This is a genomic window from Frondihabitans sucicola (assembly GCF_030296615.1).
Lineage (GTDB): Bacteria > Actinomycetota > Actinomycetes > Actinomycetales > Microbacteriaceae > Frondihabitans > Frondihabitans sucicola.
Genome location: NZ_AP027733.1, coordinates 1 through 48,958 on the forward strand (window position 1 = coordinate 1; position 48,958 = coordinate 48,958).

Consider the following 48,958-nt stretch of genomic DNA (forward strand, 5'->3'; position numbering starts at 1 on the left):
GGATGTCGAGCAGCACGCGCGTGAAGTACCGATTGGGCACCGGACGCCCGGTTGCCGGATGGAAGAGCAGGCTTCGGTAGGCGATGTAGGGCGCGATGTCGGGGACGGTGATCGTGACGGTGTCCTGCCGACCGAGAGGGGCCGAGGGCGCAGGGCGAGCCTGTCGAGAGTCTCGTCGATGTCGTCGAGCAGACCTGCGATCATTGCGGTCACGTTGCTGCCACCCATGTCGTAGCCGTGGCCGGATGTTCCGAGGCCACCCGGCTGACGATGTCATCCATGGTCTGGCTCTCCGGCCTGTGCGCCACCTCCGGCCTGGGGATGGTGATGTGCTCGGGGTTGACGTCTGCGCGCCTCGGTCGAGCGCGGTCGGAGGTGCTGACGCTTGACGTCGAGTCATGGGGGTCTCGCTTCACTCGTCTCGAACACGGGGGCGATGCGGAACCGGGACCCCCTACAGCCACGGTTCCACGTCGCCAATCTTAGTGTAGCAGGTTGCTAACTAGGCGATCAGCTCGATAGGCTCTCGCGCCCACCAGCGATCGATCGCCACGGGCTCCTGGCGGCGGCTGAGGGCTCGCGCCTCGGCAGTGACGAGCCCGCACTCGCATTCGCGGTCCAGGGCCCTCCTGGCGTCGTTTGCGGCGTGCCTGCGGAACTTCCTGAGCGCCTGGAGCACCTCGGAGCCGTAGTCGATGCGTCCCTCGTCGGCGGCGAGGCTCGCGAGGCGGTCGGCGGCGAGGCTCGCGAGGCGGTCGGCGGCATGGTTCGGGGGTCGCCCGGTGGCCGCGGACCCAGTGCGCGATGATCTCGCGCGATTCGGCCAGCTCGGCGAACTCGTCGACCAACTCGGGCCGGAACTTGGTCGGGCCGCCCAGGTCGAAGCCCGTGATGATCGCATACGGCGCGATGAGCGTCAGGGTCACGCGACTGTCCGTGCGCAGGTGCACCTCGGACCCCTCGGGCGTAGCCCTGACGGCCTCGATGGCGGCGCGCAGCTCGGTGCTGCCGACGTCAGAGGGGGTGGCGGACTGGCCGTACGCGTACGTGCCGTTCTCGCGGACCCAGGCCCATGTGCCGCGCGCCATCCTTCCGGAGGCATCCGAGCACACGGCGATCATCGGAGCGCCTAGCCAGCGATCCCGACGAGAGCCCCCGTGGCGGTGTCGCGACTACCCCTAGCTACGACACCACCACGGAGTGCGGACGGCCCTCCCAGACTCGTCCGCATACCCGAAGGCGACCGACCCGAATCGATCACCTGCGTGGGCGATCCTCCCCGGCGCGGATCAGGCGCTGAGGGGAGGTTCATGCGCTTTACTGTAGCAGGTTGTCACCCGTTGCCCTACTCGGATGGGCCATTCGTACCCCGCCTATGCGGAGACTTCGAGGAATGCCGGAGGGTCGGGGATGGGAGAGCGAGCGGAGCGACCTACGCGCGCGCCTCGGCGCGCTTCACGTGGGCGAGCCAGGCGGCAGCGAAGGGGTCCGTGCGCTTGAGCATGCGAGTGTCGAAGAGCCTGGTCATCAGCTCGGGCAACGTCGGCGGCTCGACGGGCGTCCGGGCGGCCACCACGGCGGCATCCACCCCTGCCGGGTTGAGCTTCCTCCATCCAGCCGCGATCTCGTCGAGCGCGACGGACACGTCGAACGGGAGCTGGGCCTGCTTGTCGAGCTGCTTGGCATGATCCAGCCATGCCTTGGCGCCCGCATCGGTGGCGAGCTGCGCGCGGCGGGCGAGGGCCAGGTAGTGGCGATCGGGAGCCTTCTCCACCGCTGCCAGGAGTACGCGTCGGTCCCTGTCGAGCGTGTTGACGTTGTCCCGGCGCCAGCGGGGCGCGATCAGGTCGAGGGCGGCGTGGAGGTCTTCGCTGAGATAGCCGCCGGATGCGGCGGCTCGGGTGACCATGAGCCACTGCGTCGAGTACTTGTCGGAGCCGAGGCGGGCATCCTTGGCCAGCGTCAGGTAGTGCTGGTCGCGCCCGTCGGCGACCTCAGGGGCGGATGCTGCCTCATCGACGACGGATGCGTCCGTGACGTACACGTCGCGCCAGTCCGCGTCGAGCTGGCTGGGGCTGGCCGAGCGCCACAGCGGCATGATGCTGTCGTACTGCGCCTTCACGTCGGCGGGCAGCAGGCCAAGGGAGTCGAGTTCCCGTTCACGGATCAGCCATGCGCGGGACGCCGTGGACTTCTTCGACAGCCGCCCGTCCGAGGCGGCGGCGATGTACGGTGCGCGGCGCGCTGTGCCCTCGGATGTCCGAGCGGACCGGGCTGCCCGGATGATGCTCGGCATCTCGGATCGCCATCCGGGGATGCTGTCATCGAGGGCCCGCTTCCGGGTCTCTGTGAGCTGCTCGCGACGGAGCTTCACGCCTTGCTCGTGGAGCCAGGACTTCGCGGGGCCGGTGATGGGTTCCAGGGGCCACCCCTTCGAGACCTCGACGATGCGGCGCTCGAAGAGGGACTTGGGTTCGATCTGGGCGGTTCCGGCCTCGACGGCCCGGAGGCGGGCGTCGGTGTCGAGGTCGGCGGCGTTGTGGTCCCGCCATCCGGGGATCGCCTTGTCGTAGCTGGCGGCGCGCTTCTTCGTGAGGTCGCCGGTGGCCAGGCGGTGGCGTTGGTCGTTCAGCCATCGGTTGCCGGTGGGCAAGGAGGCGAGGCGTCCTTCGGCGGCGGCGGCGAGGTAGCTGTCGCTGTCCAGGTCGCTGCGGACTGCCGCTCGATCAAGGTCGGCGAGGCGCTTGACTCGGCGGGCCGCCTTGGCGCGGTCGTCGGGATTCTCGGCGGTGATCTGGTCGAGCTGCTCGGCCGTGAGGGGGTTCACCCAGCCAGGGAGGGCTTCGTCGAGGACCTTGTCGGTCCCTGCGCCCTGGTGGACGGAGAGGAGGGCGCGCTGGAGCGTAAGCCAGTTGTCGGCGTCGGCCCCGACGGATGCGAGTCGACCTTCACGGGCGAGGGTGAGGTAGTCGTGGTCCCAGGAGGGCGGCTGCACGCCGTTGCGGAGGGCCCACCCGTCATCGAGTTCGCGGGGCGAGAGCGTGAGCCAACCGGGTGCGGCCTTGTCGAGCTGGGGCTTGAGCTGCGGCGGGAGGGTGCCGCGACGGAAGGCGCGACGCGAGTCGGCGAGGTAGAGAACTGCGGCCTTGACGTCCTCGCGCAGGGTGCCGGACTTGGCGGCGCGAACGAAGGCGGCCGTCGACATCGGCTTCGGAGTCGCCGGAGCTTTCGCTGGCGCCTTCGGAGGGGTCTTGGCGTCGGGCTTCGCGGCCGCCTTCGGGGCGTTGGCAGGGGCCTTCTTGGCGCGGGGTTTTGTTGCAGCAGGCATGAGCATCTCCGGGAGGAAGGAGGGCGATCGTGATGCACACCGTACCGCTGATTGCTTGGTCGAGCACCGCGCCGTGCCGGTCCCCTTGGGAGGTTGTCAGTGAAGCACGTGGCCGCTTCAGTCGCGGGCGAGCTGGCGCGCCAGGTCGCGGCCAAGGCGCGTGGTGGCGACCTTCCCGGCACCCGGTCCGATGTACTGCCGCTCGATGAGGCCGCGAGCCTCCAGCGCGGCTGCGGTTCGGGCGCCGACGCGATCGCGCATCGGGTCGACGTGACGCCCGACGCGAAGGGGACCGGCACTTTCGATCCAGGCAAGGGTGTCGAGCATGCGGGTGGTCAGGTCGGCCATGGTGGTCCTCTCGATGGGGTCTCTACTGGAGAGAGCGTCGAGGGGCCCCGATCTATCAGTCGGCGACGGACTTCTTACCAGCCCGGGTCTTCGTTGACGTGCCCGACGACGCCGCGCCCACGCTTCCCGGCGAACACGCGAGCGGGCTTCTCGCTCGCTCGGGTGTCGAAGATGTCGTCGTAGACGGCGAGGTACCTGTCCGGCAGGACCAGGCGTGCCCACGCATCGACGAGGCGGAGCGCATCCTCGATCGACGCCTTGTTCGGGGTCCGCATGAGGGAGCGGCCGAAGACGCTCTGTGTGAAGTCGGAGTTGCCCTGCTCGATCCAGCCGAAGGAAGAGCCGTGGTCGCCTTCGTCGCCGAGTCCGCACTTGAAGACGATGGCGTCGTAGAGGACGAGGGTCACCTGCCGCTTCTCGGAGTCGTAGGTGAAGTCGTGGTTCTTCTGGCCGAAATAGCCCCACACGACGCGGGACAGCTCGTCGACGTCCGTGATGCGGCGCTGCGGGTCGTCTGGTGTTTCCGTGTCCCTTGTGGTCATTTGACTACTCTCCCAGGCTCGTGTCATCGGGGTAGGTCTCCAGCCAGTGGCCGAGACCCTTGAGGTAGCGCCCGACGCCGGTAGCGCGGGCGAAATCCTCCCCGAGCGGGTCGAGCTTGTCGGCGCCGAGGGCGGCCACCTCCGGCGAGAGCATGTGGCTAGCGAGACCGAAGTTGGCCAGGCCGTGCAGCACCGCGGCGACCTGGTTGCGAGTGGGCGGCGGATCGCCGTGAAGGTTCGCGTCGAGATGGAGAGCCTGGGCGCCCATGAGGACATCCGCGGCGTGCTGGCCGTTGAGGTCGTAGGCGCTCGGGACGGAGGGGTCTCTGTGCGCGGTCATCGGCGGTTACTCTCCCACTCGCGAACGCGGGCGAGGTGGGTCGCGGCCCAGGCGGGCAGCTCGCTCATACGGCTCGCGGGCTCGTCCCACTGCCGGACATTGTCGTGGAACGCGACGCCGCGGCGATGCTGCCCGTCACTGCCATTCGTCTTGACCGTCGGGCCCTCGATGTACACGTCGAGCACGCCAGGCTCGGAGAAGCGAGAGGCGCTGATGGTGAGTCGCTGCGGCTTGATCTTGACGCGGCGACCGTGCTGGAGCTGCGTGAGGTGGGGAAGATCACCCGGCAGGTCGAACTCGTACTTGACGCCCGGCTCCTCCTCGGTGAGGTGGAAGGTCATGGTTTCCGTGTCCCTACTGCTCGGGGAGGAAGTGGAGCGCGCCGATGATGATGGCGAGCCCACCAAGGGTGGCAGCGTCCACAGGCAGAAGGCGCCGGAACCCCTTCAGGGTGAGCTTCGGGCGCTGGAGCGTGTAGGCGACGGGTGTGCCTGTGCGGGCGGCCTCGTCGGCGCGCTCGGCGGCGTTGTCGGCGATGACGATGCGCCCCTTGACGATGAGGTTGACCGCGACGGCCAAGCCGATGATGAGCCAGAGAATCGGCGTGGGCACGGCGGGCGCGAAGGCTTTGAAGGCACGCGAGGCGGCCGCTGCCAGAAGAATGATCATGGGGCTCCGTTGCGAGCTGGGATGGCGCGTGGCCCGCACGGGACAGCGCTACCTGGATAGCGTCAGTATAGCAGGTTGCGACAGAAGCGGTCTTCGTCGGGCGCACCGGAACGCCCCAGGCCCGCATGGCCCAGGGTGTTCGAGCGAGTGCTCTTAGAGGGCGGAACGGAGTTCGAGGAGTTCGTCCAGGATCGCCACCCGACGGGCACCGTAGCTGCGGCGCTGTTCCGGGTCGGCCGAGCTGGTCTCGACCTCGGTGAACACGAGGATGGCGCGCCCGAGGGCATCGGCGGAGTTCCCGAAGGGACCACCAGTGCTCGCCAGGGCCCGGGTGAGGCGGAGGGCGTTGCTGAACTCGATGGGGCTCGCGGCTGAGTTGCGGGCCTTGATCGATGAACGGCGTCCGTCTCGGAGCGCCTCGACGATGCGTGCTTCGAGGGAGGTGGTGTCGATCGCGGTCATGCGGCTGCGCCCTTCTGGTCGCGTCGGAGCTGTTCGAGGTCGCGCATAGTGTCCGCGCGGAGGCGGCGCCAGCCATGGAAGGCGTCGCCGGTCTCGTTTGCCGAGAGGGGGATGCTTCCTGCGCCAGGAGCAGGGCTGTGGCAGTCAGATCGGGGTCGGCCGCGAGTGCCGCGCCGACGGCGAGTGCCGCGAGGACCTGATCCCGTCCGGCGTCCCACTGCGCCGCCGTCAGGGCGGACCTGGTGGACCGCTGCGACTCGCCGAGCAGGCGCTTGAGCCTGATCCCGGCGAGTCGCTCCGAGACGATGTGCTCCATCAGCGGCTCGCCCTGTTGGCGGCGATGAGGAGCTTGGTCAGCGTCTCGGTGGTGAGCGTGGCGTGGCCCTCGAAGTCGAACTCGATGCGGCCCGGACCCGTGGCAGGGATGCCCGCCTTGCGGATCATCGTGCTGAGGTTCATCACCTTGTCGTACTCGGCTGCGCGTGCTTCACGGGCGGCTTTCTCCTCCGCCTTGCGCTCGGCTTCGATCCGCGCCTGCTCCGCAGTCACCTCGTCGAATGTGCCCTTGAGCATCGCCGGGGAGATGGCGCGCATGAACGTGCCCCGCGGGAGCTTCGTCGACATCTGGGTCTCACCGAGGAGGTCGTTGACGTTGAGCGCTCGAAGCTCTTCGAGGTGCTCACGGATGCTCTCCGGCTTCTGGATGGCGAGGATCGCCAGCATGCGCTTGGCCTCGCCCTTCTTGGCCTTCCGGAGCGTCCCCATCTCGGCACCCTGCGACGTGGAGAAGAGCACCGGCGTCGTCGTGTCGAGGATGAACATGGCGCTGGGCTCGAATTCGGCGGCGGTGCCGGTGGTGTAAAGCTCGCCTGCGGTGATCTCGGTGGTCTTCATGATGTCCTCTCGTGGCCCGTCCCTCGGGCCGCTTGATTGCTACAGTACACGTGCATATGCACTTCGTCAACTGTGGTTCGCGAGAATCTTCGGCAGGGCGTCCACGCGCCAAAAGCCCCGACCGCGCGGGGCGATCGGGGCTCTCGGTGATGGTGGGTGCTACGCGGCGATGCTCTCCAGCACGTCCGCCTCGACCTGCGACGCGAAGCCTGCGGCGAGGGCGAAGGTTGCGACGTTGGCGAACACGAAGCCGACCAGTTCGGCCGCCCTCTCGCTGAGGCCGACGGCGTAGACCATGTTGCCGTTGATGTAGGTCTCCATCTCGGCCGCGTCGTCGACGAGCACCTCGACGTTGCTGACGCCTTCGCGGTAGCCGATGACAGCGCGGCTGAGGTCGTGCGAGGTCTGGATGTGGAAGTAGAAGCCCGCCTCGGTGGCGAGCGTCTCGGCGGCGAAGCGCGCTGCGGAGTCGCCCGAGAAGGTCTCGATGGTCTCGGCGAGCTTGTTGCTGACGATGGGGCGGATGGCGGTGATGGTCATGATGTCCTCTCGTGGCCCTGTCCCTCAGGGCCTCTGAGAGCTACAGTACACGCTGCATATGCAAGCGTCAACACCGCGAGGAAACTCGGCGTGTCTAGTCGTCGAGGAGGATGCGCAGGGCACCCTTCAGTGCCGCCTTGTCGCGCGTGAGCTTGGCGACTTCAGCCTCCAGTTCAGCGATGCGGGCGTTGACGGGAGCGGGCTTGAGCGCGGGCGCTGCGACCACCTCGCGGGCGGGCGCTGCGGCAGCAGGCGCGACGGCGGGCGCCGGTGCGGCCACGGGCTCCGACTTCGGCTCCGGCTCGTTGGCCTTGTCGTACGCCTTGATCCATCCGCGGAGGGACTGTTCCCCGACCTGGTACTTCTCGGCCGTCTCCCGGATCATGCTCCGGTCCTTGGGGTTCGCCGCGCGCCGGGCCAGAACCTCGTCGGTGGCCTGCTGGCGGGTCTCGGGCGTGTACTTCTGTTCGAACGGCATGGGATTCCTTTAGCGAGATGGTCAGGCGTATGTAGCGAGCATGAAGAAGCTCATGCTGAGCGGGTTTCCGTGTCCCTTAGGTCCACGTTAGAGAGTGCATATGCGTTTATGCGAACTGGGGCGTGACGGGCATGCTGCTCGTCGACATGCGACGCAGGGTCCGCATGAACTCGTCGGTGCCCTCGGTGCCGTTCCGCGCACTCTCGACATAGCCCGCAAGAGCAAGTCGCACGACGTCCGAGAGGCTGTCGTCATGATCGAGCGCAACGTCCTGCGCGGGTGCATATAGCTCATCCGCGATGCGGAAGACGCGGTTCTTGGTAGCGGCCATCAGAGGGTCACCTTTCCAGCGAGACAGTCGGGGCAGACGTCGGACTCGGGACGAGTCTCGACGCTGGGGAAGTACGAGGCCGCCGCCGCAGACGACGGGGGCGAAGTCGGGGGTGCGCTCATCGTCGCGGGCGCGATCGGGCAGGTGATAGATCACGCCGTCCGGCTCGGGGTACTTGCGGATCAGCTCACCGAGGACTCTGCGACCCCTCACTTGCTGCGGCGTCACGTGAGGTCCCCTGCGTGCGTGAGGAGCTGCTCGCGCATGCCGGGGCGGCGGGCGTTCATGAGGACACGGACCCGAGTCGGAGCGGTCTTGGTGAGTGCGCCGGACGACAGGAGCCCGAGAGCAAATGAGGCCAGCTCTGCCAACTCGCGCGCGCGCCGCTCGTCATCGGCGATGTTGCGGATGCGGACGAGTTCGTGCGGGAATGCCTGGGCGCGATTGGTCCACGAGTCGTGGCTCTCTCCCGGGGTGTCATAGGCGGCGAAGACGCAGTGCTTGAGGATCAGGGCCACGTCATCGAAGTAGTTGCCCTCGACCTGCACGTGAGGAACTCCGTGAGGATTGCTGGAGGTGGGCCGCATGCCGTCGGCGTCAAGGGGCTTCGCCATGTCCACGCCGACGGAGGAGCGTCCCTCGTCCCAGCCCTTGTGGGCGCCGCGCTCGGTGGCGATGAGCACGTCGAGTTCCGCGGCGCGGTGGTGGAAGGCGCTGAGGTGGAGCCCGGCGACTTCCGAGGTAACCATCGAGCCGATCGAGTGGGCTCGCTCGCTGTTGGCGGCCGCGCCGTCCGCGTTGACCGTGAAGCTGGTGGCTTCTTCCCGCACCTTGAGGGCGAGGCGTTCGAGGTCGCGGGCGATCAGCTCGGCGTGGTCCGTGACGGTCCTGTGGAGCGCCACGATGTGGTCGACCTCAGGACGTGACGTTAATTCAGACATAAATGTACTGTAGCACAGTGCATAGGCAGTCGCTAGCTGGGTAGCGCCCAGGTCAGCGGTTGCGAATGACCCCCAACCGAGGGATAGACACTTAAACCATAACGTGTACTGTAGAACGAGTGCCGGGAGGGACCCGGCCGAGAGGACACCATGACCACCCAGAAGACCCGCCAGCCGATCCGCGTTGCGGCCGCCGTAACTGCCATCACGCTGGCATCCGCCGGTCTCGCACTGACCGGCGCCGCAACGGCGCACGCCGACGAGACGCCCGTCGCGCCCACCACGGAGCAGACGCCCGAGGCGACCACGCCCGCCGTCGACCCGACGAGCGAGCCGACCGCTCAGGACTCGACACCCGCGGCCGTCCCCACCGACGAGCCCGCCCCGGCCCCCACGGACTCTCCGAGCCCGGAGCCCACCGCGGACCCCGCGCCCAGCAGCGACCCGGCCCCGTCCGGCTCCCCCACGCCCGAGCCCGAGCCCACCGAGTCGGCTCCCGTCGCCGACCCGGCACCCGAGGAGCCCTTCGTCGCCCCGGCCCCCTCCTTCACCGCCGCCGTCACGGACGGTCTTCACGTCCACGTCGATGCCACCAGCACCACGCCCGGCAGCGACCCGATCACGAACTACGAGTGGACCTTCGGGGCTGCGGCCAGCATCTCCGGTGGCCCGGTCCAGGACTACACCTGGCCCACCGGCACCCGCGGCACCGTCACGATCACCCTTCGCGTCACCTCCGGCGGCCAGGTGTTCACGAGCACCCGCGAGGTCACCGTGACCACGCCGCCCGTGTCGAAGTTCTACGTCGGCGAGCACAGCGGCCTCTGGGTCGTGTTCGTCGCCAGCGGCGACACCGACCCGAACAAGTACCTGTCGTTCTGGGACTTCGGCGACGGCTCCACCCACGGCGGCTCGATCGGCAAGCACGCCTTCGCCAAGGCGGGCACGTACACGGTCACCCTCACGACGCAGGACATCGCCGACCCGACGGTCATCAGCGTCGCCACGCAGTCCATCACCGTCAAGGCTTCCGCACCCGCGGACCCGGGCGCCGGAACCGGCACGGGCACGGGCACGGGCACAGGCGGTGGCACGGGTGCCGGTACCCCCGTCAAGACCCCGACGCCGGTGGTCACGATCCCGGTGGCGACGCCTGTCAGCTTCTCCGGCACCGCGACCTCGGGCGTGAAGCCCGCGGCGGTCCGCGAGCAGGCACTCCCGGAGAGCCTGCCGTACACCGGCTCGCGCGATCCGCACCCGGCTGGCTTCGCGGCGCTGGTCTCCATGCTTCTCGGTGGCGGCCTGCTCGTCGCCGCACGTCGCCGCGGTCGCAAGCACTCCGCCTAGCTCTGCCACGAAGGGGAGGCCGTCGAGACGGCCTCCCCTTCGTCATGCCCGGGGCCGCCTCGCCGGATACTCCCATCCCCGACCCTCGGGCTCGGAGCATGGCAAAGGGCGCCACGCGAGTTGCGTGGCGCCCTGATGGATCGGGCCCGAGTCAGGCCGTGGGCTCGACCCCGAACTCCGCGAGGTGGTCAGCGAGGAGCGAGCCCTCCTTCGGGAACCGCTCGGACTTCCAGCCACACGAGCACTCGGGCGGGAAGCCTGCGAACGGCAGGACGATGGCCTGGTGCTCCTTCTCCGCGGGCTGCTCCAGCGCGAACTCCAGCGGGATCGAGGAGCAGGGCTCCCAGTCGCCGTTCTCGTTGTTGACGCTCGTTCCGAGTTCGAGGATGGGCTTGCCGGACTCGTCCTGGTGAATCCAGAGGGAACCGATCTGCACCCCGTTGATCGTCAGCCAGACGTTGCCCCCGCTGTGCATGAGGTCGCCCTGGGCGCCCATGCTGTCGATCTCCGAGGTCTTGAGCTGGTAGGTGACGCCGGTGAAGTCGTTGTTGAGACTGAGGGCGAGCTGCTCGGGCAGTTCGGCGGCCTCGATTGCGGTGTTGTGGGTGATGGTGCTGCTCATGATGTCCTCTCCGTGGCCCGTCCCTCGGGCCATTTCTTACAGTACGCGGCACCACCGACATTCGTCACAGGGCACGGCTGCTGCACCCCTTGAGACGCACGTTTCCGTGTCCCCGAAGGCGCTACCGCCACTCGTAGCTGAAGCGCCACTCCAGGGCGTCGAGCCCCTCCTCGGAGATGTCCGGGCGCAGCTCGGCCAGCCGCGCACGCATGTGCCGGGACCCGTGGAGGAGCGAGTCCTCCGTGCCGTCTCCCCATTCGACGGGGATGGCGTTGGCATCCTCGACCGCACGGAGGATGGCAGCGCGCAGCCCTGCGTCGATTCCGCCGTCGAAATGGTCGAATCGGGCGGCGGGGTAGGCGGAGATGCCGCGCCCGAAGTAGATGGCAAGGGCGTGGCCCAAGTCCGTGTTGGCGGGCGTGTGCATGGCGTCTCCCTAGTTGACCATGAGGCCGATGAGACTGCCCCCGAGCCACTGCGCGACGAGCATGGCAGGGATTATCGCGAGGGCGATGACCGAACCGTTTCCGCCGAGCTTCGCGGAGGGGCTGACGGCGAAGAGGGTGAGGATGACGAACGCCGAGAACGAGCCGAGCCAGGCGAACAGGGCGACGGCGTGGCCCGCAGCCGCACTGGACGGGGCTGGGCAGGCGTCGATGCAGGCGCTGGAGAGCCCGTAGATGAAGAAGTCCACCAGCGTCAGGATCACGAGGACGACGATGGAAGCCATGATGAGCACCACCGTCAGGCTGTCGGAGCGCTGGGCCGGGCGCGGCTTGTCCCACCGCATCTCAGCCTCCGATGATCATGTAGGCGACCCAGGAGCCGATCTGCACGACCCCCATGGCAGCGCCCGCCACTGCCGCGACCGCCACCTGGGGACGACCCTCACGGACGCGCTGTCTGCCGACGATGAGGCCGACGACCCAGGCGACCACGCTCAGGAGCCACCCAATGACGATGGTGGCGTGCTGCGCCGACGCGATGGCCTGCGGCGTCCGAACGTCGATGCCGTGGGCGAGCCAGTAGAGCACCAGGTCGAGCGTGGAAGCGGCGAGGAACGCGATCACCGCGATGGTGCGCAGAAGCAGGGGCAGCTCGATGCGGAATGACCCCGTGCCGACCATGTCGATCTCGCGCGACTTGCCGGAGGACTGACGGGCCTTCGAGATGAGGAACGCGATGAGCCCGCCGATGGCGAGGATGCCGATGATGCCCCCTCCGAAGCGCCACAGGAGCAGTGCGCCGACGACGATCCCGGCGACGAGGCCGACCCGCTTGACGACGGCGGTCGTGCGGGGCATCTCCTGGTCGAGCCTCACGACATGCTCGCTTGGAACAGGGCGGTGAGAGCCCAGGCGCCGATCTGGACGGCGCCGACGACGAGACCGAGGCTCAGCGCGGTGACCCAGGAGCGGCGGGCTCTACGGATAGCGCGGATCGTGAGCACGAGGCTGGTCCACCAGAGGGCAGTGGAGACGATCCATCCGATCACGACGGTCGAGGCGACGGCGGCCGCCTGCGCGTGTGGGGTCTCGACATCGACTCCCCCGGCGGTGATCCAGAGGACGAAGTCGAGGCCGGAGGCGCAGAGAAGCGCGAAGGCCGAGAGCACCAGGAGCACGATGGCGATGGCCGTCGAGGCGGGGCGGCCCTGCCGGGGCTCGGTGAGAGGCGGCGGCCCGTACGCGGGCGCTGGTGGCATGGGTTGCAGGTCAGTCATGAGTCCCCCTGTGGTGCAGTCAACTCACGGTATCCACCGCGGACCGCATCACAGGGGGTCACTTCTGCCCTAGTCGAGCCCGATTTCAGCCCTGTTTCCGTGTCCCTGTTATGCGGCGTCACCCTGGAAGTGAAGACCCCGGAACATGGCGCAGCGGCGGAAGAGGTCCGTCGAGAGGGGCTCGCTCTTGTGCTCGGAGACGCGGAGCGCGAGGCGCAGGAGCATCTTCATGTCGCGGGGCGCGATCTCGGGGAACCCAGCGACGAGGCCGTCGATGAGGGGTCGACCGAGGTCCACACCGCTGTTCTTGCCGAGCACGTCCCAGATTCGGGCCGCATCCGTGGCGTCGGGAAGGGTGTAGTCGATGATGGCCGCGCATCGGGAGATGATCGCGTCATCGATATCGTCGGACCTGTTGGTGGTCATGATGATCAGCGCGGACGTGTACTCCAGGGTCCTCAAGAACTCGGCGACGATGGCGTTCTGCTGGATGTCGTTGCCTCGGGCGCGGACGAACACGTCGCATTCATCGAGCGCGATCACCGCGTTCCAGCGCTTGGCGCGGTCGAAGACCTCTTCCAGGTTCTTGCGGACGGTGTCGGCGGTGATGCCCAGAGTGCCCGAGTGGATGGAGTACAGGGGGCGCTTGATCAGCTCGGAATAGACCTCGCTCGTGAGGGTCTTGCCGACGCCGGGTACGCCCTTGCAGAGGATGACGTTGCCCGCGCTCTTGCCCTCGATGATGTCGCCGGTGAACGTGGCGATGTCAGTGGTGAGGATGTCGAGCAGCTCCCGGTGATCGGCGGGAAGCACGAGCTTGTCGCGGAGGGTGAGGTCGTACTCGTAGGCGGTGAGGTCCTGGCTGTTGACCCACAGGAAGTCATGGTTGTGCAGGTCGAAGACGCGAAGAACGGACCGGATCGGCACCTCGCCGGTGGTGTCGCCGTCGCTGGCCTGGCCCCGCACGGCGCCGAAGAGTTCCGAGTCGGTGCGCTCGGCGAACGCCGGAATCTCCTTCGGGGCGATGTCGTGGATGACGCGCCGGTTCGTGAACTGGGTGCTCCGGTAGCTGCGACCAGCGATGCCGGTGAAGCGGAACTGCTCGGCGAAACCCTCGGTGAGCTTCTTCCGGTAGTCCTCCGTGGACTTCTCGTAGGCCGCCTTGAGTTCGGGGGTCTCGTGGAAGATGCCGCGACCCGCGAGGACGTCGGCGACCTTCTTGCGCGTGATGTCGGCCTTGTGGAACGACTCGGTCGTTCGCATCGGGCCCATGCCGTCGTTTCGACCCCCTCACTGCCAGCATTATTCGATTCCAGGCGAATGTAGAGCGTGGGCTCACCGCCGCGGCTGTCGTCGTTGATCCCGATGCCGGTGACGAGGTAGGCATGCAGATGCCCGTCGGACTCCTGGCGGTAGACCCAGCCGTCGATGAGGTCCTTTTCGAGGTAGGCCTTGATGTGGCTGACACCGGCGCCGAAGCTCGGGATCGACTTCGAGAAGTCGCCCTTCCGAACGAGCTGGATCGACTCGATCATGCGGACGAAGGACTTGTCGTCGGCCTCCTCGGCGGCGGCGATGAGGTCGAGGAGAGTCTCGTCGGTGATGTCGTAGTCGTAGATCGTGGCGCTGTCGTTGTTCCAGCCACTGCTGCGCTCCTTGTAGCGGAGCAGGTGTTCGTTGGTGACGTGGGCAAGAACTGCCCTGGGGGCCTGAATGGTCATGGTGTCCTCTCGTGGCGCCGTCCCTCGGCACCTATTCGTTCTACTTCTACAGTACACGCATATGCACATACGTCAAGCGTAACGGGAGTTACGGTCGCGTCAGGATTCGCTTCCCCCGGGCTCTCCCATCCCTGACCCTCGGGCGAGGCGGGCTGGCGGCGCCCGCCTCGGGTGTGGGCAGAAGTGTTCCGACGGCGGAAGGGATGTGTGTGCGACCCGGCCTCGCTGCACCCGTCAGGCGCGGTTGCCGTCCTCCGCGCTCAAGGCGGCCGCGAGAGCCTGGTCCTTGGTGACACGGACGCCGTTGAGGGTCCAGCCCCCGCGGTAGAGCGTGTCGCCGTAGTCCAGCGCGCCGAGGTCGAAGTCGGAGGCGTCCTGGTCGTCGAGGTGGATGACGGTCAGCTCGCCGTGCCGGGCGGGGCCGTAGGCAGCGGCATTGAGCGCGAGTCCCTCTTCCGTGAGGGGGCCGTGGTCGAGCGGGGTGTGCGGGTGGAGGCGCTCGACCTCCGCGAGTAGGGCCCGTCCGGTCCCGTGGCGCTGGTGACTGGGGAGCGTCTCAATGGACGAGACCTCAACGATCCCGCCGACGAGGCGGAAGAAGATGCGGGCGATGCGGAGCCCGTCGGCGATCGCAGCCACCGACTCCAGCCCACCGGGGCGCCCGTTGGTGTCCGTGTGGACGAGCTGCATGTTCACGGTCGTGGTCGACACGTCGGCGCGGAAGACGTCGAGGCTATCTGCGGGCGCGAGGATCGCCTGCACGAGCGGGTGATCGCGCTTCTCGGCGAGCACCTCGTGGCCACGTCGGAGAATCGAGCGCAGCGCGGCCTCGGTGGGCTCGTCGACGAGGTCTTCCACGAGAAGGCGCGTCTGCGACTGTGGGCGGTCGACCGCCTGCGTGATGCGTGGGTCGGCGGGGTTGCTGATGCGCCTCCGGAGCGTCACGGTGACCGTGCGGCGCACGGCGTCATGTTCGGCGGCGAGGCTCGCGCTGACGGTCCCCCGAGGTAGCCCTCGCCTATGAGAGCGGCGGCGGCCGCTCGTCCGGGGCTGGAGCTGGCGACGAGGAGCTGGTCGATGATGCTGTTGACGCTCGGCGCGGAGGTGGTGTCGTTCATGTCTGCTCTCGGTCTATCGGCTCAGGCGAGGATCGCGATCTTCCCAGTCGGTACGGTCATCGGCCTCTTCGGCGATGAGTTCCCAGAACGCTTCGATCTCGGCGCGGCTCATCCTTCGGAGCGTGGCGCGGATGTCGTCACGCTGCTCGGTGGAGAGCACGGGCCTTCTGTCGCTGCTGACGGATGTTGTAGTCGACGCGGTCGTCGTCCTCCTCTTCAAGGAGGAGGTGCAGCTCGTCGATCTGGTCGGCGCTCATGCCTCGCAGCATGTCACGAAGGCGCTCACGCTCGGCGCTGGAGATCACTTGGCCACCTCCACGAGCGAGGCGCGGAGAGCGTCGATGAGGCCCTGGATGCGGTCCTTCGTCGCGGCCTCCAGCTCCTTTCGCTTGGGGTCGTCGTAGACCATGCCCACGGTCGACTGGTATCCGGCATCCCGGGCGACCTTGGTCTCCGCGAGGAGGGCGGTCATCTGCTCGGGCGTGGCCGCGGGCTCGCCGACGCCGCCGAGCCAGCCGATGACGGGCTTGCCGTCCTTGGTGTCGCCGATGCGGAGCGGTCCGCCGTTCCGGAGGCTGAAGGTCCAGGCGCCGATGTAGTACGTCGACTCCTCGTTGGGGAACTGGTGGTCGGCCTGCGAGGCACTGCCGAGCTTGTTGACGTACATGGTCTCCAGGATCACTGTGTCGACCTTGACCGAGAGGTAGCCACCGTCGATGGTGGCGTCGTAGGTGCCCGCCTTGACGAGGAGCTGGTGCCAAGCGTCGGCGGACTGGAAGTCGGCCCGGCGACGCAGGGCGTCTTCGTGGATCGTGAGCTGGAACTTCTCGGCCGTTGCGGTGGTCATGGTGTCCTCTCGAAGGGCTGTCCCTCAGCCCCGCATTGCCTACAGTACATGCATATGCACAGTGCGTCAACACTGATTTATGGACGGCCTGAGGAGCCTTTGTCCGCGAGATGGCCGCGAGCAAGGCGATCGCGGAAATGAGGGACGGAGTGGAGCGCCCTGAGCGGGGTGGGGTCATTTGGTGGCGCTTTTGAAAAAGGGTGGGGTCATTTGGTGGCGCCCCCTTTTGGCCCTATTTCACAACTAGCTACCGTAAAAACATGACCAAAAACAAGAGCACCATCAAGCAGGCCCTCGCAACGATCTACACCGATCCGCTGCCCATCTCCCTCAATGCCATCGAGATCATCTTCCTCACCTGCGGCACCTTCAGTGCTGCGGTCGCGGCGTTCGCCCTGGCGGCGTCCGAGATCACGGGCAACGCCTTCACGGTGGGAACCTCCTCCGCGGGTGCGTCGGCGGTCACGACCGCGACACTCATGTTCGTCGCGGGCGCGGCGTACGCAATCACCGTGATCCGCGTGCTCCGCAAGGGCATCTCCGCACGCAAGACCCTCCTCGCCCGCGAAGACTAGAACCGGACGACGACGCGCCCCGCTCAACGGCGGGGCGTTTCGTCGTCCCGACTCCTCGACCTCGGCGCCGTTCAAACCACATGGGCCGTTCGGGGTGGAGGGTCGGGGATGGGAGTGAAAACGGGATGGCCTCGGAGTCCGGGACGAAATCGCAAGTTGCTAGCGTAAAAACCAGGGCCCGAAGGCCTATTCGACCATGACCGAAGGACGCCGATGATCATCCGCGAAGCTACGCTCCCCGCATCCAACAATCTCGACATGGGCCAACAGTTCCAGGCCAACGAGGCCAGCTACGGCGCCTGGATCGGCTACTGGGAGATGAGCGCGGAACTCAAGAGCCAGATCATCAGGACCTCAGCCGTCGTCACAGGGGGTGCCGCAGGGACCCTGGTGACACTCTGGGCCCTCACGGCCACCCTCTTTCACGCAGCCTGGCCCATGGCTCTGATCCTGACCGCCTTCGTCATCGCCGTCGAGCGATGGGTGATCAAGCATCACTTCGGAGCCATCTTCACCGCCGGGGCGCGTGCAAACGCCCTCGGCGAGGCGATTGCCGAAGGCCTGGTGGCGATCGGCTACGAGTGGACCCAGGCGGCGTCCATGATCAAGATGGGCTGGAGCGACCCGGCGGGAGCGCCGTCGGGCACGATTCTCTGGTTCTGGGCCGAGGGCAAGCTCGGCCCGGATGAATACCGTCTGCACCTGACGCCCGAAGGGGACCACTGGCGCGCCCAGTTCGAGCAGATCGCACCGGTTGGGATCGGCGCCTAGTCTTCCCAACCCCAGTTGCAAGAAGCGCCCGACGCTACAACTCCGAGCCTCGTTGAGTTGTAGCGTCGGGCGCTTTTCAGTCGACGTCGCCGCGCGACCAGCGGCGCTTGCGGCCGACCTGGCGGTTGACACGGAAGGGGACGCGACGCGCGTCTCCGTTGCCGCGGTTCTTCCAGGGCTTGCAGAGAGCACAGCCCTTCTGGCGGTGGGACCTGTGAGCCATGGAGGCTCCTTCCGAGGGCTACACCCGCCTCGGGAGGCGGGGTAGCTTGACGCGTCCCGTGCTCGGTTCCATGGTCTGAGGGTAGCCGCTAGAGCGAGCCACCCTCCAGGATCGTGATGGACTCGAAGAGCATCGTGGACAACGATCGGTGGGCGTAGTTGCCGAAGTCGCGGCCGTCGTCCGCCACCAGCCGCCACTCGATCGGCAAACCCTGGCCGCCGACGTCGTGGCCGTCACGCATCCGGCGCCCACTCCGCTCGTAGCGCTCGGCAACACCGACGTGCTCGCCGTCAACGAAGACCTGGCGGGTGCCCAGCAAGTGGAACCCATGGATGGCCATGCCGACGCCGGGTCCGCCGTCGGCCCGACTCGGGGAGATGTGCACGAGGGGTCGACCTCGATACGCCCGACGAGTGAGCGGGACCCGTTGTGGTCGCGGGTTGGCTTGACGATGGTGCGCTTGGGCTCGGTCATGCGTGCACCGGGCGCGCGGCCTCGACGATGGCCGAGCGCGCAGCGAAGCGCTTGGCGGCCTCTGCGTCGTGGATCGGGCCGGAGATGCCGAAGTGCCGCATGCCCGCGGAGGCTTCGCGCATCGCCGTGGCGGCCTCCTGGATCGCATCGAACGTGGGGGCGGCCTCGCCTGCCGGGGCGACCCAGGCGTATGCGACTGCCGAGTCCACGTAGCCGGTCTTGATGGGCACGGGGCCCATGGGGGCGAGGTAGTCGGGCCGGAACCAGACGCGGACGGTGGTGTGCCTCTGGGGGCGCGAGGAGCCGTACTTGCGGGCGCTCAGGCAGTAGAAGGCTGGGACCTCCGCATAGAAGCCGTTGGTGCCAGGCTCGGAAGCGACGATGGGGTAGATGCCGTCCTTCAACTCGTAGACGTCGTAGTCGCGCTCACCGAAGAGGTAGGCGCGGTGCGTGATCTCGCCGACGACGGTCATCGTCATGGTCGTTGGGTCGAAGGTGTTCGACATGGTGGGCGTCCTCTCGGAGACCGTCCCTCGACCTCGTGCGTCTTACAGTACATGTAAGACGAACGAGCGTCAATACTCAGAGGCGGCGCTACGGGCAGGGCATGGTCCCACCGTGCCCGTTGGAGACGACGCAGCCGTAACCGCCAGGAGGCACCACGCCTCCGCCGATGTCGCCGCCGAGCGTCCCTGCGCCGGGAGGCGTGGAGCGGGCGACTGGAGGCGTGGAGCCACCTCGCGAGGAGCTGGTGCCGCCGGTGTACGACTTGACGGGCGAAGCCTGCCGGGCCGCGGCGACTCGGGCAGCTTCGGCGGCAGCCGCCGCTTTCGCGGCTGCCTCTGCCGCAGCCTTCTTGGCGGCAGCTTCGGCCTCCGCCTTCTTCTTGGTGGCGGCGACCTCCGCGGCAACGCGGGCGGTCTCGTCCTTCTGGAAGGTGGCGAAATCGATCGCGAGGGCCGAGGTGTCGAGGGAGAGCTGGCTGGAGGCCTGTCGAGTCTTGGCGGCCGTGGCGGTGATCGCCTTGGCGGCGGCGCGGTCCCCGCAGGTCTTCTCGGCGTGCAGTGCTGCGAGGTCGAGCTTGTCATTGCCGACGGCCTTGATGAAGTCGACCCCGCTCGGGCGGGCGGAGGTTGCGGCGACAGCCGCTACGGCGGGGTGCGCCGCGTAGCTGGTGCTCTTCCAGCCCTTGCCGCCCGGGAGCGTGGTGCTGGTGATGGCCTTCAGGGTGACGTCGGCCGCCTTGTTCGCCTTGCTGGCACGGGTGGCGGCCTTCTCGCCAGCCTGGAGCGCAGCTCCGCACTGACGGCTGGTCTCGGCGCCGTAGGCGCGGTTCGCTCCGACGGCGACCCCGGCCCCGACAATGACGGCGGCGGCGGCGAGGATCGCAATGAGGCGAAGGCCCGGCTTTCGGCCCATGGTGGTCTCGGTCACAGCGACTCCCCCTGAGCCTTGGCGGCGGCCTGGTCGCGGGCGCGGATGTCGGCGAACTGTTGGATGACGGTTTCGAGCGAGCCAATCCCCCACTGGCTGATGGTGTGGCGTCCGTCGCCTTCGGTCGTCATCGACTTCAGCTCGATGGCGCAGTCCTCACAGATGCTCGAACGGTAGAAGCGACCCGGGCGACGGAAGCTGCCGCCGCCGAAGTGGGAGGCGAGCAGGACGTCCTTGCGCAGCTCGCAGCGGTTGCACTTCCCGCGCCTCATCGCTCGACCTCGGCGTCGGGGTAGGCGATGGCGCGCCACTCGGCGATCTCCGCCTGGTTGAGCTTGCCCTTTCTGGCCTCGGGCTCACCGTTGGCGACCATGGCGTCGATGAGCGCTTGGATGCCTGCGGCGTGCTCGCGGAGCTGCTCGACGGACGGGTAGAAGGTCGCGCTGAGCGTCATGCGCCCGGCCTCGTCGCTCTCCTGGAGGTGGATGGATGCGTGCCCGTCGTGCATCACGGCCGCCATGTGCTGCGAGCCGTAGTGCTCGATGACGGTGCGGCTCTCGGTGAAGGTCTTGCGGGTGCTCATGACGTCCTCTCGTACGCCTGTCCCTCAAGCGCATTCCTACAGTACATGCTGTCTTGCTGAGCGTCAACCGTTGTCGGCCGCGCGGGCCACCTCCTCGCGCTCCCTCCAGCCCGGAAGCTGCTCATCCAGGAGGCCCGTCATCCATGCATCGAGAGAACCCCGTCGCTCGGTGGCGAGATTGTGCTCAAGCCTGATCGCATCGCGAAGACGGATGGGCGTCGTTGGCCACCCCTCGGCCAGTCTCCCGACGAACTTCGCATCTTGATCGCGCATCCAGGCATCGTTCTGAACTCGGAGACGTGCATCTCGTTCGGCCCTGGCGCCGGAGCGCGCCGACTCCAGCCAGTCCCAGGCCCGCTTGTCCCCTCTCCCTGAGTAGGGCGCGTCGAGGATGTCGATGGCGAAGAGCCGTCCTGGCGCCGTCCAGGCGCCTGCGTAGAAGACGTCGCAGAACTCCTGGGCTGAGCGCTCCGAGCGCACCAGGAGGACCGATCGCTGCACTCGGACCCACCGGGAGCCGCCCTCGTCGCCCCACGTGCTGGTCCAGTCGCGCCGCAAGTACTCGTGGCCGTCCTGGTTGAGGTCGTAGGTCAGGAGGAGGACGTGTTCACCGAGGGCCATGCGCCGAGATTACCGGCGCGAGGTCATCGCGGGAGGTGTTTCCGTGTCCCTGCCTTCGAACCAGTCCTGCACCTTCCGGTAGGCGCGGTTCAGAGTGTCGATGTCTCGCTGGGTGCCCTCATCTTCGAGGTGCACCTCCAGGAGGGCGACGGCGGCGGTGATTGCGCCGAACTGGGCCTGGGTGAGTTGGGGATTGGGCATGGCGCCTCCTGGATCATCGAGAGAAAGCCCCTCACTCTCTACAGGCCGCAAGATGGGTCCAAATCCCGGCATCGTGGTGAATTCCCAGCCTTCGCTGGTCGACGTTGTTCGCAACCTGCTACACTAGACACAAGTCGCCTCGAACACGACCCAGAAGGCCCCACCGTGGGATGTCGGAGTCCCTCTCCGCCCCGCTTACCGGAGTAAACCTGGCCCCCTAGGCCAGCCGGGACAGGTGGGGCCTTCCTTCATTCCCGCTACGCGGCCTCGACCACCGGCTCGACGGTCGTCGGCATCTCGACCACGTTCGACTCCGGGGCTCCCGCGAGGATGCGTTGCATTGTCCCGTCCAGCGCAACGCCCACTCCGCAGAGCAGCAGCGCGAGGCATGACGCAGGCAGGAGCCAGACGGCCCCGACTGTCGACACGATGAGCGTGCCGAGAAGAGGCCCTACGAGGCCTCCGATCGTGATGCCCTGCGCCATGATCGCGGCCGAGCGGCCAGGCGAGAGGTGTGGGCGGGCCGTGGCTGCCAGTGGATAGATCGCCCCAGCCACCGGTGCCTTGAGGATGCCGATGAGCACTCCGCCGCCGACGAGCATCACCGCGGCGGCGATCGCCCCAGGATGCGGGAAGGCGATGAAGGTCGCAGCGATGACCGCCGTGGGGATCGCCTGGCCCGCCAGCCCCCGATAGACCGCGCGGGCGAGGCCGCGGGTCGCGTCCTTCCGCGCCGCGAAAGCGAAGCCGCCGATGATGTGCCCAGCGCTCGGCGCCGAGCTTGCCGCACCGACAAGGCCCGCCTGTCCGGCGCCAACGAGGACCGCAGTCGATCCGGCTCCTAGGAGCGCTCGGGCGACGTGGTACAGCGAGTATGTGGCGGACATCCACCAGTCGTGAAGACCCGCCACCTTCCCGATGCGGGTCTTGGCCTTCGCGGCAGGCTTCTGGTCCGGCAGGTGTGACACGAGCAGCCAGCCGATGAATGCAGCGCCGCCGAAGCCGAAGACCGCCAGGGGCGACAGGAGCACCAGTGGCGCGGCGAGGGCCGGGCCGACGGTCCACGCGGTCGCCGAGAGCGTCGGTTCGAGGATGCTGCCACGGGCGCTGAGTTCAGGGCTGAGGTCCAGAGCGTGCCACCAGCCCTGAGCGAGCGCTGCGATACCCGGCGTCGTCGCTGAGAACAGGAACGTGGTCGCGGCGAGCCCGATGACGCCGACGCCCATCTCTCCCCACACGAACGCGCCAACGGAGAACAATGCGACGACGATCGCCTGGGCGGCTGCCGCGAAGCCGAGCACGAGCCGGACCCCCACCGCTCGACCCAGCGCTGGCTGATGCCATTGACGGCCAGGAGGCGGCCGCACCCGCCGCGCTGATGACGCCGAGCGCCGCGAGCCCGGTCAGCCCGGAGTGGAGGCCCGGTAACCAGTTGAGGTGGGCCTGGACAGCGACGAGCGTGGCGATGGCAGTCGTGAAGCCGGACGTGGCGACACGGACGATGAAGACGCGAAGGATGAGGTTGCGGGCGGCGGGGCTCGCGAGCAGGTGCCGCAGCGACGCGCCCGCCGTCGACTCCGCGTCTGACATGGAGGTGGGCATGGCCTTACCGTAGCTACTTGCGACTCCGCGGCGAGCTGGGCTGTCACCCCGTTTTCACGTTGCGATTTCCGTGTCCCTATCGAAACCCGGGCTCATGACGCTCGACGCGCGAGCGAGCAGCATGGGCGGCCCGCTCGCGTCGTCGTAACGCCCGTTACTTCTTCGGCGTCCCCATGTCCCCTTCGGGCTCATCCAGGGCCGGGACCACGATGTCGCCGTAGTCGCCGACATCGACCTTGGTCGGCGTCCAGCGCTCTTCGGCGAGGCCGTGCTCGTGCCGAGTGTCGGCGAGCTGCTGAAGCGTCTGGCCGACGAGGGCGTCGTCGTGGTCGAGGGCGCTCCGCACGAGGTCGTCGACAGCGTCGTTCTTGAGCGGCTTCTTCAGATTGAGGCTTTTCAGGTGCGCGGGCCAGAGGTCCTCAGCGTCGGTCCCGAAGTCCTCAACGAACCGCACGTGCGCAGCGGCCTGCTGGCGCGCATCGATCAGTGCCCACGTGGCGGTGACGTACCGGTGAGCGAGGGCGGCCGTCGCCCGAGCCGCCTTCAGCTCCTCCTCGGCGACAGTGGCGCAGCGCGCGGAGTAGTCCATGACCTCGTCGAACATGACCTGGTCGACCCAGGCGAGTCGGGGGCGGGCGTCGCTGTAGCGGACAGCGTCGTCGGGCCAGTAGGGCAGGCCGCCGCGGCGGGTGCCGCCGATCACGGTCACGTAGCGGTCGTAGCTCGGGGAGAAGTGCTCCCAGGCCTCGTAGTGATGGGAATCGCGGGAGGTCGTAGGGATAGTGGCGACTCCGGCGGCGTCCTTCTCGATTCGGACCATCTTGACGGCGAGGAGGCCGTCGTCGCTCTTCGCGCCCCAACCGCTCGATCCGAGTCCCGAGGTCGCTCGCGCCTCGGCCTCGGAGGGCCGTCCGTTCCGCCAGGCGTAGATCGCCATCGTGCGGACCGCGGGCTCGCGAGGATCGTGGTACTCGGTGACGATGATGGGCGTGCCCTCGACGGAGTCGCGGAGGCTGTCGACGACCGCCTGTCGCTCGGGAGCAGTGAGGTAGTGCTTCGCGTTGACGCCGAAGTGCCAGGTCTTCCATTCGTCGGCCTGCCAGGCGACGAAGAGCGCCGATGCGGTGCGCTTCTGGAGGACGCGCTCGGATTCGGTGGTGCCGAGGGTTCCGTCCTTGCGAATGGGCGTGATGTCCAGGAAGACGTTGGGGTCGTGAGCCTCAGGGCTCGCCGCGTAGACGTGCCACTTGCCCGCCTTGTCGCGGGCGACAGCGACGGCACCGGGGACGGTGCGGCCAGCCGCGATCATGCGCTCGACAGAGTCATCGCCCGCGTGAGACTGGCGGAGCTTGTACTCGGCGACGATTTGGGTGGCCGCCTTTGCCTCGTGCTTGGGCTCGCCATTGAGGGGTCGAGCCCAGGTGTTGGCGACCTTCCACCAGTGCACGAGTTCGTCGACGATCGCAGGGGCCTCGTCGATGCCCGCACCCTCGGCCATGATCAGGCGGGCGATGAGGTCGCGGAACGGCGCCTCGGTGGCGGCCTCTGCGGCTTTCACTTCGAGCGCGGCCTGGATGGTGGGGACCATGGTCAGGAACGACTTGGAGCGGTTGTCGCGGCTGTTGAGGTAGTAGTTCAGGTCGGCGACGGTCACGAGGTCGAGCGGGAGGACCCAGGAGTCCGACGGCATGACCAGGCACGAGGCGCGGACGCTCGGTTCGGCGTCCGAGAGGCCGCGGTAGACGTAGCCAGGCTTGTCGGGGACGGGGACGTTGCGCTTCCAGACCTTGTCGCTGCGCTTGAAGCGGATGACGAAGCCGCCGTCACGGCGCCCCTCGATGAGGTGCGGGGTGTTGCTCTCGGGGACGGAGTCGATCGTGTCGGGGCGCAGGCGCGGGTGGTACGAGCGGCGATTCCACCCCTCGCCGCGGAGGTCGCGGAACTCCTCCGTGCGCCAGTCGCCGATGACGCGCATGCCGGGGCGCAGGAGCGCGTTCAAGCGGCGCTGGTACGCGGAGAACGACTCGCGGCCGTCGGTGAGCTGAAGGGCGTCGTCGCCGTCCTGGACGAGGACGATCTTGCCTTCGTCTTGGTCTTCGAGGCGCAGGAAGCTGGCTCCACCCTCGGGCAGCGGATGCCAGGCCGGGGTGCGGTCCATGATGCCCTGGAGCACGAGGAGGACGCGCATGTAGTGGCGACGCTTGGCGTCAGCCTTCTTCTCCAGTTCCAGCCACTCGTCAGAGCCGGGGACGACGGGCTCGCCGAAGCGTCGGCCGAAGCCGAAGAGCCCCTTGTCGAAGACCTCGACGAACTCGGTGCGGCGGGGAAGCACTCGGTCGAAGATGCGCAGCTCGGGGTCGACGGTAAGCAGGTAGACCTTCTCGCCGTTGCGGATCAGCCAGTAGGACTGCTCGTTCGCAGCACGCTTGTAGGCGTCCTCGAAGATGTTGCCCGACGAGGTGACGACCTTGGTCGGGATGAGGACGACGACGCCCTTCTGCTCGGGCAGGATGCGATTGAGGTTGGCGTCGTCTTCGAGGAGCCAGTTCACGAACTCGGGGATGTCGTTGTGGTCCATCCCCGTCGACTTCTTACCCATGAGCACGAGGGACTCCTCGGCCATGACGAGCACCCGCTGGCGGAGGTGGATCGGGGTGTCGGCGGGCGCGGGCTCGCCATCGCGGATGAGCTGGAGGGTTTCGTCTCTCCCGAGATAAAGATCGACACTCCACATGACCTCGGTGAGGCGCGCGAGCTGCTCCTTGAGCGGGGCCATGGTCGCGTTCAGCTCCGCCATCTGCTTGCGGAAGGCGGCCTCCATCTCGGATCGCTGACGCTCCATTTCGACCTTCATCTCGGCCTGGCGCCGCTCGACCTCGACCTGCTGGCGGGCCAGCTCGACACGAGCTTCCGTCGCAGCCTTGCGGGTCTCGACCGCGTTCGCGCCCGCGAAGGGGACAACGTCGCTCAACGGAGTCTGCTCGGGCTCATCAGGGCTTGCGGGCGCGACGATGTCGGCGCTCACGAGGCCGCTCCGACGAGGACGTACTCGCGGAACTCGACGGGGTCCTTGAGGTAGTGGAGCATCCATGGGCAGGTGTCGCCGCGGGGGCGCAAGAAGTCTCGGCGACCATTGAAGTTCACCGGGCGTCCGCCGGTCATGATGCCGAGGCTCCGCTCGAAGGCTGCGACGTCGTGACCGAGGGTGCACTCCAGGGGGTGCGGGATCACGGTGTCGACGTGCTCCGCGCAGCGCGTGGAGGCGGGACGCGTCGTCCAGCCGAGAGCGCGTGCGTCGGCGGCGAGTTCGTCGTCGCTCTTCCAGTCGTCCCGGAAGGTGTGCTGCTTGCCGCAGGCGCGGCATTCGATGAAGGCGGTCATGGGGTCCTCTGCGACCCCGTCCCTCGGAGTCTCATCTACTACAGTACACCCCTGCCCGAATTCGTCAAGGTGTCGACTGAGATGCCTCGCGCTCGGCGCCGTCTCGGCCAGCTCCGCCTCGCGCCGTCCGTGCCGCCAAGAGCTGGCTGACGATGATGGTCGCGCTGGCACCCGCGGCGCAGGAGAAGAGCCAGAACACGAAGGTCAGCCCAGCGCTTGCCGCCGCTAATCCCCCGAGGATCAGGCCCCATCCGGCGACCTGAGCGACGGCACCCCAGGGGACCTGCTTTGCCTGCGCCCTGTAGGCGTGACGCCCCATCGGCACGCCCCACAGGAACGCGATCGCGAGGAGCACCAGGTAGAGCCAGACCGGGTTGCCGCCGTGACCTCCGAAGTAGGACCAGCCAGACACGGCAAGGAAGGCCACGAGGCCGACGATCGAGGAGATCAGGTCGGTGCGCATCTTGGCGGCGCGGCGCCGGGTCCATGCCGGGAGCTTTCGGGGAACGAAGGGCGAGGGCTCTCTCACGGGTGCCCGCTTGCCGACGATCGCCCAGCGGAGCGCGCAGCCGACGAGAATGCCTGCGACGGCGCCCATGATGCCGGGCGAGATGGCGTGGGGCCACGTGGGCCCGAAGGCCAGCGCCCCGACGAAAAATGCGGCCATGAAGCCGATGCTGGCCAGGAGGATTGGCAGGGCGGCGAACAGGACCGACGTGACGACGAGGCCGACCGCGAGGCCCACGAGGGTGATCTCGGGACTGCGCGCGCCAGGGTCGCTCATGCTGCCAAGGAGGCCCCAGAACGTGCCGAGCGCCAGGGCTAGGACGATGAAGTAGCCACCGAGCGGAGTCAGGGCTTCACCGCGCCAGGACCACATGTCCCGCCAGTTCCTTCGCGCCTGCCGCTTGGATCGGGCCTTGCGATCGCGCTTCTTGCGGGCCGCCGGGTCGAGTGCCATGTCGCCTGTCTCCCTGATGATGACGATGCGCGAGATTCGTTCCCGCGTGTGGAGTTGACGTCGGGCCCGAATAGCCCGGCATCATGGAGGTGCTCCCATCCCCGACCCGCGGGCCACGGGGACGCGCCTCTTCCACTGTGACTACAGTACACGCAGAACCACGTTGCGTCAATTCTGAAATAGGTCTCGCATGCGTGTTGACACCCTGCATATGCACGTGTACTGTAGCGATCAAGAGGTTCGAGGGACGGACCGCGAGAGGACACCATGACCGGCACGAAGGCACTCCAGGACCAGAGCCCCGTCGAGATCGACGAGCAGCTCTACGAGCTGTACAGCAAGCAGGCCCCGTTCCTCAACGACATCGCGTCCGCCTCCAAGGCCCTCAAGCGCATCGACGAGGTCGAGCTGGAGATCGCCAAGGGCGTCACCCGGAACGCCTGGGTCGTCCGCGACGGCAACAAGGAGCGCTACGAGACCATCGTCGCCGAAGCCAAGGCTGGCCTCGCCGCCCTCCGCGAGCTGGAGACGCCCTTCCACGACGAGTTCAACGCCCGCGGCGGCTGGACCCGCGCCTACGTCGTCAGCGGTGGCCACGTCCACAAGAGCATGGGCTGCTCGACCTGCTTCCCCACGACGCGTTTCTCGTGGGTGACCGACTTCTCGGGGCATGACGAGGCTGAGATCGTCGACGCCGCGGGTGAGCGTGCGTGCACGGTCTGCTACCCGTCGGCTCCGGTCGACGTCCTGAAGAAGGCGACCCGCATCTTCACGGAGGACGAGAGGGCCGCCCAGGCCGATCGCGAGAAGCGTGCGGCCGAGAAGGTCGAGCGCGACGCCAAGAAGGCCGCGAAGGCCATCGAGCACCCCACGGGCGAGGTCGTCCGCGACGGCTACGGCTACCCGACGAAGACCGAGGTCACGGCCCAGACGGGCGCTGTCGACGCCTACCTCAACAGCCTCTACCGTCCCACGCAGATCGCTGGATGGGGCGACGGCTCCACGTACGCCGGGACCGACGAGCAGATCAAGAACGACGAGATCGTCCGCGTCAACACGGAGGCCCTGGCATTCAAGCGCGGGACAGACGTCGACACCCAGCTCGACATCGTCCGCGAGAAGGCGATCGCGAAGTTCATCAAGGAATTTGGCACCGACGAGGCGCTGGCGATGAAGGACGAGCTGAAGGCCCTCCGCGCGAAGAACAAGGCCCGCCAGGCGTAGCTCGTCAGGGGCGGGCGGCCTTCGGGTCGCCCGCCCCTCGCGTTGCCGGGTCGCTTCCGCCAGGTTCTCCCATCCCTGACCCGCAGGCGCTTTGGCTGGTTGAAGTGGCGTCCCATCCGGATGTTGACGACATGCATATGCACGTGTACTGTAGCCAGCAAGAGGTTCGAGGGACGGACTTCGAGAGGACATCATGCAGACCACCGATAAGCCGCTCACCGAGCAGACGCCCGCCGAGATCGACCGCCAGCTCTCCGCCATCTACGTCAAGCGGACCGTCCTCGGCAGCCTCATCGCCAACGAGGGGCGCCGCATCGAGATCGCGGAGGACTCGATCGCCGCCGACGAGATCGCCGGACGCACCGAGCGCATCGGCGCCGACCTCGACCGCATCGCAGGCTTCCGCGCCACTCTTGCCGACCTCGAACTCCAGCGCGCAGTCCTCGGCATCGACGAGGAGCCCCTGGAGGCCGAGTTCACCCGCCGCGGCGGCTGGACCCGCGCCTTCATCGTCAACGGCGGCCACGTCCACTCCTCGCGGAGCTGCACCTCCTGCTTCCCCACCACGCGCTTCACCTGGCTCACCAACCTCTCCGACCGCCCTGAGGCCGAGATCGTCCAGGGCGCCGGAGAGCGCGCCTGCACCATCTGCTACCCGACTGCCCCCGTGGACGTGCTCCGCCAGGCCAGCGTCGTCTTCTCCGACGAGGAGCGTGCCGAGCACGAGGCTCGCGCCCGTCGCCACGCCGCGGCGGCAGCCCTCGATGGCAAGAAGCCCGACAACAAGCTCACCCACCCGCGCGGCGAGGTCGTCGTCGACCGCTGGGGTCGCCCGGCCAAGACCGAGAAGGACGCGGTCTCCGCGGCCATCTCCGCCATCTACGACGGCTTCTACCTGCCCATCGCGTACGCGTCCTGGAAGCGCCCCGCGTACGTCGGCAGCGACGAGGAGGCCCGCAACAAGGAGATCATCCGCATCGCCATCCAGGCCCTCGCGCGCAAGCACCGCACGGACGACCAGCTCCAGCTCGACATTCTGACCGCGAAGGCCATCGCCCAGTTCATCCGCCTCAACCGCGGCTCGCTCGACGCGAAGCTGCTGGAGCTGGACCTGCGCGTCCTGAAGGCCCGGATCAAGCTCGCCCAGGGCTGAGAGGGTTCAGTCGTTCACGGCCGCGTGATCCTTGCGCGTGCTGGGGTCGGGTGGGTCGGGGATGGGAGGCCCCCGAAAAATGTCGTAGCGCCTGGGTAGCGTTCTTTCACGCGTGTTGACACGTATTCACTACGCATGTACTGTAGGGTTCTGTTGAGCCCGAGGGACGGGCCCGCGAGAGGACACCATGACCATCCAGACCAACGCCAACGCCTCCATCCCCCGCGCCACGCTCGGCACGCCTGACGCCGTCACCTGGTCGCGCCAGCGTTTCGGCCTCCTGCCCTTCATCTTCTGGGGAGCCTGGGTCGGCCCCGTGCTCACCGTCTCCGCCGCTGGCAGCATGGCCGCCGGGAACGACGTCAGCCCGTGGGTCATCGTCGTCGGCCTCGCCATGACCGCTTTCGCGCTCAAGATGATCCTTCCGGCAGCCCGCAAGACGAAGTTCGCCCGAGCCGCCTTCCGCGAGTGGGTCGCGCGCCACACCCCCACCCTGACCGAGACCGAGCGCCACTACTTCATCCGTCACTGCGAGGCCGAGGTCCAGAATCTCTGGGGCAAGAACCCGTCCTGGTTCATCCAGGGCCCCACGAGCCCCGACGGCAAGTACGACCTGCGTCTCGTCGTCGAATAGGCAAGGACCGCTGGGCCGCTCCGCATCGCGCGGGGCGGCCTTTGTCGTATCCACCAATTCAGTGTTGACAGTTCGTTACAAACGTGTACTGTAGGACTCATGAAGCCCGAGGGACGGGCTCCGAGAGGACACCATGACCACGATCACCAGCATCAACGCTCCGGCACCCACGACCCCCGAGGTCGTCACCGCCCACCGCAATCTCTGGGGCTTCGTCCCCTTCATCGTCTGGCACGGCTACCTCGGCCCGCTGCTGATCGTCGCTGGCCTCTACGCCCCGGCAATCGACGCCACCGACCGCCCCGCACTGATCATCCTCGGCGCGATCGCCACGGCCCTCGTCGGCCCCTTCTTCATCCGCGCCGTCGCCCGCCACATCAAGGCGCGCCTCACCCTCGCAAGCTTCGTCATCGACCACGCGCCGACCATGACCGACGCCGAGCGCCGCTACTTCATCCGCCACGCGGTCGTCGAGATCACCAACGAGTTCTCAGCCCACCCGGTGTTCACGTTCTCGGCCCCCGCCGACGCCCGCAAGCTCGTCACCTACTCGCTGACCGTCCGCTAGCGCCGCGGAACCCGCCCCGTCTCTCACGAGGCGGGGCGTTTCCGTGCCCGCACGCGGGGCACTCGATCCCAGAGCAGAACCTTCGCCCATGCGCGTCGAAGGACAGCGAGGGTCGCCATGTCCTCTTCGTCGACTTCGAGGTGAATCTCGTACATATCGACGGCTGTCCTGAGTGCACCGATCTGCGCCTGGGTGAGTCGGTTGGACACGGTGACCTCTCCGGGGTGCCGCGATGACGCCCTCACCATCTATGGGCCGAAGGAGCCTCCGTTTTTCCCAGATCGCCAGAAGACTCTCGGAATGGACCGCGCTACTCGGGTAGCGAATTTTGAAAAAGGGGTGCGTTTTTTGACGAGTCCCCGATTTGGGGGACTCCCAACTCTTCCGTTCGGTTCGAGACGGTGATTGGACACACGAATAGTCCCTGGAGAAGCATGATGCTGACGTCCCCCTCCCGCCGCGATGACCGCGGCTTCTCGTTCATCGAGCTGCTGGCCTACATGGCCATCGCAGCTCTGCTGATCCTCGCCGCGATCCCGCAGTTCGGGCAGTACCGCGAGAAGGCGAACGTGTCCAACTTGCAGAGCGACCTGAAGAACGCCGCCACCGCCGTCGAGGGGCAGGCCGTCGCCGACCTGAACTACCCGACTGCGCTGCCCGCGAGCGTGAAGACCTCCCCGAACATCAGCCTCAAGATGGCCCGCACGACCTCGGACGGGTTCTGCATCACCGGCACCACCACGGCGGGAGCCGAGTACCACTACGACTCCGTCCAGGGTGGCATCGGCCAGGGCGGCTGCGCGGATATCCCTGGGCCCGGTGGAGGCTTCACGGCCACGGGGCTCTGCACGTACTCCCCGTCATCCAGCACGTCGAAGAGCTGGGCTACCAGGCCTTCACGTCCGACGAGTGGGTCAACTACGTCAAGGCCCGGGTGCACGCCAACTTCGTGCAGGCGAATCCCGCCTCGACGCAGGATGACATCGACGCCGCGTGGACGGCCAGCAACGCTCTCCAGAACTACTGGTACGAGCAGGACCCGACCGCCGTCGAGCTGTACGGCTACGTCGACGGCAAGGTGCCGATGACCAGCGACGAGGCGACGATCCTTGGCTACATCCAGCACCAGACGTGGGATGACGGGTGGGAACTCGTGGTCGGCGACCAGGCCAGCGAGTTCAATCACTACATCGCCGATGGCACCACGTCCTACACCGAGGCGAGCCTGTTGGCGAAGGTCGACCAGCTCCGAAACGGATGGGGTCCGAAGATCGACGTCACCTGCCAGACGCCGGTGAGCGACGTGCTCGGCTAGACCGTCTCCATCACTGGGGCGTCCGCATCTCGCGGGCGCCCCTTTCGCGTTCCCGCTTGCCCCCCATCCCCGACCCACCGCTCTTGTGACGAGTGTCGGAGGATCCATGTACGGTATGAATATGGCCCGAGGGACGGGTCACGAGAGGAAACCATGACCGACACCGACTACTCGCTCGCCACCCGCGCCGCCCAGACCTTGACCGGAGCCGACAAGGCCCGCCTGGTCCGCTACCTGCTGGAGGACGAGAGCATCGAGGTCGACGACCTCAAGACCATCGCGCGCGAGTCCATCGCCGCCAGTGGGCAGCACGCGTCCCTGTGGTGCGACGACGACGTGCTGGACGCCGCCAGGGACATGTCCGGGCGCGAGGAGTTCTCCGACGAGGAGCGCGCGGCGATCCTGGCTGGCGTCCCGTGGCGACGCATGGAGGATGTCCTGGCCGAGGCGGGCAACGAGTACCTCCGCGATCATGGCCTCGACGGTCTCGACGGCTGATTCCCGTGCGATTCGACCGCCGCCCTGGAGCGATCCGGGGTGGCGGTTTCGTATCAGAACTGCTACGAAATCGACGCCGGAATCCTCCCGTTGACGAATGTCGGACGGTGCGTGTACTGTAGCGTTCAAGAGGTTCGAGGGACGGACCACGAGAGGGCATCATGACCACCGCACAGGGCACCATTCTCCACACGACCACCGCTCCGCAGGCGCGCGAGACCATCACCGTGACCGTCAAGGGCAAGGTCGACGTCATCTCCGAGTACGGCCAGACCTGCGTCGACTTCCGCGCCACCGATGGCGTCGAGTCCTTCTTCGTCGTCGCCAAGTCCTACCCCCGTCCGATCGCCGGTGACTCGCTCGCTGCTGACGGCGACCGCCTCCAGCTCACGGGCCGCTTCGTGGGCCGCTGGTTCGAGGTCGACAGCGCTCTCTTGGTCGCCCAGGGCTCCGAGCTGGTGGCGGCATGACCGGGATACTGGCTCCGCATGCCGCGTTCGACGTCGACGCGGCGCGCGAGCGTCACGAGGAGCTGACGGCCGAGCTGCTGGAGCGGATGCGCTCGAAGCTCGTGCCGCTTGGCCGCCTGGCGCTCAACGCGGGGCCGGAGGAGCGTCGTCGCCTGTTCGACAAGCAGGCGGGCCTCCAGGAGGCTCTGGACTTCGCTCTCGGGCAGGAGGGCGGCTGGGTCGGCATCTTCTGGGCGCTGACCAAGGTCGCCGACTCGATCCCCCAGCATCTTCGTGAGGGGTGGGGGCTGGCGATCAGCTATGCCGCCGAGGGCTTCCGCCTGAGCTGACCCCGGTGTCCGCGCGAGCGGGCGCCCCGGGCGGTACTCTCATCCCCGACCCTCAGCCCTCTCGGCTTGATCCGACGACGTTCACCTGAGGTGTGGCCACGATGGGCTTGTCGGCAGGGCCGCGAACGTGAGCCGCGACCCAGATGGTGCGGTGCTCCTGAAGCGACGGGTACCACTGGCGGCGGTAGAAGCCGCGCACGGGCCAGCGATGGGTCCACTCTCGCGGCTGCACGCCGGAGGTCGTCGGGGCCGGGCGCTCCGTCCGCCGGTAGACGAGGTTCACGGGTCGCGTGGGGGCGGGAGCCTTCTTCCGGGCGGCCTTCGTCTTGCGGCGGGCATCGTCGGCGGGTTCTGCGTCGGGGTCGGCGAGACCTCGGGCCTCCATGAGGTCGGCGAAGGCGATGAGGGTGGCGAACGCCTCGGCGGCCTCGGGGCTTTCCGGCTCCCAGTCGGTGGCGTCCTCCTCGAATCGGGCCGTCTTGATGTGCTCGATAGGGGTGGCCTCGCCCCGCATGAGCGCGTCGAAGGTCTGGTCGACGGTGATGGTCGTGGTGGTGAAGTCGATCCCTGGGCGCGCGGCGGTCCAGCCGAGCAGCGTGGATGACTGCCCAGTTTCCGTGTCCCCGGCGAGCCAGACGAAGCCGTCACGGGCGGGAAGTCGGAGCTGGACGAATGCGGTCTGGCCGTCGTAGGCCTCGATGGACTCGCGGAGGGCGGCGTGCTCGGTGGCGGAGACGTGGAAGAGCGTCCGCTCGGGGTCGTCGGTGACGAGGCCGACCATGCCGATCGCGCTGTCGATGAGCCCTTGGGTCAGCGGTGTTGCCGCGAGGAGGCGCTCGATGGCGTCCGTGTCCGAAAAGACGATGCCGTGGCCGTTGATGTAGCTGGCGAGGGCCTCCAGCTCGTTGATCGGCCGTCCGTAGCCGAAGTGGTCGACGATGCCGGTGGCGATGGCGGCGTTGCCTGCGAGGGCGGTGATGTTGCCGAGGTACCAGGCGCTGATCGCGTCGACCACCTCGGGGACGCGGGACGGGTGCGTGTCGGTGCTGCGGAGGCGCTTGGCGGTCTGGGGCTTGAGCCGGGCGAGGTTCGGTCCCCCAGCGGTGCGCGCCGCCAGTTGACTTCGTTGCCTCCCTCGATCTCGTAGCGGCCGTACGCGGCGGCGGCGCGCTCGATCTCGGCAGAGTCGGCCCCGGAGAGGAGCATGCCGAGCAGCGACTCGCCGCCGAGGTTGGCGGGCAGCAGATACGGCGTGACGGTGAAGTTGGGCACGCGTCCGACGTCGCGTGCGATGCAGGCCAGGGGTGCGTGGTTCGCCGGGATGCCCGCCTGCACCCATTCGGCCGCCTCGGATGCGGTGAACAGGTACTTGTCCCAGTCGGCGTCCTCGCGGAGGACGATGGCGCGGCGCTCGGCGGCGAGTTCGGCGTAGGTCGCGGTCGGGGTCGGCTGCACGTCGGTCACCAGGTCACCGTAGCGGGCCGGGTCCGGCGTCTCGCCTTCGCGCTGGTCAGTCAAGGGCGAGGGTGACGATGTGGCGGATGTCGGCGCGGAGGGTGCGGGTGCCGTTCTCGACAGTGGTGATCCCGGAGACCTTGACGGCGGCGGCAGCGGCGAGGAGACGCGAGGCGTCCGTCGGGTTCGCGGTGGTCACGATGAGGTCGAAGTCGTCGCCGCGGATGCTGCGGAACTCCGCGAGGAGGGTGCCGTCAGCCTGGGCGAGGGCGGCGCGGGTGATCTCGCCGGTGACGACGGGGAGGTGGAGGTTCTGGTTCGGCATGACGTCCTCTCGGGCACCGTCCCTCGGTGCTCTTGCTGGTTACAGTACATGCATATAAAACAGGTGTCAAATGCCCTGTTGCTGGAGCGCTCAGCAGTCGTGCTGGTCGAGCAGCGCCGTCGCCGTCAGGCTCGTGGCCCGCTGGAGGCCGGGCACCGATGGGCAGAAGCGCTCACCGACCTCGCGCGCCGTGCAGGCGATCGTCGCCGTCGGGTCCGAGTCGACCATGAGCGTCGCCGCATCCCCCGGCTTCACGCCTGAGATGGGGCCCGTGGTGCAGTCCCAGTCGAGGACGTTCGCGGTGTCGTTCACGATCCGCGTGTGCGTCAGCGGGTCTCGGACCTCCGCAAGACCTGACGCCGCGATGCTGTAGCCACAGAAGGCCAGGAGCGCGACGATGACCGCCCCGCCGACGTGGATGGGGTGCAGCGACCAGCGCATCCGTGATTGCGCGCGTGATCCCATTTCCGTGTCCCCTGTCCGATCAGTCGTCAACGCTATGCGGATTCACCGGCAAGAGCGAATCGGACAACGGCCGTCAGGCGGTCTACTCGGCGGGTGTCGACTCGCCGCGGAGCGCGGAGACGAGCCGGGGCTCATCGAGAACGGCGTCCACCCGCAACGCGTAGAGCACTCCCGCGGCCAGGTCGGGGTACTCCTTGCCGGACACCGTCGCGTCCCTCGCCTCGACACCAAGGGAGTATGCGAGCTTCGCGGCATCGAGCGCCTCGGCGAAAGCCCGCTTGGATGAAAAGCGGCCCAGGACGCGCACGTGCTTGATGTGGCCCGGCTCCCCGAGTGCGCGAGCAAGACCCGGGGCGTACTTCATCGTGGTGATGGTCTTGAGCGGCATGCCTACACGCCGATCAGTTCGGCAGCTCGGATAGCCCGCTTGCCACGGAGGGCAGTGAGGCGCTCGGCATACCAGTCCGCGCTCCACCGGTTTCGACCATTGGAGTGCTGGTCTGCGTAGTGCTCGGTGGACTCGGCGAGAAGCTTCGCGGCGGCACGCTTGCTGGTGGCCTCGATGGTGACGGTGATCCGCGGCGCAGCGAACTCGCGCAGCGCATCGACGAAGCCGGAGGTGTCGCTGATGCCTCGCCCTGCGGGGAAGTCCATCACGATCTCGTACGTGGGCATGGTGTCCTCTCGGCGACCGTCCCTCGATCGCACACTCCTACCGTACACGCATATCTCGCTTGTGTCACGCATTCAGGCGTCGCCAGCCGGTCGGGGATGGGAGATCACCGGCAAGAAGCCCGGATTCATGCGGAAAAACAGCTCGAACTGTAGTTCGCAACTATTGATGCGAACTACGACGCCGAACAGAAAGAGAAAGAGAAAGAGAAAGCGCGGGTTTTTCTGGGGTCGTTTTTTCGAGGGCGTGTGACGTCGTGGGGGCGGGGTCTGCGCTTGCGCTGGACGTGCAGCTCGCGTCCCAGCGTTGCTTCCGTCCCTCCGCTTCGCTCCGGGCCGTCGTGCCGTTCCGCAGCCCGCCTCCCCCTCGCTGCGCTCGGGTGAGTCGGTCTGCGCAACGACCCGAGAACGCGTGTGCGCGTGATCGGATCGCTGGCGCGAAAAACCCGGGCGGCGGCCAGGGTGAAACGATCGAGGCCCGGCGCGCGGCTGGAAAGCCACGGCTTGGCACAGCAGCGAGAAGCCGTCCCACTGGGTCGAGCGCGCACCTCGCGTCTCCGAGGCGCATGGCTCGCGTCCCGGTCGATGCAGATCATCCTACCATACATGGCACGTTGACGAACGTCACGAAAGGCATGTCTGGTAAAGCGAAGGTCTCAGTCGACGCAGTACGAGGTGCCGTCGTCGGCGTCGACGTAGTTGTCGCAGTCGGCGCCCCTCGGCTGAAGGGCGAACCAGGTCATGACGGCGATGATGCCTGCCACGAGCGCCGTCGTCATCCACCACTTCCAACGCACCACGGGCTTGCCCATGTCGTCCTCGCGGTACCGCGGCGCGGGCAGGGAGAACCCGCCCACGAGGACGGCGATCGCGGCCGCGACATCGAGCCACACCCAGGTGCCCTGCGGCAGCTCGAAGAACCGCACGGGGAACCAGATGGCTGCGATGACAGCCGCCGTGACGACCCATCCGGTACGCCGCGACTTGCGGGCATAGATGGCGAGGACGATCGCCACACCCAGAAGGGCCCAGCGCAACACGATGTAGTAGCCGTAGTCGAGGTCCCCGGTTCCGACGAGCGCCATGATCGCGCCGATGATCCCCGCGGGAAGCGCCGGATGCAGGTCCAGGTAGTCCCCGGTGGGCTCTTGGGTAGCAGTTGCCGACTCCGCCGGAGGGTTAGGAGGCGTTCTAACGGCCTGGGGCGGCCTTGGCTGTGCGGGAGTCGCTCGGGGCGCTACGGGGCGCTCAGGCGCGCGCACGGCCGCGGCTGGAGGCGTTTTCGCCCGACGGGCGGCAAGCACCTCGCGGATGGCGGTCTGTTTCGCGACGGAGCCCAGGCCGAGGGGGCCGACGCGGACGACGTCTGCGGTCACGAGCAGGTTGCTCGGAACGGTTCCGCTGGAATCGGGTGCAACAGGGGTCATGCGCGCCCACACGGACCCCTCGCACTCGTACATGACGAGAGTCTCGGCTGCCCCGAGGCCGCGGTGAGCGACCCCTTCGTGGATGCGGTCGTGCTTGTGGCACAAGACCAGTTGCTGCATGAGATTCCCCCTCGTGATCCTCGCCAGGGTAGGGCTCCGCACATCGACCGCGCGACACCCAGTGCGTGGGGTTTCCGTGTCCCCTTCAGTGCTCGATCACACCCAGTCCAGTTCGCGATTCCCCGCGCACGCCTCGCGCTATCGTGTTAGCGCCGTCTGATGGGCCATGAGCCGCTGCGGACTTCAACGCGGGGAACGTCTACGGAAGAGCGCCCCGGCGACACCCCTGATGTCGGGGCGCTCGCCTACGCGGTGAGAGCGTCAGTAGCCTGGAGGAATGCCGCCGACGCGAACCATGCCGTCGCGGCCCAGGTGATGACCATGGAGGCGGCCAGGAGCCCTGCTCTCGGGTGAGACTCCGACGGGTGTTGGCGGCGGTGCTGGAAGAGCGTTCGCGTGATGGTCAGAGCGAGCCCTGCGGTGACGGCACCCATGATGCCGAAGATGGCGATGGCCAAGATGATCTCGTTTCCGTGTCCCTGACGACTACGCCAGGCGTCAGACGATGATCAGTTCGCGGTAGCCCTCGGCGTTCGACGTGAGGATTTTGTTGCCGCTCGCGATCTCGGCGTCGAGGTACTTGACGATGGCGATGGCTCGTCGAATCTCCTCGGTGTAGCTCAGACCACGCCTCGCGGCATTCTCCTTGAGCATCTCGGCCGTCTCGGGCGCCATGTTGACACTCAGGCGAACCACTCCACCGTCGGCGGCTGCTTTGGCCATGATGACTCTCGCTCTCCGGGCCGGATGGCCACACGAGAAGGATACCCACCCAATGTTGATCGCGTGCACATTCAAAGCGCATGGCCACCTGGCGCAACGACCGACGGCTAGGGCAGCACTTCCAGTTCTTCGCGGTTCCAGGCATTGATGAACCGCTCGCGCCCGTCGACCACCTCCCTGATGTAGAGCAGGCCATTGTCTGCGTCACCGGGGAGTCGACTGGCGATCCCTTCAGCCGTGATCCCAGGCAAGACGCTTCCCCTGACGACGCGGCGCAGGCGACACCCCTCAGTGATCGGCTCGCCGTGCGCGTCCGTCTCCGGCTGCGCGGGCCTCCATGGCGTCCAGGCTCGCGTCGAAGCCTCGGTGCCACTCACGCGTCGACGAGCGTGGTGTCGATGATCGTGGTGGTGGCGTCCTCGTTCTCGCCCAGGAGCTGCGCCTGGCGGCGCTCGGCCTGCTCTAGCGAGTTCGTGGACATGGCGACGGTCTTGTAGTCGCCGCGCTCGAAGTGGACGACGTAGCGGGGGCGAACGAACGACCCCCAGGTGAGCAGGCGCTCGTAGACGTCGGGCGCGAGGGCGTCGGCGACGTAGTACTCGTGCAGGTCGGTGAGCTGCTTGCGGCTGAAGCGCTCCATGCGCTGGCCGCGGGTAGGCAGGGGCAAGGGTCGACGTCGCCGCCGACGCTGATCGTGTGCTGGATGAAGCCGCCGCGCTCGGTGACGCGGTGAACGGTCTGGCGGACGTACTTGTCGCGGAAGTAGGTCACGATCTCGACGCACGCGGTCTGGTCGCCGCGATCCGTGGACTCGACGGTGTCGAGGAGCGTGATGCGGGTCGTGATCGAGCGCTCACCGTCCTTGGCGATGGTCTCGGTGGCGACGTTCTCGGGGTTGATGGGCTTGCGCATGATGTCCTCTCGCGGCCCTGTCCCTCAAGGCCTGTGGCTACAGTACACGTTACCGCTGACATTGTCTCGATCTGAAGGCAAGGCCAGCGGGTCGGGGATGGGAGGGCGAGCGGAGCGGGCTCTCGACACGACCTCAGTCGCGGAGCTGGCCCCAACCGAAGGCGGTCTCGGCGATCCAGTCTTGAAGACTCCCGCGGAAGCGCTCAGCGAGTGAGTCGTCATCCTCGTGATCGAAGACCTGGAACCAGAACTCCTCGCCGACAGCGGTGATCCGCACGTCGATCTCGTCGCCCTCCCGGTCCCCATCGAGGACCTTGTCGCTGGCGCGGAAGTCGAGCCCCGTCCACTCCTCGGGCTCCAGCAGCTCCTGAATCTGCGGCAGGAGGATCGTCGGCAGGAGCACGCTGGCGAAGTGCAGCAGACGCTCGGTGCGATCCATGGCCCGAGGGTACCGACCTCGCGCCGCGCTCGGGAAGGATGAGGGCATGGTCGACACCAAGATGACGAAGTCCGCCGGGGAGCACTGGGTATGCTCGGTCCTCTCCCGACTCGATTGGGGCGTCGCGCTCACTCGGGACGGCCTGGAGCGCACTGACATTCTCGCCGTGAAGACCGACGCCTCCCGCCGCATGATCGAGGTCCAGGTGAAGTCCGCCCGCGACGACGGCGATCGCACGAACTGGCCGCTCGGCGAGAAGTCGCAGGACTGGTCGCGCTCGGACCGGGAATGGTTCGTGTTCGTGACGGTCCCCACGAAGGTGCCGGGCGAGCCGCGCGCCTACGTCATCCCGCGAGATCACGTCAGTGCCGCGGCCTGGATCACCTACCACCACTGGAGGTTCGACCCGGCGATCCCCTCCGGGCAGCGGAACACGCCCCGATCGGGGACGCGGGTCCACGAGTGGACGTGGAAGGGCTACGAGAATCGCTGGGACCTGCTCGACGCCGACGCGTCCGAGGCGCCGATTCTCCTGCCCTCAGACCTTCGCGATCAGTGCTTGGAGCCGTACGTCGGCCTGCCGCCCGGGCATCCCTGGGAGGGAGCGCTCCCGCGCTGGTGAGCGCCTACCAGTGACGGTGCCAGGGGCAGAGGTCGACCAGGTGCTTGCCGGAGATCAGGTTCGGCATCATGCCGGTCGTCCAGTCGTCCGCCGCGGCGGCAGCCCGCGCCGCACGGATGCTGGTCTCGGTCGAGGCGAATGTCTCCTCGCACGGGGCGAGGCCATCTGAGGCATCGCACGCCAGGGTGACCGTGGCCTCGATGGGGGCCGTGACTGCGCTCACGTTCGCTCCAGCAGGATCGCCTCGGGGAAGGCCGCGATCGACAGCAATGGCGGGTCGACCTCGGTGTACGACGACAGCTCGCCGCGGATGGTGACGGCTGCCCCTTCGATGAGGCGCGGTGCGAGGTCGTCGATTGGGTCGTTCGGGTAGAGGCAGTTGACGGGTCGGCCGTCGGCCAGAACGATGTCGAAGTAGGTGACGTCGTCCAGGGCCTCGGCCGCCTCGGTGACGGTCCCGGCGATGTGCCGGAAGCCGTCCCCGAGCCGAGCCTCGGTCACTGGGCCGCTGAAGCCGCGAGGCGCTCCTCGGAGAGCTTGCGGTCGTAGTGCAGGTGCCAGGAGATGGCGTCGAGCTTCTCGGGGTGCCTGTGGGCGCTGTGCCACGAGGTGGGCTCCCACTCGAAGGACTCCTCGCCGACCTGGCGGAAGCTCGCGCTCTCGCGGACGCCGTCGTCGTTGAGGAACGTGACGGTGATGACGGCCCCGACCTCGGTGGGCCACATCCCACCCTGGGGCAGGTCGGCGAAGGCGCCGATGCCCTGCTCTGCGTAGCGCCCCTGGCCCTGGTTGGCGTCGAAGTGGTCGCGGACCATCGCATTCGGGTGCTCGCCTGTGTACTCGAAGGCGAAGTCGCGGACCTCGACGGGAGCCTTGATGCCGTCGTTGGTGTCGTTCACGCCGCGCCAGACGGCGGAGATGATCGTGTTCTGGTTCGACTCCTCGAAGATTTCGAGGTAGCCGGTGGCGGGGGTCTCGATGTACTTGTTGCTGGTCTCTGTCAGTGTGCAGAAGATGTGGCGCATGATGTCCTCTCGATGCCCGTCCCTCGGGCTCCTTGATTGCTACAGTACATAGTTCACGCAAGGGTGTCAATACGGGATTCCGTAACGAGATACGGGAATCCCGTAGGGAGGAAGCCGAGATGACGCGCGCACTCAGCCCGGCGTCCGCTCCAACTCGCGACGCAGTAGCTCCTGCATGATGACCGCCGTCGGGACGGAGGCGAGCTGAAGAGCGCGAGGGAGGACCGGCGGCATTCTGGCCTCCTCGGCCGTGACGAAACCCGCAGCGACGATCGCCTGCGGGATCGAGCGCTTGTACGCCTTCGCGGTCGCGATCACGAGCGGCAAGGTGGGCGAGAGCTTTCCGCTCATCCACCTACTGACCGTCCCGGGGCTCACGCCGACGTCGCGCGCGATCACCGACTGCGAAGCGCCGAGACTCTCCAGGTACTCGACCCAGCCCAGATTCCCGAGCTGGCCCCGCCGCGTTGCCGAAGCCTCCTTGGCCAGGACCGTTCGCGAGGTGGCCAGGTCCAGATACGAATGCAGGGCTCGTGACGTGAGATCGACGTCCCCTGAACCCGGCGGGACGACGTGATCCTGGATGATCAGCTCGACCATCGTCGCCAGCACCTCGTCGGCGACCTCGACGGGCTCCTCGCGGAGATAATCGCCAGCAGCCTTGTGGACAGCCTCGGTCATCGCCGCCCGCGACCGAGTTTCCCCGGTCCGCTGGACGCGGATGCCGTCCTCGGATGTCATGCCCTCATCCTTCCAGGACCGTCGGCGTGACGTTTCCGTGTCCCTGTCCTCGGATCGCGCCCTTGAGGCTGGGGCGCTCGGGCACGTTCTGTCCAGCGCGACGCAGCTCGTCATCCGTCAGCGGCACCGGGTCGAGGCCGAGGAGCAAGGCGAGGGTGCCGACGTTCATTCGAACCTCGCCGCGCTCGACGTTCACGGAGACGCCGGAGCGGCCGTTGTCCTCGATGTTCAGGTCCGCCATGACCTGGTGGATGGAGTCGCGAAGGAGCGTGTCTCGCGAGACGCGGGCGACGTCGAGGGCCGCGACGCGGTCGCGCTCGGCCTCGATCTCCTCGCCGATGGGAGCCCAGTCTTCCCAGAGGCCGGTGACCTTCTTCGCCTCGAAGTGGCAGAGCGTGACGCCTTCGGGCAGGTCGGACTCGTCGTAGATCGCTCCGGGAAACGTGAACTCGGCCAGCGACAGCGAACGGAGCCGATCGGCGTGCTGCCGGATGACCTCGAAGTCGCCGACGAAGCCGAGGTAGGAGTTCCCGAGACGGCTTCCGCCCAGGTATATCTGCACCGGCTCGGTGGGATCGAAGACATCTCGTCGCACGGTCCCGGGGTTCGTGAGGTCGAGCGGGATCAGCGCGCGGGTCTCCAGGACGCACTCGCCGCTCGGGCGGTAGGTGTACCCGGTGTCGCGGAGCGCGTAGATGGCGTCGCGGCGCATCTGGTTGAGCTTCACGGCTTGCTCCTGGCGAGAGTGATGGTGGTCACGAGGTGCTCTTGCCAGTGGCGATCGCGAGCCGGACGACGCCCGCGGTGAGCGCCAGGTAGGCGAAGAGCGGCCAGAGGTTCCCGACGGCGTCCAAGGCCCAGGATGCGAGTCGAGCGAGGTCGTCGATCACTGACCCTCACCCAGGGTTTCCGTGTCCCTCTCGGGGAGCAGGTGGACGTGGTCGAGAATCCACTGACCGTTGGTCATGCAGGAGTCGCCTGCGACCTCTTCGAGAATCTGCTTGCCGTGGTGCTGGTGCGCCTCGACATACGCGGCCTGGTGATCCCCGGACGCCGCGGCCCGCATGACCACGGCCTGGTGCTCGCTGAAGCTCCGTCGCGACTTCGGGAAGGACTTGTAGTCGAGGGTCGCTTCGGTGACGACGGCGTTCATGGCCATGAGCATCCGGAGCGCGTAGACCTCGTCGAGCGCGCCCGTGAGCAGCGCCCGCATGTCCTCTTTGGAGAGGTCGTCGAACGACCAGCGCTCGGGGAGTTGCCGAGTCATGTCAGCCTCTCGGGGTTCGGTCGACGAATGTGACGGCCGCGAGAACGCCGACGCCCGAGCAGAGTAGGCCGGTGAATACCACGATGGCCGCAGCCGCATTGGAGAGCGCAGAACTGGCGCGATCATCCGCGAGCACGGGTTGGACGATGTGGAGCCCAATGAGGACGCCGATGATCGCGGCAATCGCGCCGAAGGCGATGGCAGCCCGGATCACGACGAGGCCTCCGCCTTCTCCGGCACAGACTCCAGCCGAGCCTGCCCCTCGGTCGTCTGCGACGAGCCGACCGACATTCCGGCGATCGTTGCCAGGAGGGCGAGGCCGCCGCGCTCGGCGGCCGCTGCCGCCGTCAGGTTCACCTCCGGCTCGACGAACAGCTCGCACTTGCAGACCTTGGAGGACGTCCGGCGGTCGGGCTTCAGGCATGCCCCCATGTCGAATGAGGTGCCGCCCGAGACTCGGTGATGACGCGACTCGTGGCCGCAGCTTGCGCAGGGCGTGGGCGGCTTCATCCCGAAGGCGTTGGCGATGTCGGCGGCGTCGAAACGCGTGCCGTTGGCGGTGGTCTTCATTTCCGTGTCCCCTTGGTGGTGGTTGTCGGTTGGCGGCGGCGCAGCACGACGCGCGCGGCTCGGCGGCGAGGGTGGATGCCATGCCTGATAATCGCGTCTGCGACGCGCTCCGAGTAGAGGTCCGGGTAGAGGCGAATCTCGGCCCGCTGCCCGTCGATGACGTCATGGATGACCCGCGCAAGCGGGCTTAGGGGAATCGGCCGCTTGCGGGTCACTGCTTGGCCGACTTGGGAGCGATCAGCTCGCCGTTGGAGATCAGGTAGATGTAGCCGTCCTGCGCGCTGGAGTACGCGACGATCGCCTTCCCGTCGATGTGCGCGACGGCGGGGTCCTTCGCGGTGGCCTGCCCCAGCGCCTCGGCTTCGCCCTGCGAGACGCCCCAGCCTGACCGAATTGCGTCGGCCGTGGAGCCGAGACCAACGAAGATCGCGGTGAAAAACGACATCACCGAGAGGGTGAAGAACGCCACCCCCACGACGGCAAGCCCAGAGAACAGATTCTGTCGCCGAGACCTCGACCCGATGTGGAGCGCGAGGGCGGCGATGCTCACGACCATGGCTGCGACACCGATCCACGCGAGAGAGAGGCTCCCGTGCCCCGTGGGGGCGGCGACGCCAAGGGTGGCGGCTGCGATGGCGTGCATGGAGTCCTCTCGCCGACGAGTCCCTCCCGCGCAGCTCGGACCAGTTTACCGCAACATGCTATACAAACGCTAGCTTGGTAGCGCGGCCGTGTCACGGCGGGGCTAGAGAGTCGACTTTCCGTGTCCCCACGTCTGGGGCGCAGCAAGGGTTGAGTGGGCCTCGGGTGTCGCCTAGGGTCGAAGTGCTGGCGGTTAGGTCGCGCGGCGCAGGACTTTGAGACATGCGTCGGCATCGGTCGGGCATGGGGACGAATCCCTCCGGTGCCACTCCACCAGCAGAAGCCCCGCCTGCATGTCGCGCGCAGTCGGGGCTTCGTTCTGCCATCCGTGCTTCATCAGAGTCCGCTGCTCACCACGAGCGCCTGGTCTCCCATCCCCGACCCCCTGCCCCTGACGCACGAGAGCCCCGCCGCCCTCTCGGGTGCGGGGCCTCGCGGAGACCGGCCTACTGGCCGTTGTCGACGATGGTGATGGCGCCATCCTTGGACTGGAGGACGATCGGGTGGACGCCGAACATGCCTGCGAAGCCGGAGCCACCGCCGGTGTTGACGGCGTACGCCTCGGCGCGGACACGGCCGACGTAGTAGCCCTTCTTGGCGTTGGTCGCACGGCGGCGGTCTGCGTTCTGGGCAGAGGACTCGGAGAACCAGCCGGTGGCGTCTCCGTTGTTGTCGCGGATGCACCAGACGGGGCCGTACTGGCCGCGGACGTTCTTCGCGTCGACGAGGTTGCCGTCGAGGTCGAACAACGCGGGGAACTCCCACGTGCCGCCCTGCTCGACGATCTCGGCCTTGAGTCGGTTGAGCGAGGCCATGATGCCGCTGGCGGCCTGGCTGGCGAAGCCGTCGGTGTCGGAGCGCTCGAAGGATTCGATGGCGTCGGCGTCCTGGCGGGCAGCGTCGGCGCGGTATTCGGCGGCGGTCTTGGTGAGGGTGGTGGCGCTCATGGTCCTCGTGTCCTCTCGACCCTGTCCCTCAGGGCCTTTCGTGAGTTCTACAGTACATGTAAAGGAATGCGTGTCAAGTCCCGCGGGAAGATTCGATCAGGCGACGAAGGCAGCCGTGACGTGCTGCTCGACCCAGAGGTCGCCGAGCGACGGCACCGCGGCCGCGGCGACCACTCGGGCCTCCCAGTCGGCAGGGCTCGCCACGAGCGGCCAGGGCACCGCCTGGTCGAACTGGCTGAAGGTGTGGTCGACGACGAACACGCTCCCGTCCTTCATCGTCACGAGCACGGCGTCGTGGAAGTGGCAGCCGCCGGGCCTGGCGACTGCGAGGGCCTGCACAGGCACGACGGAGGCGACGTCCTGGAGGTCGGTCTCTCCGTGCAGCCCATGCGGGTCGAGCGCCTGACAGATGGCGGTGACGACCGAGTCGCACTGGCCGTAGGCGGTCATCGCGTCCCGGAGTTCGGCAGCCTCCTCGACGTGGGTGCCAGCCTCCTCGTCGGGGTTGAGGTCGATCGGCTCGATCCAGGGCAGGTGCTCGTCGAGCACGACGGTCACAGTGGCGGCGACGCGGGAGGCCCGCTCCGCCTCCGTCACCGGCTGATCTCGGGCGGTGCGGTTCCAGACGTAGGTCGCCTGCTCAGTGAGCGGCTGGTCGGGGTTCGTGGTGGTGATCCACATGGTGTCGTCCTCTCGTCGCCGTGTCCCTCCGGCTGCTGCCTACAGTACATGCGGCCACTGACACTGTCGCAGGCCGCGCGAGCCCGGCGCAGAGGCGGCGGGTCGGGGATGGGAGAGCCAGCGGAGCATGGGGCAACGACGGCCCCACAACTTTCGATGCGGGGCCGTCGTTGCGACGCGTCAGGCACTCAGCGAGTCGAGCAGCACCGGCAGGTGCACCACCTCACGGTCCTTCGGGAAGGCGTAGAGCACGCCCTCCTGGAGCACTCGGGGTCCGTACTGAGCACGGGTCTCGCTGCCGTGTCGGCGGATGGTCGACTCGGAGGCGCCGGGGAGGTCCTTGACGGCCAGCACGGCGCGGATGAAGGCGGCCATCGTCGGGAAGTGCCCGATGATCTCGAACTGAACGTTCCCCTCGTGCTGGCCGAGCGCACGAGCGCGTTTCGGGTCCGCAGCCAGGTACGTGTAGGTCTTCTTCCAACCAGCCATGCTGTCCTCTCGGAGTCCGTCCCTCGGTCTCACAGAACCTACAGTACACGCTCAGAGCGTACTGTCAAACAAGGCTATCCGGCGAGAGTCTCAGCGTCCGGGGGTCGAGGGCGGACTGCCACCCGGGGTGCTCGGCGTCGAGCTGGGCGACGACGCCGGAGAGCTGCTGGGCCAGGGAGATGACCTCGCGCACCAGCGCGCCACGGGACGACGGCATCGCCGTCACGGTGGCGAGCGACTCCTCTCGCGGCGGGGTTGCCACGAGCGTCGGCACCTCGTCCGCGACGACCACCTCGGGCTCGGTGTTGGCCGGGGTTTCCGTGTCCCCAATGGGCTCCGCGGCGAGGAGTCCATGCGTGACACGATCGATGTCGGACGGGCTCAGCTCGCGCCACCGCGGCGCCAGCTCGTCGAGCTGCACGAGGATCGCCTTCGGCAGGCGCCCACGGCTCTCGGCGATGCGGATGTCGGCGAGCCAGTGCGTCGCGGACTTGCTGCCGCCGAACGTGCCGCTCTTGATGTACCCGAGCATCTGCTCGGCGAGGAACATGGCGAAGTCGAGACGGAAGGACACCCACTCCTTGTCGAGCGCTCCCGGGGCGTCCTCACGCCACTTGGGCGCCACGCGATCGAGCACGCCGGTCAGCTCCTCGGCGAGGAGCCCCTCCGCCTCCAGGGCCCGGAGGGACCGCAGTCGGATGAGGGCGCCGGGTACGCGACTGAGGCGGCCCGCGTTGGCCGCGCCGATGAACGTCTGGATGTCAGCCAGGGCATCCACGAGGCGGGACGGCGCGTCGTCGGAGAGCCTGGTCGACCACGGCTTCTTCCAGACGGAGGCGAGTTCGGCACTGAGGCGCATGTGCCTGTTCAGGCGGCCGAAGCTGAGGGCCGCCCAGCCGGGCAAGACCTCGTCGACCTCAATCCGAGCGGCGGGGGCGAGGTTCCGGCGCTTGAGGGCGGTGTGCCAGGTATCCGCGAACGGCGTGGTGGCGAGGTTCCCGCGGCGCGCGGCGGCGAGGAATCGCCGATCGGCGGCCGTGAGCGTGGTCTCCGCGTCAGTAGGGGGCGTCGCGGTGGCCGCGGCTTGCTCGGCTTTAGCGGTCGCCCGGCGCACGGATTTCTCGGCGTGCTCACGAGCCTGGATGATCTCGATGAAGGTCTTGCCGTCATCCCATTTGGGGAACTTCTCGTCGAGGATGTGCCCGATGCCCGCGCCTCGGAGACGGTCTCGCATGGATCGGATGCCGTTGATCCACTCCTGTCCGCTCTGGCGATACTCGCGCAGTTCCGCCGTCGTCATGGACAGCCATGGCTGCTTCCAGCGCTGAGGATTCCTGTCTGTCAGGACGCTCGCGGCGATGGTGAGGTCCGCGAGGGTCGACACGCGCCATCCGGGCGCAACGGCGTCGAGCTGCTTGATGATCACGGGAGGCGCGGTGCCCGTGGCCTCCTGGTGGCGCACCAGCTCCAGCCAGCTCATGATCCCATCGCCCACCCTGGCCAGCAGTCCATCGCGGGCGGCCGTGATGAACGCTTCCGCGTCCTTCTGGTACGCCTTGACGGCGACGCTCTGGAGGGTCGCCTGAGGGTTCGTCGACGTCCGGGCATGCCCCTTGGCCCATGTGACCTCAGGCGACTCAGGGATGCAGACGCAGCTCCGCTCTGGCACGAGCGCGAGAGCGGCCGCGAGGTTGTCCATGATGATCCGCGCCTGCCTCGCGGGGGCCGCGACGGGGGAACGATCGTGCTCAGCCCGGCGAGGCGATCGGCTGCATGATTCCGCTCGTCGGTGGCGTGCCCCTTGACCCAGTGGGCATGGATGTCTCTGGCCTCGGCGAGGTCGGCGATGAGGTCGACCTGGTCCCGGCAGACTTCACTGCCTCCGGCGATCTGATCGGCGATCCGGTCGGCAATGTTGACGTACGGCGCGATCGCCCGGAGCGCCGCGTGCGAATCGGCGATGAGGTGGATGGTGGCGCCCTCTGGCGTGGCGGAGAGGGCTTCGACGATGGCCTGGAGTTCGGTGCGGAGGTTGTCGCGCTCCTCCCCTGGCATGGCGCCGTACCCGTACTGGCCGGAGTTGTCTACCCACCCCCATCCACCTCGCAGGCCGCGGAGGCTGCCGTCGGTCCATACGGCGATGAAGGCGGGAGTCTTGATGGATGCTG

At 67.7% G+C, this 48,958-nt stretch carries 75 protein-coding genes and 2 pseudogenes (1 of these 77 cut by a window edge); 15 read left to right on the forward strand and 62 right to left on the reverse strand.

The window, feature by feature from the left end:
- Positions 1–482: 482 nt before the first annotated feature.
- The 13 genes from QUE79_RS25965 to QUE79_RS21805 all read right to left on the reverse strand — a co-directional run bounded on the left by QUE79_RS25965 (position 483) and on the right by QUE79_RS21805 (position 8,873).
- Complete coding sequence (locus QUE79_RS25965) at positions 483–1,121, reverse strand: RNase H family protein (RefSeq protein ID WP_350271756.1); 639 nt, start codon at positions 1,119–1,121, stop codon at positions 483–485.
- A 311-nt stretch (positions 1,122–1,432) separates the two neighbouring features.
- Positions 1,433–3,328: a hypothetical protein gene (locus QUE79_RS21750; RefSeq protein ID WP_286347211.1), complete on the reverse strand. Its 1,896-nt coding sequence runs from the start codon at positions 3,326–3,328 to the stop codon at positions 1,433–1,435.
- A 117-nt stretch (positions 3,329–3,445) separates the two neighbouring features.
- A complete protein-coding gene (locus tag QUE79_RS21755) occupies positions 3,446–3,676 on the reverse strand; it encodes a hypothetical protein (protein ID WP_286347141.1) in 231 nt (76 codons plus the stop codon).
- Between the two features lie 74 nt (positions 3,677–3,750).
- On the reverse strand, positions 3,751–4,218 hold the full coding sequence (locus tag QUE79_RS21760; protein ID WP_286347142.1) for a hypothetical protein: 468 nt from the start codon (positions 4,216–4,218) through the stop codon (positions 3,751–3,753).
- 4 nt (positions 4,219–4,222) lie between these two features.
- Positions 4,223–4,558, reverse strand: a complete 336-nt coding sequence (locus QUE79_RS21765; RefSeq protein ID WP_286347143.1) for a hypothetical protein — start codon at positions 4,556–4,558, stop codon at positions 4,223–4,225.
- The gene (locus QUE79_RS21770) at positions 4,555–4,899 is read right to left on the reverse strand and encodes a hypothetical protein (RefSeq protein WP_286347144.1); all 345 of its coding nucleotides are present in this window, start codon (positions 4,897–4,899) and stop codon (positions 4,555–4,557) included. Before QUE79_RS21770 ends, QUE79_RS21765 begins: the two co-directional genes overlap by 4 nt.
- Positions 4,900–4,912: 13 nt before the next feature.
- Positions 4,913–5,227, reverse strand: coding sequence for a hypothetical protein (locus QUE79_RS21775; protein ID WP_286347145.1), 315 nt, complete (start codon positions 5,225–5,227; stop codon positions 4,913–4,915).
- Between the two features lie 153 nt (positions 5,228–5,380).
- Positions 5,381–5,689 (reverse strand): hypothetical protein, encoded by a 309-nt coding sequence (locus QUE79_RS21780; protein ID WP_286347146.1) that lies wholly within the window; start codon positions 5,687–5,689, stop codon positions 5,381–5,383.
- A gap of 315 nt (positions 5,690–6,004) precedes the next feature.
- A complete protein-coding gene (locus QUE79_RS21785) occupies positions 6,005–6,583 on the reverse strand; it encodes a hypothetical protein (RefSeq protein WP_286347147.1) in 579 nt (192 codons plus the stop codon).
- 159 nt (positions 6,584–6,742) lie between these two features.
- Positions 6,743–7,123, reverse strand: a complete 381-nt coding sequence (locus tag QUE79_RS21790) for a hypothetical protein (RefSeq protein ID WP_286347148.1) — start codon at positions 7,121–7,123, stop codon at positions 6,743–6,745.
- Between the two features lie 94 nt (positions 7,124–7,217).
- Positions 7,218–7,601: a hypothetical protein gene (locus QUE79_RS21795; protein ID WP_286347149.1), complete on the reverse strand. Its 384-nt coding sequence runs from the start codon at positions 7,599–7,601 to the stop codon at positions 7,218–7,220.
- Between the two features lie 106 nt (positions 7,602–7,707).
- Positions 7,708–8,160 (reverse strand): hypothetical protein, encoded by a 453-nt coding sequence (locus tag QUE79_RS21800; protein WP_286347212.1) that lies wholly within the window; start codon positions 8,158–8,160, stop codon positions 7,708–7,710.
- Complete coding sequence (locus tag QUE79_RS21805) at positions 8,157–8,873, reverse strand: hypothetical protein (protein WP_286347151.1); 717 nt, start codon at positions 8,871–8,873, stop codon at positions 8,157–8,159. Before QUE79_RS21805 ends, QUE79_RS21800 begins: the two co-directional genes overlap by 4 nt.
- 150 nt (positions 8,874–9,023) lie before the next feature.
- Between QUE79_RS21805 and QUE79_RS21810 the strand changes: the two genes are divergently transcribed.
- Positions 9,024–10,220: a PKD domain-containing protein gene (locus tag QUE79_RS21810; RefSeq protein ID WP_286347152.1), complete on the forward strand. Its 1,197-nt coding sequence runs from the start codon at positions 9,024–9,026 to the stop codon at positions 10,218–10,220.
- 151 nt (positions 10,221–10,371) lie between these two features.
- Here QUE79_RS21810 and QUE79_RS21815 read toward each other — a convergent pair whose 3' ends face one another.
- The 6 genes from QUE79_RS21815 to QUE79_RS21840 all read right to left on the reverse strand — a co-directional run bounded on the left by QUE79_RS21815 (position 10,372) and on the right by QUE79_RS21840 (position 13,837).
- A complete protein-coding gene (locus QUE79_RS21815) occupies positions 10,372–10,842 on the reverse strand; it encodes a hypothetical protein (protein WP_286347153.1) in 471 nt (156 codons plus the stop codon).
- Between the two features lie 121 nt (positions 10,843–10,963).
- Positions 10,964–11,269 (reverse strand): hypothetical protein, encoded by a 306-nt coding sequence (locus QUE79_RS21820; RefSeq protein ID WP_286347154.1) that lies wholly within the window; start codon positions 11,267–11,269, stop codon positions 10,964–10,966.
- A 9-nt stretch (positions 11,270–11,278) separates the two neighbouring features.
- On the reverse strand, positions 11,279–11,632 hold the full coding sequence (locus tag QUE79_RS21825; protein ID WP_286347155.1) for a hypothetical protein: 354 nt from the start codon (positions 11,630–11,632) through the stop codon (positions 11,279–11,281).
- Between the two features lies 1 nt (position 11,633).
- Positions 11,634–12,164 (reverse strand): hypothetical protein, encoded by a 531-nt coding sequence (locus QUE79_RS21830; protein WP_286347156.1) that lies wholly within the window; start codon positions 12,162–12,164, stop codon positions 11,634–11,636.
- Entirely contained in the window at positions 12,161–12,565 is a 405-nt protein-coding gene (locus QUE79_RS21835) for a hypothetical protein (RefSeq protein ID WP_286347157.1), read from the reverse strand. Before QUE79_RS21835 ends, QUE79_RS21830 begins: the two co-directional genes overlap by 4 nt.
- Positions 12,566–12,673: 108 nt before the next feature.
- Positions 12,674–13,837, reverse strand: coding sequence for an AAA family ATPase (locus tag QUE79_RS21840; RefSeq protein ID WP_286347213.1), 1,164 nt, complete (start codon positions 13,835–13,837; stop codon positions 12,674–12,676).
- A gap of 113 nt (positions 13,838–13,950) precedes the next feature.
- On the opposite strand from QUE79_RS21840, the gene QUE79_RS21845 reads away from it, so the two are divergent.
- Positions 13,951–14,421, forward strand: a complete 471-nt coding sequence (locus QUE79_RS21845) for a hypothetical protein (RefSeq protein WP_286347160.1) — start codon at positions 13,951–13,953, stop codon at positions 14,419–14,421.
- 99 nt (positions 14,422–14,520) lie between these two features.
- On the opposite strand, the gene QUE79_RS21850 is transcribed toward QUE79_RS21845, so the two are convergent.
- From QUE79_RS21850 to QUE79_RS21870, 5 genes are read right to left on the reverse strand one after another with little or no spacing between them, the layout of a single operon-like run.
- Complete coding sequence (locus QUE79_RS21850; RefSeq protein WP_286347161.1) at positions 14,521–15,249, reverse strand: hypothetical protein; 729 nt, start codon at positions 15,247–15,249, stop codon at positions 14,521–14,523.
- Positions 15,228–15,404 carry a hypothetical protein gene (locus QUE79_RS21855; protein ID WP_286347162.1) on the reverse strand — a complete coding sequence of 59 codons (177 nt, stop codon included), beginning with the start codon at positions 15,402–15,404 and terminating at the stop codon, positions 15,228–15,230. The genes QUE79_RS21850 and QUE79_RS21855 overlap by 22 nt, the downstream gene beginning before the upstream one ends.
- Before the next feature lie 13 nt (positions 15,405–15,417).
- Positions 15,418–15,564: a hypothetical protein gene (locus QUE79_RS21860; protein ID WP_286347163.1), complete on the reverse strand. Its 147-nt coding sequence runs from the start codon at positions 15,562–15,564 to the stop codon at positions 15,418–15,420.
- The gene (locus tag QUE79_RS21865) at positions 15,542–15,709 is read right to left on the reverse strand and encodes a hypothetical protein (protein WP_286347164.1); all 168 of its coding nucleotides are present in this window, start codon (positions 15,707–15,709) and stop codon (positions 15,542–15,544) included. Before QUE79_RS21865 ends, QUE79_RS21860 begins: the two co-directional genes overlap by 23 nt.
- Complete coding sequence (locus tag QUE79_RS21870) at positions 15,706–16,251, reverse strand: hypothetical protein (RefSeq protein WP_286347165.1); 546 nt, start codon at positions 16,249–16,251, stop codon at positions 15,706–15,708. The genes QUE79_RS21865 and QUE79_RS21870 overlap by 4 nt, the downstream gene beginning before the upstream one ends.
- Before the next feature lie 260 nt (positions 16,252–16,511).
- Here QUE79_RS21870 and QUE79_RS21875 point away from each other — a divergent pair, with 260 nt between their 5' ends.
- Positions 16,512–16,826 carry a hypothetical protein gene (locus tag QUE79_RS21875; RefSeq protein WP_286347166.1) on the forward strand — a complete coding sequence of 105 codons (315 nt, stop codon included), beginning with the start codon at positions 16,512–16,514 and terminating at the stop codon, positions 16,824–16,826.
- Positions 16,827–17,039: 213 nt separating this feature from the next.
- Positions 17,040–17,597 (forward strand): hypothetical protein, encoded by a 558-nt coding sequence (locus QUE79_RS21880; protein WP_286347167.1) that lies wholly within the window; start codon positions 17,040–17,042, stop codon positions 17,595–17,597.
- A gap of 76 nt (positions 17,598–17,673) precedes the next feature.
- Here QUE79_RS21880 and QUE79_RS21885 read toward each other — a convergent pair whose 3' ends face one another.
- From QUE79_RS21885 to QUE79_RS21940, 12 genes are all read right to left on the reverse strand, one after another.
- Entirely contained in the window at positions 17,674–17,820 is a 147-nt protein-coding gene (locus QUE79_RS21885) for a hypothetical protein (RefSeq protein ID WP_286347168.1), read from the reverse strand.
- 88 nt (positions 17,821–17,908) lie between these two features.
- Positions 17,909–18,205: a hypothetical protein gene (locus QUE79_RS21890; RefSeq protein ID WP_286347214.1), complete on the reverse strand. Its 297-nt coding sequence runs from the start codon at positions 18,203–18,205 to the stop codon at positions 17,909–17,911.
- 85 nt (positions 18,206–18,290) lie between these two features.
- On the reverse strand, positions 18,291–18,800 hold the full coding sequence (locus QUE79_RS21895) for a hypothetical protein (protein ID WP_286347170.1): 510 nt from the start codon (positions 18,798–18,800) through the stop codon (positions 18,291–18,293).
- 88 nt (positions 18,801–18,888) lie between these two features.
- Positions 18,889–19,728, reverse strand: coding sequence for a hypothetical protein (locus tag QUE79_RS21900; RefSeq protein ID WP_286347171.1), 840 nt, complete (start codon positions 19,726–19,728; stop codon positions 18,889–18,891).
- Positions 19,725–20,000: a hypothetical protein gene (locus QUE79_RS21905; RefSeq protein WP_286347215.1), complete on the reverse strand. Its 276-nt coding sequence runs from the start codon at positions 19,998–20,000 to the stop codon at positions 19,725–19,727. The genes QUE79_RS21900 and QUE79_RS21905 overlap by 4 nt, the downstream gene beginning before the upstream one ends.
- A complete protein-coding gene (locus tag QUE79_RS21910; RefSeq protein WP_286347172.1) occupies positions 19,997–20,311 on the reverse strand; it encodes a hypothetical protein in 315 nt (104 codons plus the stop codon). Before QUE79_RS21910 ends, QUE79_RS21905 begins: the two co-directional genes overlap by 4 nt.
- Positions 20,312–20,374: 63 nt before the next feature.
- Positions 20,375–20,932, reverse strand: a complete 558-nt coding sequence (locus tag QUE79_RS21915; RefSeq protein ID WP_286347173.1) for a hypothetical protein — start codon at positions 20,930–20,932, stop codon at positions 20,375–20,377.
- A gap of 9 nt (positions 20,933–20,941) precedes the next feature.
- Entirely contained in the window at positions 20,942–21,133 is a 192-nt protein-coding gene (locus tag QUE79_RS21920) for a hypothetical protein (RefSeq protein ID WP_286347174.1), read from the reverse strand.
- Between the two features lie 257 nt (positions 21,134–21,390).
- On the reverse strand, positions 21,391–22,449 hold the full coding sequence (locus tag QUE79_RS21925) for an MDR/zinc-dependent alcohol dehydrogenase-like family protein (protein WP_286347175.1): 1,059 nt from the start codon (positions 22,447–22,449) through the stop codon (positions 21,391–21,393).
- Positions 22,450–22,889: 440 nt separating this feature from the next.
- Positions 22,890–25,760 carry a hypothetical protein gene (locus QUE79_RS21930; RefSeq protein ID WP_286347176.1) on the reverse strand — a complete coding sequence of 957 codons (2,871 nt, stop codon included), beginning with the start codon at positions 25,758–25,760 and terminating at the stop codon, positions 22,890–22,892.
- Positions 25,757–26,116 carry a hypothetical protein gene (locus QUE79_RS21935; RefSeq protein WP_286347177.1) on the reverse strand — a complete coding sequence of 120 codons (360 nt, stop codon included), beginning with the start codon at positions 26,114–26,116 and terminating at the stop codon, positions 25,757–25,759. The genes QUE79_RS21930 and QUE79_RS21935 overlap by 4 nt, the downstream gene beginning before the upstream one ends.
- Before the next feature lie 64 nt (positions 26,117–26,180).
- Positions 26,181–27,077, reverse strand: coding sequence for a hypothetical protein (locus QUE79_RS21940; protein ID WP_286347178.1), 897 nt, complete (start codon positions 27,075–27,077; stop codon positions 26,181–26,183).
- Between the two features lie 267 nt (positions 27,078–27,344).
- On the opposite strand from QUE79_RS21940, the gene QUE79_RS21945 reads away from it, so the two are divergent.
- The 9 genes and pseudogenes from QUE79_RS21945 (at position 27,345) to QUE79_RS21985 (ending at position 33,268) form a co-directional block, all read left to right on the forward strand.
- On the forward strand, positions 27,345–28,301 hold the full coding sequence (locus QUE79_RS21945; protein WP_286347179.1) for a hypothetical protein: 957 nt from the start codon (positions 27,345–27,347) through the stop codon (positions 28,299–28,301).
- A 193-nt stretch (positions 28,302–28,494) separates the two neighbouring features.
- Positions 28,495–29,454, forward strand: coding sequence for a hypothetical protein (locus QUE79_RS21950; protein WP_286347180.1), 960 nt, complete (start codon positions 28,495–28,497; stop codon positions 29,452–29,454).
- 187 nt (positions 29,455–29,641) lie between these two features.
- On the forward strand, positions 29,642–30,088 hold the full coding sequence (locus QUE79_RS21955; RefSeq protein WP_286347181.1) for a hypothetical protein: 447 nt from the start codon (positions 29,642–29,644) through the stop codon (positions 30,086–30,088).
- Positions 30,089–30,221: 133 nt separating this feature from the next.
- A complete protein-coding gene (locus QUE79_RS21960; RefSeq protein WP_286347182.1) occupies positions 30,222–30,656 on the forward strand; it encodes a hypothetical protein in 435 nt (144 codons plus the stop codon).
- A gap of 437 nt (positions 30,657–31,093) precedes the next feature.
- A pseudogene (locus tag QUE79_RS21965) lies at positions 31,094–31,180 on the forward strand (type II secretion system protein); the annotation flags it as partial.
- A 410-nt stretch (positions 31,181–31,590) separates the two neighbouring features.
- Positions 31,591–31,971 (forward strand): hypothetical protein, encoded by a 381-nt coding sequence (locus QUE79_RS21970; protein ID WP_286347183.1) that lies wholly within the window; start codon positions 31,591–31,593, stop codon positions 31,969–31,971.
- 153 nt (positions 31,972–32,124) lie between these two features.
- Positions 32,125–32,469, forward strand: a complete 345-nt coding sequence (locus QUE79_RS21975; RefSeq protein ID WP_286347184.1) for a hypothetical protein — start codon at positions 32,125–32,127, stop codon at positions 32,467–32,469.
- Between the two features lie 161 nt (positions 32,470–32,630).
- Positions 32,631–32,939: a hypothetical protein gene (locus tag QUE79_RS21980; RefSeq protein ID WP_286347185.1), complete on the forward strand. Its 309-nt coding sequence runs from the start codon at positions 32,631–32,633 to the stop codon at positions 32,937–32,939.
- Positions 32,936–33,268: a hypothetical protein gene (locus tag QUE79_RS21985; RefSeq protein ID WP_286347186.1), complete on the forward strand. Its 333-nt coding sequence runs from the start codon at positions 32,936–32,938 to the stop codon at positions 33,266–33,268. Before QUE79_RS21980 ends, QUE79_RS21985 begins: the two co-directional genes overlap by 4 nt.
- Positions 33,269–33,320: 52 nt before the next feature.
- Here the strand turns inward: QUE79_RS21985 and QUE79_RS21990 are convergent, their stop codons facing one another.
- The 10 genes from QUE79_RS21990 to QUE79_RS22035 form a co-directional block, all read right to left on the reverse strand.
- Entirely contained in the window at positions 33,321–34,283 is a 963-nt protein-coding gene (locus QUE79_RS21990; protein WP_286347187.1) for a hypothetical protein, read from the reverse strand.
- 495 nt (positions 34,284–34,778) lie between these two features.
- Complete coding sequence (locus QUE79_RS21995) at positions 34,779–35,048, reverse strand: hypothetical protein (RefSeq protein ID WP_286347188.1); 270 nt, start codon at positions 35,046–35,048, stop codon at positions 34,779–34,781.
- A 90-nt stretch (positions 35,049–35,138) separates the two neighbouring features.
- On the reverse strand, positions 35,139–35,513 hold the full coding sequence (locus QUE79_RS22000; RefSeq protein WP_286347189.1) for a hypothetical protein: 375 nt from the start codon (positions 35,511–35,513) through the stop codon (positions 35,139–35,141).
- Positions 35,514–35,595: 82 nt separating this feature from the next.
- A complete protein-coding gene (locus QUE79_RS22005; protein WP_286347216.1) occupies positions 35,596–35,901 on the reverse strand; it encodes a hypothetical protein in 306 nt (101 codons plus the stop codon).
- Positions 35,902–35,903: 2 nt separating this feature from the next.
- Positions 35,904–36,188 (reverse strand): hypothetical protein, encoded by a 285-nt coding sequence (locus tag QUE79_RS22010; protein ID WP_286347191.1) that lies wholly within the window; start codon positions 36,186–36,188, stop codon positions 35,904–35,906.
- 653 nt (positions 36,189–36,841) lie between these two features.
- The gene (locus QUE79_RS25970) at positions 36,842–37,732 is read right to left on the reverse strand and encodes a DUF6804 family protein (protein WP_350271755.1); all 891 of its coding nucleotides are present in this window, start codon (positions 37,730–37,732) and stop codon (positions 36,842–36,844) included.
- A 245-nt stretch (positions 37,733–37,977) separates the two neighbouring features.
- Positions 37,978–38,190, reverse strand: a complete 213-nt coding sequence (locus tag QUE79_RS22020; protein ID WP_286347193.1) for a hypothetical protein — start codon at positions 38,188–38,190, stop codon at positions 37,978–37,980.
- Positions 38,191–38,230: 40 nt separating this feature from the next.
- Entirely contained in the window at positions 38,231–38,455 is a 225-nt protein-coding gene (locus tag QUE79_RS22025; RefSeq protein WP_286347194.1) for a ribbon-helix-helix domain-containing protein, read from the reverse strand.
- Positions 38,456–38,562: 107 nt separating this feature from the next.
- Positions 38,563–38,832, reverse strand: coding sequence for a hypothetical protein (locus tag QUE79_RS22030; RefSeq protein WP_286347217.1), 270 nt, complete (start codon positions 38,830–38,832; stop codon positions 38,563–38,565).
- Entirely contained in the window at positions 38,829–39,122 is a 294-nt protein-coding gene (locus tag QUE79_RS22035) for a hypothetical protein (protein WP_286347196.1), read from the reverse strand. Before QUE79_RS22035 ends, QUE79_RS22030 begins: the two co-directional genes overlap by 4 nt.
- A gap of 29 nt (positions 39,123–39,151) precedes the next feature.
- Here QUE79_RS22035 and QUE79_RS22040 point away from each other — a divergent pair, with 29 nt between their 5' ends.
- A complete protein-coding gene (locus tag QUE79_RS22040) occupies positions 39,152–39,442 on the forward strand; it encodes a hypothetical protein (RefSeq protein ID WP_286347197.1) in 291 nt (96 codons plus the stop codon).
- 58 nt (positions 39,443–39,500) lie between these two features.
- Here QUE79_RS22040 and QUE79_RS22045 read toward each other — a convergent pair whose 3' ends face one another.
- Entirely contained in the window at positions 39,501–39,806 is a 306-nt protein-coding gene (locus tag QUE79_RS22045) for a hypothetical protein (protein WP_286347198.1), read from the reverse strand.
- 46 nt (positions 39,807–39,852) lie between these two features.
- On the opposite strand from QUE79_RS22045, the gene QUE79_RS22050 reads away from it, so the two are divergent.
- Positions 39,853–40,428, forward strand: coding sequence for a hypothetical protein (locus QUE79_RS22050; RefSeq protein ID WP_286347199.1), 576 nt, complete (start codon positions 39,853–39,855; stop codon positions 40,426–40,428).
- A 4-nt stretch (positions 40,429–40,432) separates the two neighbouring features.
- On the opposite strand, the gene QUE79_RS22055 is transcribed toward QUE79_RS22050, so the two are convergent.
- The 15 genes and pseudogenes from QUE79_RS22055 to QUE79_RS25975 form a co-directional block, all read right to left on the reverse strand.
- Complete coding sequence (locus QUE79_RS22055; RefSeq protein ID WP_286347200.1) at positions 40,433–40,651, reverse strand: hypothetical protein; 219 nt, start codon at positions 40,649–40,651, stop codon at positions 40,433–40,435.
- On the reverse strand, positions 40,648–40,929 hold the full coding sequence (locus QUE79_RS22060) for a hypothetical protein (protein ID WP_286347201.1): 282 nt from the start codon (positions 40,927–40,929) through the stop codon (positions 40,648–40,650). The genes QUE79_RS22055 and QUE79_RS22060 overlap by 4 nt, the downstream gene beginning before the upstream one ends.
- Positions 40,926–41,453 (reverse strand): hypothetical protein, encoded by a 528-nt coding sequence (locus QUE79_RS22065; protein ID WP_286347202.1) that lies wholly within the window; start codon positions 41,451–41,453, stop codon positions 40,926–40,928. The genes QUE79_RS22060 and QUE79_RS22065 overlap by 4 nt, the downstream gene beginning before the upstream one ends.
- A 132-nt stretch (positions 41,454–41,585) precedes the next feature.
- A complete protein-coding gene (locus QUE79_RS22070; protein WP_286347203.1) occupies positions 41,586–42,194 on the reverse strand; it encodes a helix-turn-helix domain-containing protein in 609 nt (202 codons plus the stop codon).
- A 4-nt stretch (positions 42,195–42,198) separates the two neighbouring features.
- Positions 42,199–42,921, reverse strand: coding sequence for a hypothetical protein (locus QUE79_RS22075; RefSeq protein WP_286347204.1), 723 nt, complete (start codon positions 42,919–42,921; stop codon positions 42,199–42,201).
- Positions 42,922–42,949: 28 nt separating this feature from the next.
- Positions 42,950–43,084 carry a hypothetical protein gene (locus tag QUE79_RS22080; RefSeq protein WP_286347205.1) on the reverse strand — a complete coding sequence of 45 codons (135 nt, stop codon included), beginning with the start codon at positions 43,082–43,084 and terminating at the stop codon, positions 42,950–42,952.
- Complete coding sequence (locus QUE79_RS22085; protein WP_286347206.1) at positions 43,081–43,461, reverse strand: hypothetical protein; 381 nt, start codon at positions 43,459–43,461, stop codon at positions 43,081–43,083. Before QUE79_RS22085 ends, QUE79_RS22080 begins: the two co-directional genes overlap by 4 nt.
- 1 nt (position 43,462) lies before the next feature.
- A complete protein-coding gene (locus tag QUE79_RS22090) occupies positions 43,463–43,675 on the reverse strand; it encodes a hypothetical protein (protein WP_286347207.1) in 213 nt (70 codons plus the stop codon).
- Positions 43,672–44,031, reverse strand: a complete 360-nt coding sequence (locus tag QUE79_RS22095; RefSeq protein ID WP_286347208.1) for a hypothetical protein — start codon at positions 44,029–44,031, stop codon at positions 43,672–43,674. The genes QUE79_RS22090 and QUE79_RS22095 overlap by 4 nt, the downstream gene beginning before the upstream one ends.
- A 211-nt stretch (positions 44,032–44,242) precedes the next feature.
- Complete coding sequence (locus QUE79_RS22100) at positions 44,243–44,674, reverse strand: hypothetical protein (RefSeq protein ID WP_286347218.1); 432 nt, start codon at positions 44,672–44,674, stop codon at positions 44,243–44,245.
- 445 nt (positions 44,675–45,119) lie between these two features.
- A complete protein-coding gene (locus tag QUE79_RS22105) occupies positions 45,120–45,620 on the reverse strand; it encodes a hypothetical protein (protein ID WP_286347219.1) in 501 nt (166 codons plus the stop codon).
- 96 nt (positions 45,621–45,716) lie between these two features.
- Positions 45,717–46,301 carry a hypothetical protein gene (locus tag QUE79_RS22110; protein WP_286347220.1) on the reverse strand — a complete coding sequence of 195 codons (585 nt, stop codon included), beginning with the start codon at positions 46,299–46,301 and terminating at the stop codon, positions 45,717–45,719.
- A 180-nt stretch (positions 46,302–46,481) separates the two neighbouring features.
- Positions 46,482–46,790 (reverse strand): hypothetical protein, encoded by a 309-nt coding sequence (locus tag QUE79_RS22115; protein ID WP_286347221.1) that lies wholly within the window; start codon positions 46,788–46,790, stop codon positions 46,482–46,484.
- Positions 46,791–46,854: 64 nt separating this feature from the next.
- Entirely contained in the window at positions 46,855–48,489 is a 1,635-nt protein-coding gene (locus QUE79_RS22120) for a hypothetical protein (RefSeq protein ID WP_286347222.1), read from the reverse strand.
- A gap of 113 nt (positions 48,490–48,602) precedes the next feature.
- Positions 48,603–48,958, reverse strand: a pseudogene (locus QUE79_RS25975) (RNase H family protein); its annotated part runs 61 nt beyond the window's last position; the annotation flags it as partial.

Excerpts from the sequence above, each read along its gene's own strand:
- QUE79_RS21835 (WP_286347157.1), bottom strand. The coding sequence starts at position 12,565 with ATGACTGACCTGCAACCCATGCCACCAGCGCCCGCGTACGGGCCGCCG.
- QUE79_RS21815 (WP_286347153.1), bottom strand. The coding sequence starts at position 10,842 with ATGAGCAGCACCATCACCCACAACACCGCAATCGAGGCCGCCGAACTG.
- QUE79_RS21905 (WP_286347215.1), bottom strand. The coding sequence starts at position 20,000 with ATGAGGCGCGGGAAGTGCAACCGCTGCGAGCTGCGCAAGGACGTCCTG.
- QUE79_RS21995 (WP_286347188.1), bottom strand. The coding sequence starts at position 35,048 with ATGCCGAACCAGAACCTCCACCTCCCCGTCGTCACCGGCGAGATCACC.
- QUE79_RS21785 (WP_286347147.1), bottom strand. The coding sequence starts at position 6,583 with ATGAAGACCACCGAGATCACCGCAGGCGAGCTTTACACCACCGGCACC.
- QUE79_RS21775 (WP_286347145.1), bottom strand. The coding sequence starts at position 5,227 with ATGATCATTCTTCTGGCAGCGGCCGCCTCGCGTGCCTTCAAAGCCTTC.
- QUE79_RS21765 (WP_286347143.1), bottom strand. The coding sequence starts at position 4,558 with ATGACCGCGCACAGAGACCCCTCCGTCCCGAGCGCCTACGACCTCAAC.
- QUE79_RS21845 (WP_286347160.1), top strand. The coding sequence starts at position 13,951 with ATGCAGATGCCCGTCGGACTCCTGGCGGTAGACCCAGCCGTCGATGAG.
- QUE79_RS22070 (WP_286347203.1), bottom strand. The coding sequence starts at position 42,194 with ATGACATCCGAGGACGGCATCCGCGTCCAGCGGACCGGGGAAACTCGG.
- QUE79_RS22110 (WP_286347220.1), bottom strand. The coding sequence starts at position 46,301 with ATGTGGATCACCACCACGAACCCCGACCAGCCGCTCACTGAGCAGGCG.
- QUE79_RS22120 (WP_286347222.1), bottom strand. The coding sequence starts at position 48,489 with ATGGACAACCTCGCGGCCGCTCTCGCGCTCGTGCCAGAGCGGAGCTGC.
- QUE79_RS22100 (WP_286347218.1), bottom strand. The coding sequence starts at position 44,674 with ATGCACGCCATCGCAGCCGCCACCCTTGGCGTCGCCGCCCCCACGGGG.
- QUE79_RS22010 (WP_286347191.1), bottom strand. The coding sequence starts at position 36,188 with ATGCCCACGTACGAGATCGTGATGGACTTCCCCGCAGGGCGAGGCATC.
- QUE79_RS21840 (WP_286347213.1), bottom strand. The coding sequence starts at position 13,837 with ATGGGCCCGATGCGAACGACCGAGTCGTTCCACAAGGCCGACATCACG.
- QUE79_RS25965 (WP_350271756.1), bottom strand. The coding sequence starts at position 1,121 with ATGATCGCCGTGTGCTCGGATGCCTCCGGAAGGATGGCGCGCGGCACA.
- QUE79_RS21985 (WP_286347186.1), top strand. The coding sequence starts at position 32,936 with ATGACCGGGATACTGGCTCCGCATGCCGCGTTCGACGTCGACGCGGCG.
- QUE79_RS22045 (WP_286347198.1), bottom strand. The coding sequence starts at position 39,806 with ATGGATCGCACCGAGCGTCTGCTGCACTTCGCCAGCGTGCTCCTGCCG.
- QUE79_RS21980 (WP_286347185.1), top strand. The coding sequence starts at position 32,631 with ATGACCACCGCACAGGGCACCATTCTCCACACGACCACCGCTCCGCAG.
- QUE79_RS21810 (WP_286347152.1), top strand. The coding sequence starts at position 9,024 with ATGACCACCCAGAAGACCCGCCAGCCGATCCGCGTTGCGGCCGCCGTA.
- QUE79_RS21885 (WP_286347168.1), bottom strand. The coding sequence starts at position 17,820 with ATGGCTCACAGGTCCCACCGCCAGAAGGGCTGTGCTCTCTGCAAGCCC.
- QUE79_RS21855 (WP_286347162.1), bottom strand. The coding sequence starts at position 15,404 with ATGAACGACACCACCTCCGCGCCGAGCGTCAACAGCATCATCGACCAG.
- QUE79_RS25970 (WP_350271755.1), bottom strand. The coding sequence starts at position 37,732 with ATGCAGCAACTGGTCTTGTGCCACAAGCACGACCGCATCCACGAAGGG.
- QUE79_RS22105 (WP_286347219.1), bottom strand. The coding sequence starts at position 45,620 with ATGAGCGCCACCACCCTCACCAAGACCGCCGCCGAATACCGCGCCGAC.
- QUE79_RS21915 (WP_286347173.1), bottom strand. The coding sequence starts at position 20,932 with ATGGCCCTCGGTGAACACGTCCTCCTCCTGACCTACGACCTCAACCAG.
- QUE79_RS21940 (WP_286347178.1), bottom strand. The coding sequence starts at position 27,077 with ATGGCACTCGACCCGGCGGCCCGCAAGAAGCGCGATCGCAAGGCCCGA.
- QUE79_RS21945 (WP_286347179.1), top strand. The coding sequence starts at position 27,345 with ATGACCGGCACGAAGGCACTCCAGGACCAGAGCCCCGTCGAGATCGAC.
- QUE79_RS21920 (WP_286347174.1), bottom strand. The coding sequence starts at position 21,133 with ATGCCCAATCCCCAACTCACCCAGGCCCAGTTCGGCGCAATCACCGCC.
- QUE79_RS22000 (WP_286347189.1), bottom strand. The coding sequence starts at position 35,513 with ATGGGATCACGCGCGCAATCACGGATGCGCTGGTCGCTGCACCCCATC.
- QUE79_RS21910 (WP_286347172.1), bottom strand. The coding sequence starts at position 20,311 with ATGAGCACCCGCAAGACCTTCACCGAGAGCCGCACCGTCATCGAGCAC.
- QUE79_RS21975 (WP_286347184.1), top strand. The coding sequence starts at position 32,125 with ATGACCGACACCGACTACTCGCTCGCCACCCGCGCCGCCCAGACCTTG.
- QUE79_RS22085 (WP_286347206.1), bottom strand. The coding sequence starts at position 43,461 with ATGACTCGGCAACTCCCCGAGCGCTGGTCGTTCGACGACCTCTCCAAA.
- QUE79_RS21935 (WP_286347177.1), bottom strand. The coding sequence starts at position 26,116 with ATGACCGCCTTCATCGAATGCCGCGCCTGCGGCAAGCAGCACACCTTC.
- QUE79_RS21820 (WP_286347154.1), bottom strand. The coding sequence starts at position 11,269 with ATGCACACGCCCGCCAACACGGACTTGGGCCACGCCCTTGCCATCTAC.
- QUE79_RS22065 (WP_286347202.1), bottom strand. The coding sequence starts at position 41,453 with ATGCGCCACATCTTCTGCACACTGACAGAGACCAGCAACAAGTACATC.
- QUE79_RS21875 (WP_286347166.1), top strand. The coding sequence starts at position 16,512 with ATGACCAAAAACAAGAGCACCATCAAGCAGGCCCTCGCAACGATCTAC.
- QUE79_RS21795 (WP_286347149.1), bottom strand. The coding sequence starts at position 7,601 with ATGCCGTTCGAACAGAAGTACACGCCCGAGACCCGCCAGCAGGCCACC.
- QUE79_RS22095 (WP_286347208.1), bottom strand. The coding sequence starts at position 44,031 with ATGAAGACCACCGCCAACGGCACGCGTTTCGACGCCGCCGACATCGCC.
- QUE79_RS21960 (WP_286347182.1), top strand. The coding sequence starts at position 30,222 with ATGACCACGATCACCAGCATCAACGCTCCGGCACCCACGACCCCCGAG.
- QUE79_RS21770 (WP_286347144.1), bottom strand. The coding sequence starts at position 4,899 with ATGACCTTCCACCTCACCGAGGAGGAGCCGGGCGTCAAGTACGAGTTC.
- QUE79_RS21755 (WP_286347141.1), bottom strand. The coding sequence starts at position 3,676 with ATGGCCGACCTGACCACCCGCATGCTCGACACCCTTGCCTGGATCGAA.
- QUE79_RS21760 (WP_286347142.1), bottom strand. The coding sequence starts at position 4,218 with ATGACCACAAGGGACACGGAAACACCAGACGACCCGCAGCGCCGCATC.
- QUE79_RS21950 (WP_286347180.1), top strand. The coding sequence starts at position 28,495 with ATGCAGACCACCGATAAGCCGCTCACCGAGCAGACGCCCGCCGAGATC.
- QUE79_RS22050 (WP_286347199.1), top strand. The coding sequence starts at position 39,853 with ATGGTCGACACCAAGATGACGAAGTCCGCCGGGGAGCACTGGGTATGC.
- QUE79_RS22115 (WP_286347221.1), bottom strand. The coding sequence starts at position 46,790 with ATGGCTGGTTGGAAGAAGACCTACACGTACCTGGCTGCGGACCCGAAA.
- QUE79_RS21870 (WP_286347165.1), bottom strand. The coding sequence starts at position 16,251 with ATGACCACCGCAACGGCCGAGAAGTTCCAGCTCACGATCCACGAAGAC.
- QUE79_RS21895 (WP_286347170.1), bottom strand. The coding sequence starts at position 18,800 with ATGTCGAACACCTTCGACCCAACGACCATGACGATGACCGTCGTCGGC.
- QUE79_RS21790 (WP_286347148.1), bottom strand. The coding sequence starts at position 7,123 with ATGACCATCACCGCCATCCGCCCCATCGTCAGCAACAAGCTCGCCGAG.
- QUE79_RS21825 (WP_286347155.1), bottom strand. The coding sequence starts at position 11,632 with ATGCGGTGGGACAAGCCGCGCCCGGCCCAGCGCTCCGACAGCCTGACG.
- QUE79_RS22005 (WP_286347216.1), bottom strand. The coding sequence starts at position 35,901 with ATGCCGCTCAAGACCATCACCACGATGAAGTACGCCCCGGGTCTTGCT.
- QUE79_RS21955 (WP_286347181.1), top strand. The coding sequence starts at position 29,642 with ATGACCATCCAGACCAACGCCAACGCCTCCATCCCCCGCGCCACGCTC.
- QUE79_RS21805 (WP_286347151.1), bottom strand. The coding sequence starts at position 8,873 with ATGTCTGAATTAACGTCACGTCCTGAGGTCGACCACATCGTGGCGCTC.
- QUE79_RS21750 (WP_286347211.1), bottom strand. The coding sequence starts at position 3,328 with ATGCCTGCTGCAACAAAACCCCGCGCCAAGAAGGCCCCTGCCAACGCC.
- QUE79_RS21880 (WP_286347167.1), top strand. The coding sequence starts at position 17,040 with ATGATCATCCGCGAAGCTACGCTCCCCGCATCCAACAATCTCGACATG.
- QUE79_RS21780 (WP_286347146.1), bottom strand. The coding sequence starts at position 5,689 with ATGACCGCGATCGACACCACCTCCCTCGAAGCACGCATCGTCGAGGCG.
- QUE79_RS22025 (WP_286347194.1), bottom strand. The coding sequence starts at position 38,455 with ATGGCCAAAGCAGCCGCCGACGGTGGAGTGGTTCGCCTGAGTGTCAAC.